The following is a 55690-nucleotide window of genomic DNA, read 5'->3' as shown; positions in this document are numbered from 1 at the left end:
CTGACGGCATTGCGCGCGGCATTGCGGAACCGCATGCAAGCGACCATCAACATTGCCATGGGCGCCTCGCTTTCGACGGTCATTCTGACGGTGCCGGTCATGGAGGCGATCGCGCTCTATACGGGCCAGCCCTTCGTCATGGCCATGTCGCCGGTCCAGACCGTGATGATCATGATCACCCTCATCGTCGCCGCCATCAATCTCAACGACGGCGAGACCAATGCCATCGAAGGCATGACGCACTTCATTCTCTTCGCCACCTTCATCATGCTGACGGGATTGGGGCTTTGAGAATAATTTCAGAAGGTTATGATTGATTACGGAATCAAAGCAACAGAGAACTGAATCTCTTGTTGAAGATGCAAACCATCAAAATTTAAGAGCTAAAGGATGGTCCGCCAGCATCCGATCGACCGTTGCAAACTGCATATCGTCGGCTTGGCATTGAGCAAGCAGAAGACGGTCGAAGGGATCTCGGGTTTCCGGTTCGGGATCAACGGCGAATACCGCGTGACGAGCATCGATCGGCAGAACCGAGATACGCAGCGCCGCCAGGGCGCCAGCAATATCCGCAAGTGGCATGCCGGGATCCAATTTACCCAGTCTGGTCTTAATCGCAATCTCCCAAAGGCTGGCTACACTGACAAAGCCGATGGTTACTTGCTCGTCGAGCAACTTTGCAATCGCCGGATAGCGCCTGATGACATCATCCCGGAGGACTGCCAATACAATATGGGTATCGAGCAAGAGCCTCATTTCTCAGGCAGAGGCTTCAGCAGAAAATCCTCTGGTAGAGGATCGTCAAAATCGTCAGCAATGAACGGGACCGGGTTGGTGATCCCCCTTGCACGAAGATAAGCCCGACCGGCTTCCCAATCTATGCCGCCACGCGGCCGGTGTGGAACCAGATCGAAAACGGGCTTGCCATTCCGAGTAACGACAACAACCTCCCCTTCCTCGACCTCGCGGCCGAGTTCGGTCAGGCGATTTTTTGCATCACGGATCGAAACGGTTTTCATAACACGAATGTAGCTACATGCAGCTACATGGTCAACGACAGGCAAAGAAAAAGCCCGTCGCTGCAGACGGGCCTCTCATTCGTCGTAGCCGCGCTTACTTGCAAGCTGCGCAGAAGCGCTGGATGCGGCGGCAAGCTTCTTCGAGAAGCTCTTCCGAGGTCGCGTAGGAAATGCGGAAGTTGGGGCCAAGGCCGAAAGCCGAACCGTGCACGACGGCGACGCCTTCCGATTCCAAGAGTTCCGACACGAAGTCTTCGTCCGTCTCCATGACTTTGCCGGTCGGGGCGGTCTTGCCGATCAGGCCGGCGCAGGAGGGGTAAACGTAGAAAGCGCCTTCCGGAACCGGGCAGGAAATGCCCTTTGCCTGGTTCAGCATCGACACGACGAGATCGCGGCGGCCTTCGAAGATCTTCTTGTTGCGCGGAATGAAATCCTGCGGTCCGTTCAGCGCTTCGACGGCAGCCCACTGGGCGATCGAGGTCGCACCCGAGGTCTGCTGGCCCTGGATCATGTCCATGGCCTTGATGAGCTGCAGCGGGCCAGCGGCGTAACCGATGCGCCAGCCGGTCATCGCATAGGCCTTCGAGACGCCGTTCATCGTCAGCGTGCGGTCATAGAGGCTGGGCTCGACTTCGACCGGGGTGGCGAATTTGAACTCGCCATAGGTCAGGTGCTCGTACATGTCGTCGGTCAGAACCCAGACATGCGGATGCTTGACCAGCACGTCCGTCAGTGCCTTCAGCTCGGCATGCGTATATGCAGCGCCCGACGGATTGGACGGCGAGTTGAACATGAACCATTTGGTCTTCGGCGTGATCGCCTTCTCAAGATCGGCAGGCTGCAGCTTGAAGCTATTTGCCTGTGTCGTCGCGACGAAAACCGGGGTGCCGCCGCACAGCGCCACCATTTCCGGGTAGGAAACCCAGTAAGGCGTCGGGATGATGACTTCATCGCCGGCATTCAGCGTCGCCATGAAGGCGTTGAACAGGATCTGCTTGCCCCCGGTGCCGACGATCGTCTGCTCCCAGGTATAGTCGAGATTGTTCTCGCGCTTGAACTTGGCGGCGATCGCCTTGCGCAGTTCCGGAATGCCGGAAACCGGCGTGTACTTCGTCTCGCCGCGGTTGATCGCGTCGATAGCGGCTTTCTTGATGTTGTCAGGCGTATCGAAATCCGGCTCGCCTGCGCCGAGGCCGATCACGTCACGGCCTTTTGCTTTCAGCTCGCGCGCTTTCTGGGAAACGGCGATGGTGGCAGAAGGCTTTACACGGGAAAGAGCGTCGGCAAGAAAGGCCATGATGATCGGTCCTAATCGGTTGGAAGTGGGCAGAAAGCCTGTGGACCAGATTTCTGCGCTAAGCTCTATGTCGAATGTAGACCGCCGTTTCAAGCACAAAGGCGTCACAGTGACGTTATTTCGGAAGCCGCAGACCGCGAGCCACACGCCATCGTTGGGCTGCCACACGTCAGCCATTTTCCGCAACGAAGCTCAGCTACACGCTCCGGCTGAACAGAGCGATGGAAAAGCGGTCAGATGCGAACGCTCTGTCCGGCGGCTGAATCATTTTGTGAAGCGGCTGATTCAAACTCTCAAGTCGACGGAATTTCTTCACGAAAATCATACAGATCGTTATACATCTTGATTGCCACAAATTAGCCTTAACAAATGCTTTACGGCGCCGCAATTCGGTCCTGAAGCAGCCCGCTTCCCACACTCTTATCGTGTAATCGCAGCCAGTCACGCAGGGGGGTAACCATGTTTCTGGATGACGAATGCACAACCGAGCGCCTGCGGGCGCGCAATCTTCTTTCTTCTTTCTCAATCGCGATGACCGTCTTGGCCGCACTGGCGGCGATGATGCTCAGTCTCGTCACCGCCGCACACGCTGAAATCGCGGATCAGCAGGGCCAATCCGGCCAGCAGCTTGCCGGCCTTATTCGCCCGAACGACGTCAACAGCGGCTCGCTGCTCTTCCCGTCCAAAGAACCCGGCTATTATGTCGAGGCGCCGCGCCTGAAGACGGATGTCGAGGTCGACGTCACCGGCCCCGTTTCCCGCGTGAAGGTCACGCAGCGGTTCCAGAACCCGAGCAAGGGCTGGGTCGAAGGCACCTACGTCTTCCCGCTTCCGGACAATGCAGCCGTCGACACGCTACGTATGCAGATCGGCGACCGCTTCATCGAAGGTCAGATCAAGCCGCGCGAAGAAGCCCGGCAGATCTATGAGGATGCCAAGGCGCAGGGCAAGAAGACGGCGCTGCTCGAACAGCAACGGCCGAACATCTTCACCAACCAGGTTGCCAATATCGGCCCCGGCGAAACCATTGTCGTGCAGATCGAATACCAGCAGACAGTCCACCAGTCGGCCGGCCAATTTTCGCTGCGCTTCCCGATGGTCGTTGCTCCCCGCTATAACCCGCAGCCGATCGTCCAAAGCGTCGAGTTCCACAACGGCACTGGTTTTGCCGTGCAGGACCCGGTGCCGAACCGGGAAAAGATCGAAGCCCCAGTTCTCGATCCGCGCGAAAATGCCAAGATCAATCCGGTATCGTTGACGGTCAATCTGAAGGCCGGCTTCTCTCTCGGCGAGGTAAAATCCGCCTCTCACGAGATCAATGTGATCGAGAATGGCGAACAGAGCCGCACCATTTCGCTGAAAGGCGACTCCGTGCCCGCCGATCGCGATTTCGAGCTGACCTGGAAGGCGGCTCCCGGCAAGGTGCCGAGCGCCGGCCTCTTCCGAGAGGTGAAGGACGGTAAAACCTATCTGCTGGCCTTTGTCACGCCGCCTTCGGCGCCGGATGCAACGACCGAGCAGCCGAAACGCGAGGTGGTTTTCGTCATCGATAATTCCGGCTCCATGTCCGGCCAATCGATCGAACAGGCCCGTGCCAGCCTGGCGCTTGCGATCTCCAAGCTGCAGCCGGACGACCGCTTCAACATCATCCGCTTCGACGACACGATGACTGACTATTTCCACGGGCTCGTCGCCGCCACGCCCGATAACCGGGAAAAGGCGATCGCCTATGTCAACGGCCTGAATGCTGCCGGCGGCACGGAAATGTTGCCAGCACTATCGGATGCGCTCCGCAATCAGGGACCGATCGCCAATGGCGCGCTCCGCCAGGTCGTCTTCCTGACCGACGGCGCAATCGGCAACGAGCAGCAACTCTTCCAGGAGATCAGCCAGAACCGCGCCGATGCCCGCGTCTTCACCGTCGGCATCGGCTCCGCTCCGAACACCTACTTCATGACCAAGGCCGCCGAAGTTGGCCGTGGCACTTACACCGCCATCGGTTCGCAGGATCAGGTGGCCGAGCGCATGGGCGAGTTGTTCGCCAAGCTCGAAAATCCCGCCATGACCGACATTGCGGCTAGCTTCGACAATGCCAAGGCCGGCGATATCACACCCAATCCGATGCCCGACCTCTACACCGGCGAACCCGTCGTCCTGACAGCCGAGCTTTCCGACGCGCAGCCGAATGGCAAGCTGCAGATATCGGGCAAGACCGGCGCCCAGCCCTGGCGTGTCGATATGGACATTGCCGGCGCTGCCGAAGGCAAAGGCATTTCGCAGCTTTGGGCGCGCCGCAAGATCGATGATATCGAGGCCCGCGCCTACGAGATCCAGGATCAGGGTGCGCTGGACAAGCAGGTCGAAGCGGTGGCGCTCGCCCATCATCTCGTCTCGCGCGTCACCAGCCTCGTTGCCGTCGATGTGACGCCTTCACGCCCCGTCGACCAGCCACTTGGTTCCGCCAAGCTGCCGCTGAATTTGCCGGCCGGGTGGGATTTCGGCAAGGTCTTCGGCGAAGGCGAAGCGCCCATCACGGCGCCTGGCGGCGAACACAAGGCCTCGGTTGAACCTATGGGCCCGGCAAATGAACAGGCCGAAGCGGATCAGGCTGACATGAACAGCGCCACGCTCCCTAAAAGCGGATTAGCAAAGCGACAGGCAGCGCTGGCAAGCCAGATTGCCGCCGCGCCGACACCCGCGACCGCCGGCATGATCGCCCGCCAGGCCACCGCGAGCGTCAACCTGCCGCAAACGGCAACACAGGCCGAGCGCAACATCATGATCGGCCTGGCCCTGCTCCTTGCCGCGACGATCATGACAGCACTCATGATGCTACGCCGCCGCATGTTTGCACGGTGACTGCGATGAGGGACGACGGCCATTTCCGCGTGTCCAAAGCCCCTCACTTCCGCCTTCTCTCCATACTCGGGGAGAAGGTGGCGGACCGGCCGGATAAGGCGGCTCTCCGCGTCACGCGCCTCGAAAAACTCGCCCTCGCCTGCATCACCGTTCTTACGACGGCTGGCCTGACCTTCCTCGGCAATGGCCTCTACATGAAAGCCAAGGCCGAGCTCGCGCAGATCTTGCTGAAACGGGCCTTCGCCGCCGAACTCCGCGGCGAGGATGCAAAGCCCTGGCCCTGGGCGGATTTCACCACTGAAGCCGAGGTCCGGGCACCGCGGATCGGTGCGGAAGCGATCGTACTTGCCGGCGCCAGCGGTCAGGCGCTGGCTTTCGGGCCAGGCTGGCTGACGGGTACGCCGCAGCCGGGCGAGGAAGGCACCGCCGTCATCGCCGCCCATCGCGACACGCATTTCCGCTGGCTGAAAGACGTCAAACCGGGCGATCTGATCGAAGTCACGCGCCGTGACGGTAAGCTACTTACCTTCCGGGCCGGTCAGGGCCGTGTTGCACCGTGGGACCGGAACGGCATCGATTCCGCAGCGCCCGGTCGTCACCTGGCGCTCGCCACTTGCTGGCCGTTCGATGCCGTCACGCGCGGGCCGCTGCGCTATATCTTGGACGCCGAGTTGGTCGAGACCGCCGAACAGACAGCTTCGTTGGACACAAAGACGTTACCCTCGCCGTAGCGTGTCTTGACCGGCAATCCGCTCATCCCACGTTGCACAAGAGTTCAGGAATAGGAGGAGACGGATTGAAGCGCTTCCAAAAAACGGGATATTGCGCCGTCTTGGCAGCCTCCGCGCTGCTGACGGCAAATGCTGTCCTTGCCGATCCGGTCAAAACAATCGAAACGCAGAAGGTCAAGGTTAAGATCGAGACGATCGCAAGCGGGCTTGACCATCCGTGGGCCGTCGAAGTGCTGCCGGACGGCGCCTATCTCGTAACGGAGCGGCCGGGCCGGATGCGCGTCATCCGCGACGGCAAAGCATCCGCTTCGATTGCCGGCGTGCCCGACGTCTATGCTCGTGGCCAAGGCGGCCTGCTCGATGTGGCGCTCGATCCGAAATTCGCCGGCAATCGTACCATCTATTTCACCGCGTCCGTTGCTGCGGCAGGCGGCAGCGGCACGGCAGTCTTCCGCGCGGTCCTGTCGCCGGACGAACGGCGGCTGACCGAGGTGAAGCGCATTTTTTTGATGAACAAGATGTCGCGCGGCAGCATTCAATATGGCTCGCGTATTGCGATCGCCAAGGACGGCAGCCTGTTCGTCAGCCTCGGCGATCGCGGTGACCAGGACCGCGCTCAGGATTTCCAAGACGATGCCGGTTCGATCATTCACATAAGGGCCGACGGCAGCATTCCCGCCGACAATCCCTTCAAGGACGGCGCAAAAGCCTTACCGGAAATCTGGTCGAAGGGACACCGCAATCCCCAAGGCATTACCTTCGATACTGCCGATGGTAAGCTTTATACGGCCGAACACGGCGCTAGAGGCGGCGATGAGATCAACACACCGGAGGCGGGCAAGAATTACGGCTGGCCGGTCATCTCCTACGGACGCAACTATTCCGGCACCAAGATCGGCGTCGGCACAGCGAAAGAAGGCATGAAGCAACCGCTCTTTTATTGGGACCCGTCGATTGCGCCCGGCGCCATCGCCGTCTACCGCGGCAAAATGTTCCCGGAATGGAAGGGAGATTTCCTGGTCGCCGCCCTGAAGTTCAAGCTGCTGTCGCGTCTCGATCGTAACAGCAGCGGCAAGATCACCGAACGCGAACGCATGTTCGACGGCGATTTCGGCCGCCTGCGCGATGTCGTGGTGGCGCCGGATGGAGCCTTGTTGCTGACAACGGACGAGGATGACGGCGCATTACTGCGTGTTTCAAGGGCAGCGGAATAGGCTCACACCCTTAGGCCTTTTCGCCTTGCCCCAAGGTAAAGCAACTGCTAACGGTCGCGCTTCCCCACTTCCTCCCCCACCCGTAGGATTCAGATGACTCGCATACAGGCGAATTTGGTATTGTTGCTGGCTGCGGCCATCTGGGGCGGAGGCTTCGTCGCACAATCCACCGCGATGAAGGCGATCGGACCGTTCTGGTTCATCGGCCTGCGGTTCGCCGTCGCCACCATCGTCGTCCTGCCCTTCGTCTGGATGGAAAACCGCAAGGCCGAGAAGCCCTTGACGCGCCGGAATTGGCTATCCTTTTTCCTCATCGGCGTCGCACTCTTCGGCGGAGCCGCAACGCAGCAGATCGGGCTTTTGACAACGACGGTCACCAATTCCAGCTTCATCACTGGCCTTTACGTCGTCTTCGTGCCGCTGATCGCCGTCGTCTTCCTGCGCCGGCCGCCGCATTGGATCGTCTGGCCCGCCGCGCTGATAGCGCTCGGCGGGATCTATCTGTTGTCCGGCGGCTCCTTTTCGCGGCTGACGGTTGGCGATTTCCTGACCGTCGTTTGCGCCCTCTTCTGGGCAGCGCAGATCACCCTCGCCGGCTCTTCGGTCAGCGAGACCCGCCGGCCGCTCGGAATCTCCGCCGTGCAGTTTGCCGTTACCGCCGTGGCTGCTCTTGCCGTCGCAGTGATTGCCGAGCCGATCAGCATCGCCGACATCCAGGGCGCGCTCGGCGAAATCCTCTATGTCGGCATTTTTTCGTCCGGCCTAGCATTCGTGCTGCAGGTCATCGGCCAGCGCTACACGACCGCGCCCCAGGCTGCGATCTTCCTGTCTTCAGAGGCTCTGTTCGGTGCCTCGCTCGGCAGCTTGCTGCTCGGGGAAACCATGGGGCCGTTCGGCTATGCCGGTTGCGGTTTGATGTTTACCGCCATGCTTGCCGTGGAATTGGTGCCGGAACTCGTCCGGCGGCGCAGCGTAGAAGCGTAAAAATTATTGAAAATTCGCGTGATGGCTGTTGTGCGGCGTCGTTAATGAATTTTTTTCGAATGATCCGAAAGATGGATTTTGGCTATATCCTTTGGGAAAATTTCGCCAAAAATATATCGCAAACGATACAAAACCCTTAGAAACTTATTCTCGGTGAGGGAAAATTTGCGATTCGCGCTAACACACTTGCATTACGGCAGTGTGCTCATCAGAACACGTTAAAAAACTTTTGCTTGCCAATTCCCGATAAACACAGCACTCTCAGCGCTGTTCGGGCATTTTTAGAGCATGGGAAGTCCTTAATAGAGTTGCGCGCCGGAAACGCTAAATTATTCCGGTCAGCTTGGTTGAGAAACGATGCGCGAATTCGCTTCGAAGCCACGCCGAGGTATAGGGGACCTTTTCCTTCAAATTGCGAGAACTGCCTGCAAGCGCCCGCAAGGGCAATACAGCAATGCTGCCCGTGTGGATGGTGGGCAGAGAGAAAAGGACCTGAGGCATGGCCGAGACTGGCACTGTAAAGTTTTTCAATACCGATAAGGGCTTCGGTTTCATCAAACCGGACAAGGGTGGCGCGGACATCTTTGTGCACATTTCCGCAGTACAGGCTTCTGGTCTGGCAGGGTTGTCAGAAAACCAGAAGGTAAGCTTCGACACGGAACCGGATCGCCGCGGCAAGGGACCGAAGGCTGTCAATCTTCAGATTGCCGGCTGAGAGCGCCTTACGGCTGTCATTCGAGTTGAAGCCCGGCAGTGATGCCGGGTTTTATCATTCAGTCTGTATTCAGCTTGCCGTGTCTAGTGTGTCTTCTATGCAAGATTGGGAATTACGGTTTTCCCGGTTCCCCTCAGAGGACAGACTCATGAACATGCTCGGCAAATCGCTCGTTATGTCCGCCATGGCTGCAGCCCTGACGCTGACATCCATTTCCACCGCTTCTGCCGATGATCACTGGCATCATCACAACGGCTGGGCGATTGGTGCCGCAGGCCTCGCCACCGGCCTGATCGTCGGCTCGGCAATTGCCAGCCAGCCGCGTTATGTCGAACCGGATCCGGTCTATGTCGACCCCGACTATGCCCCGCCGCCTGCCTACTACTATCGCGCTCCGCCGCGCCGCGTCTATGTCGAGCGTGATGTCGGCTATTACGCACCGCAGCCCGTTGGCTTGCGCCCCTGGTCATCCCAATGGATGCGCTATTGCTACGATCGCTACAGCAGCTTCGACGGCCGCAGCGGCACCTATCTCGGCTATGATGGCATGCGCCACTTCTGCACGGCCGACTGATACCTTTTGCAAGCTGATGTCTCGAAAGGAAGCGCCGCCATTGAGCGGCGCTTTTGTTTTGGCTTCAGCGGGGTTCAGGGCTTCAAGGAATCGCTGAGCCGCTCTACCCTATTGTTTTTACCCAATTCCGGGCGGATCTAAAGTCCGCGCAGGAATGGATTGGTGCGGCGCTCTTCGCCGATCTGGCCGCCTGGACCATGGCCGCAGATGAAGCCGACGTCATCGCCGAGCGGAAACACCTTGTCGCGGATCGACTCCAAAAGCTGCTGGTGATTGCCGCCCGGCAGATCGGTGCGGCCGATCGAACCGTGAAACAGCACGTCGCCGACATGGGCGAATTTCTGCGTTCTGTTAAAATAAATAACATGGCCCGGTGCATGGCCGGGACAATGGAAGACTTCAAACTCATGCTCGCCGAAGGACACTTTGTCGCCGTCCTTCAGAAAGCGATCCGGCACGACGTTGCGAACGCCTTCGATGTTGAACATCTTGCTCTTCGCCTCGATATCCTGCAGCAGCGGGCGGTCGTCTTCATGCGGGCCGATGACCTCCAAACCCAGGGTTTCCCGAAGCTCATCGGCGCCGCCCGCATGGTCAATATGACCGTGCGTCAGCCAGATCGCCTTCAACACGATGCCATTTTCGCGCACCGTCTGCAGGATGACGTCGACGTCGCCGCCGGGATCCACCACGACCCCTTCCTTCGTTTCCGGATCGAACAAGATGGTGCAATTCTGTTCGAAAGGTGTCACCGGAATGATGCCGGCCTGGAGCATGCCCATGAGAAGCGCCTCGTCTGTTGAATGCATATCCGCCGATATAATCCCAAACACCCGGCAAAACAGCCCCTCTCCCCTGGAAAACGTCGAGACTGCCTGGCCGCGCGGCGGAACACTCCGCTCTTGCGGACGTTTGCAAAGGTGGACTGCCTAAGCAAAGGAGAAAGCCAATGTTCGCAAAGAGAAACTTGCTGCTGACGGGCCTTGTGCTCCTGGGCAGCGCAGGGTTCGCCCAAGCGCAGATGTCCGCAACAACAGCGACCGACCTCAACGTCCGCACCGGCCCTGGTCCGCAATATCCAAGTCTCGGCCTGGCAACCCGCGGCTCTGAAGCGACCCTCGACGGCTGCATCCAAGGCAGTAGCTGGTGCCGCATCGATGTCAACGGCATGCGCGGCTGGGTAGACGCCGAGGCCCTGAGCGTCGAGCAGAACGGCAATCCAATCGTCGTCGAGGAGCACTATAGCCAGCTCGGCGTACCGGTCATCACCTATAGCGAAACCGATCAGACAGCGACGGGCAGCGTCTCGCCCTCACCGGACGACGAATTGATTGGTCCTGTCAGTGAGGTCGATGCCGTCGCCCCGCCGGCCGAAGTCCGCACTTACATCACTCAGAACCGGGTCAAAGCCGTGCGGCTGCGCGGCAACGTCGTTGTCGGCGCCACTCTGCCGCAAAGCGTCGTCATCCACCGTATCCCCGATTATCAATACAGCTACGTGGAAGTGAACCGCCAGCCGGTACTGGTCGATCCGACGACACGCCGCATCGTCTACGTTTACCAATGATCCGCAGCGGCTGAACCGCAACTCGTCAACACACGGCGGCCGAAAGGCCGCCGCTCTCTTTGCGCGGATTTTCCGACAGATTGTTGCGGAAACCTCTTCCGTGAGTTGCCTCCCTGTTTCCGCCGAAAATGTCGGCAGCAATAAAGCCGGGCAGACTTAGACACCCGGCTTTAGGAAGCTGTTTCAAGCCTTATGCGGCCGCTGCTGCCGTAGGATAGACTTCCTTCATATAGTCGTTCATCAGCGTTTCGCTGATCGATGCCGGCGTGAAACGATAAGGTCCGATTTCCGAGACTGGCGTCACTTCCGCCGCCGATCCCGTCAGGAAGCACTCGCTGAAATCGGACAATTCCTCCGGCATGATCGCCCGCTCGACGACCTGCAATCCCCGCCGCTTGGCAAGTTCAATCACCGTCTGCCGGGTGATGCCGTTCAGGAAGCAATCCGGCGTCGGCGTATGAATGACGCCGTCCTTGACGAAGAAGATATTGGCGCCCGTCGCTTCCGCCACCTGGCCACGGTAATCGAGCATCATCGCGTCGGCATAGCCTTTGGCCTCGGCGGCGTGTTTGGAAATGGTACAGATCATGTAAAGGCCGGCAGCCTTGGAGGCGCAAGGCGCAGTCTTCGGATCGGGGCGGCGATATTCGGCAATGTCGAGGCGGATGCCCTTCAGCTTTTCGGCCGGATTGAAATAACTGCCCCACTGCCAGATCGCGATCGCCACATTAATGCGGTTGTTCTGGGCGGACACGCCCATCATCTCACTGCCGCGCCAGGCGATCGGGCGCACATAAGCCTCGGAAAAACCCTGACGCTTCAACAGTTCGATTGTTGCCGCGTCCAGCTCGGCAACGCTGTAGGGAATTTTGAAGCCAAGAATGTCGGCAGACTTGTGAAGGCGCTGGTTGTGCTCGGTCAGCTTGAAGACCCGGCCGCCATAGGCCCGCTCGCCCTCGAAGACTGCGCTCGCATAATGCAGACCATGGGTCAGCACATGAATCTTAGCGTCCTTCCAGGGCACGAACGCGCCGTTGAACCAGATCTCCCCATCCAGTTGATCAAAAGGAACCGATGCCATCTTACTTCTCCTCCGGCGCCCGGACGCCATGACTGTTGATTGTTGTGCCCATTCCGCATTATCCACGATGCAAGTGGGGAAAATATGAGACGTGTTGGAGTTTTGCGCAGCCGGGCTTAGTTTCCAAATATGGCCATATCCGTCCGGGCGGCGCAAGATCGGCGAAAACCTAGCAGCGGCGTAAAAATACGTCAATAAAGCTGACATATTTTTGCGTAAGTTTCCCGATTGCCCCAAAATAGGAAAGGAAATGCCAAGGTGCCACGACAGACGAGCCAAAAAGCAGCAAAACCGGAGCTGCTGGCGACGCCGATGGAGAATGCGGGGATCATCGATTTCGAGATCATCGAGCTGCTTTTCTTTGCCTATCGAGACTTCGTGTCCGATCCCGACCAGATTCTGGACAAGAGCGGATTCGGCCGCGCCCATCACCGTGTCGTTCATTTCGTTAACCGCGAACCTGGCATGACGGTTGCGGACCTGTTGGAAACATTGAAGATCACCAAACAGAGTTTGGCGCGGGTTCTCAAACAATTGATCGATTCAGGGTATATTCACCAGGTGGCCGGGCCTGAGGATCGTCGGCAGCGCAAGCTGTACCCCACACAAGCCGGCCGCGATTTGGCATTGGCACTGGCCGAGCCGCAATCGCGCCGTATTGAGCGGGCATTCGAAGGTGCGTCCGATGCGACGCGCGAAAGCGTCAAAAGGTTCCTGAGGGGAATGCAGGACTGAGCCATGGTCTCGAACCGAAGGGCCGCGAAGCGGGTTTGGATAGACCATCTCAATCAACGGATAGAACAAGATCGAGACGGATTGAATGACGACAAAGACAGCAATTTCGGACGATGCAGCACACCTCCTGGTCGTGGATGACGACACCCGTATCCGTGCCCTTCTCAACCGTTATCTGATGGAAAAGGGATTTCGGGTAACAGCCGCCGCCGATGGCGCCGAGGCTCGCCGCAAGCTCGAAGGGCTCGATTTCGACCTCATCATCATGGACGTGATGATGCCTGGCGAATCTGGAATCACGCTGACGGCAAGTCTCCGCGCCATCAAGAACATTCCGATCATCATGCTGACCGCCCTTGCCGAGTCGGAAGCCCGTATCGCCGGATTGGAAGCCGGCGCCGACGACTATCTGCCGAAGCCTTTCGATCCGCGCGAACTCGTGCTACGCATCAACAATATCCTGCGTCGCAACGCACCGGCCGACGCACCGAAGATCGAACAGGTGATGTTCGGCCCCTATACCTTCTCGCTGACCCGCAAGGAGCTGAAGAAGGCCTCCGAGCTTATCCGCCTGACCGACCGCGAGCAGGAAATCATGCTGCTCTTTGCCAAGCGCGCCGGCGATACGATTCCCCGCCACGAGCTGATCGGCAGCGACGCCGAAGTCGGCGAGCGCACCATCGATGTGCAGATCAATCGCTTGCGCCGCAAGATCGAGGACGATCCGGCCAACCCCATCTGGCTGCAGACGGTGCGCGGCATCGGCTACCGGCTGAGCATAGATTAATGTCAATTCCCTGGGATCAGCGGCGATGGTGACATTCGACTCGATCAGGCGCGATCAGGAGCACACGCCCTCCAATGGCATGCGCTGGTTTTCGCGCTGGTGGCGGAGACGGCTGCCGACCGGCCTCTATGCGCGCACGCTGCTGATCTTCATCCTGCCTATGATCATCCTGCAGGCGGTCGTCACCATCGTCTTCATGGAGCGCCACTGGCAGATGGTGACCCAACGCCTGTCGATGGCCACCACCCGCGACATCGCCGCCATCATCGACATCATTCAAACCTATCCGCAGGATGCCGACTATTCCGCGGTCGCACAGATGGCCCGGCAAAAGCTCGACCTTGCCATTTCGATCGAGCCGGGTGGCGAGCTGCCGCCGCCGCGCGAAAAGCCGTTCTTCTCGATTCTCGATGGCATCTTGAGCGACGAAATCCGCGATCAGATCAATCTCCCCTTCTGGATCGATACGGTCGGCAATTCGAGCCTGGTCGAAATCCGCATCAAGCTGCCGGACAAAGTGCTGCGCGTCTTTGCCAAGCGCAGTCAGACCTACGCCTCGAATACGCATATCTTCATTCTTTGGATGGTCGGCACATCGCTGGTGCTGATCGGCATTGCCGTGCTGTTCCTGCGTGGCCAGATCCGGCCGATCCTCGCACTGACACAGGCAGCGGAAAGTTTCGGCAAGGGGCAGCGGCTGGAGAATTATTCGCCGCGGGGCGCCGACGAGGTGCGCCGCGCCGGCCTCGCTTTCATCTTGATGCGCGAGCGCATCGAACGGCAGATCGAGCAGCGCACGGCAATGCTCTCCGGCGTCAGCCATGACCTGCGCACCGTGCTTACACGCTTCAAACTGCAGCTCGCCCTTGTCGGCGACAATCCCGATCTCGTCGGCCTCAATGAGGATGTCGAGGACATGCAGAGCATGCTGGAGGGCTATATGGCCTTCGCCCGCGGTGAGGCGGAAGAGGATGTCGGCAAGCTTCGGCTCAGCGATATCCTCGACAAGGTCGAGCAGGACTTCTCGCTGCACGGTAAATCCATGACCTTTTCCATCGACGGCGACAATGAAATCTCCGTCCGTCCGAATGCCTTTACACGGCTGGTGACGAACCTTGCTTCCAATGCGCGCCGCTATGCCAATACGCTGCGCATCGAAGCCAAGCACAGCACCAAGTGGCTGACGATCAATTTCGATGACGACGGTCCCGGCATTCCCGCCAATTCGCGCGAGGATGTGTTTAAGCCGTTCTTCCGGCTGGACGAGGCGCGCAATCTCGACAATTCCGGCACAGGCCTCGGCCTTGCCATTGCCCGCGATATCGCTCGCAGCCACGGCGGCAACGTCACGCTTGGCGACAGCCCGCTCGGCGGCCTGCGCGCAACCATCCGCATTCCGGCTTAGAGCGGTTTAGCGTTTCACGGAACCGCTTTCCCGCTCTATCCTTGGTGTTTACGCATTCCAGACGGAAAACCGCTTCGCACTTTTCCTGGAATTGTTTTGAGAGAGGACATTGCATGCCGATCGACATCAACGACATGCATTGGCTCAATCTGCCGCCGGCCTGGGAAATGAACAATGGTCGGCTGCTCGTCCGCTCCGGTGACAGGACCGATTTTTGGCAGGGAACCTATTACGGCTTCTACCGCGACGACGGCCATTTCCTCGGTCGGCATTGGCATGGCGACTTCACCGCCGAGATCACCTTCATCGGTCACTATAGCGAACTCTACGATCAGGCCGGCCTAATGGTCCGTCATGATGCCGAGCATTGGATGAAATGCGGGATCGAATATACGGACGGCGCCAAACATTTCAGCGTCGTGGTCACCAACGACAATTCCGATTGGTCCGCCTTCCGGCTCGACCATGAGTTCGAGGCATTGTCGGCGCGGGTGACTCGCAACGGCGACGCGCTTTTCATCCAGTACCGCACTGACCAGATGAATGAGTGGCGCATGGCCCGCCTCGCCTGGTTCGACCCGGCCCTCGAAGAAGTCTCCATCGGCCCCGCCTTCTGCTCACCGCAGCGCGACGGTTTCGAAGCGGAATTTCTGGATTTCAGTGTGACAGATCCCGTATCGCGGGAGATTCACTAACGGCGATATGCCGTTGAACTACATCATTTTCCTGCCGTTCGGCACCGGCTGCGTCACTGCCGCAAGCACGATCGCGCCCGCTTCGTCCTCGAAGCCGAGGGTCAGCACTTCGGAGCGGACGGGGCCGATCTGGCGCGGCGGAAAGTTGACGACGCCGAGAACCTGGCGGCCGATGAGGGATTCCGATGTGTAGTGCACGGTGATCTGCGCCGAGGAGCGCTTGATGCCGATCTCCGGTCCGAAATCGATCTTCAATTTGAAGGCAGGCTTGCGCGCTTCCGGAAAAGGCTCCGCCTCGATGATCGTCCCGACGCGGATGTCCACCCGCTCGAAATCGCCGTAGGTGATCTCTTCCGCCATACGCAAACCCTCTTGATGCTGGGAATTAGAGCGGTTCAGCTTTTCACGGAATCTTAGAACCGCTCTATCTCTTTGTTTTTTCGCAATTCCAGACGGAAACCGCGGCGCACCTTTCCTGGAATTGCTCTAGCCGGCCAGTTCCTGCGCGCGCTTGCGTGCTGCCTCCAGCGCCTCGTCGAACAGGGGCTGCATGCCATCTTCGGCCATCAGAACGGCAAGGGCTGCCGCAGTGGTTCCGCCGGGAGACGTCACATTCTGACGCAGACGCGAAGCGTCATCGGGGGACTGGTGCAACAATTCACCAGCCCCCGCGACAGTTTCCCGTGCGAGGCGCATGGCGAGGTCCGCCTGCAGGCCGAGCTTCCGGCCCGCCTCCGCCATGCACTCGACGAGATAAAAGACATAGGCCGGCCCGCTGCCGGAAACGGCCGTTACAGCATCGATATCGGCCTCCGCTGGCACCCATTCGACCGGACCGGATACCTTCAGAAGATTTTGCACCAACTGCCGCTGGCGCTCGCCGACTTTAGCATTGGCAAAAGCACCGGTGACGCCGCGGCCGACCATGGCCGGCGTATTCGGCATGGCGCGTACCATCGCCGCTTCACCCAGGCTTTGTTCAAGGAAAGCAAGCGTCTTGCCGGCAGCAATCGACACCACCACCGTATTCGGCCCAATCGACGTTTTGAACGGCGGCAATACGGCTTCCATCACCTGCGGCTTGACGGCGATGAAGAGAACGCCGGCGACCACCCCTGCGGGAACGCCGGTGACGTGCTTCGCGCCGGCATCGGCGATCAACTTCAGCATCGCATCCGACGGCTTGGGATCGACGACGGTCACCGAGGAGCCCGGCACGCCGCTTTTCAGCCAACCCGTCAACAGAGCGCCGCCCATATTGCCGGCCCCGACCAGAATGATGGGATCGGAAGATGCAAAAGCGCTCGAGGATGCCTCAGTTGCCATATCAGGCTTCGCCCACGGTTTCGAAAAGCACGGCTTCCATGGCGCGATTGGCGTCAAGGCCGGACCATACTACAAATTGGAAAGCCTGATAGTAAGCCTCGCAGGTGTCAAGAGCGTTGGACAGCAGCACTTCCACCTGCCGGTTGGTGGGCTCGGCGCCGCCGGAAAGCAGCAGCGACTGCCGGAAGATCACGATATCTTCCTGCCGCCACAGATCGAAATGTCCCATCAGCACCTGACCATTGATGCAGGACAGCAGCTTGATGACCTCGTTGACACGCGGGTCGGGAACTTTGATGTCGAAGGCGCAGGCAATGTGCAGCGCCTCGAACTCCTCCATCCATGAGAAGGAGACATGATAATCGGTCCATCGACCTTCGACGGTCATGGCGATTTCATCCTCGCCCGACCGCTCGAACGACCAGTCATTATTGGCGGCCACGAATTCGATCATATCGACCGGATTCGACTGTCGTTCGACTTCCATTTCCATAAGGCTCATGCAGCACCTTCTTGACCGGAACGAATGCAGCTTCCCCGTGCTCGAACACTGAAAAAACGCAAACAGTTTTACTCCGGAAACATCCTCGGGATGATGTTGAACGGCTGCCAGACTAACGCATCCACCCTGCCCGGAGCTTACCAAGTCCGTTTCGAATCATCATTTAAAATCAGTGTATAACGGCCTGCCCGGCATGCCAGCCCCTCATCGGAGATTTTGGCGAAGGGTGCTGTGGACAGCTCTTCCGATGTCTATTCAGAAGGGAGTCATAACTGACTCTGACGATTGGCTTTTTTGCCTGTGTCCACAGGTGGAAAAACTGCCGAAAATTTTAGAGGAAAAATGCGCGGCAGACGCGTGCCGCGCCGATTTTACGCAAAATGAATCGCGACTACTTGCCTTCGGCGGAAAGACGCGCTTCCAACGCTTCGATTCTGGCAAGCAGCGTTTCGTTTTCGTCGCGTGCCTTGATGGCCATTTCGCGAACGGCTTCGAACTCCTCGCGCTTGACGATATCCAGACTGTTCAGCCAACGCTCGGCCTGGGCGTTGAACGCCGTTTCGATCTCGCGGCGCACGCCCTGGGCAGCACCGGCGGCATCGGTCATCAGCTTGGCGAATTCATCCAAGATACGGTTCGGTCCAGTGCTCATAATGATCTCCTTGCGGCCGTCGGCCCCTAAAATGGACGGCATCATATGAAGGGCCAGATAGATCTGAGGTAAGATTTCCGAAGGTCCGATGCAAGCAAATTGAGATAGAGCGGGACAAACCTGCCTGCTGCGAAAGACACACGAATAATCGACTTGACCGTTTCAATAGCGAACGCCATGTTCCGCGCACATTGGATTTAGCATGCTCTTATCCAAGGTTTTGGGAATCATGCTGTAACGGACGCGAAAATCTTGCTGACATCAGCCAATCTTGCCGCCATCCTGCCATTTCCGGATATCGATCCGATCGCCTTTTCGCTCGGCCCGCTGTCGATCCACTGGTACGGTCTAGCCTATGTCGCGGGTATCCTGCTCGGCTGGTTCTATGCGAGGCGGCTCGTCGATAACGGCAAGCTCTGGCTGAACGACACGGCGCCGGTAACGCGGGCGCATCTGGACGACTTCATCCTGTGGGTCGCCTTCGGCATCGTGCTTGGCGGGCGCATCGGCTATATCCTGTTCTACGATCTCGATCCCGTGCTCGCCAATCCGATTCGCGCCATCGAGGTCTGGAATGGCGGCATGTCTTTCCACGGTGGATTGATTGGCACGACCATCGCCATGATTTTGTTTGCCAATCGCAACAGGATTCCAGTCTGGAGCCTGTTCGATATCGTCGCGGCCGTTGCCCCTATCGGCCTTTTCTTCGGCCGTATCGCCAATTTCATCAATGGCGAACTCTGGGGCCGGACCACCGACGTGCCCTGGGCGATGGTTTTCTGCAGCCCGCATGTCCTGGCCGCCCACCAGGGCGTCTGCCCGGCCGGCCTTGATCCACGTCATCCCAGCCAGCTTTACGAGGCCGGCATCGAGGGCATTGTGCTCTTCACCGTCCTCTTCATCCTCACGCGCTGGGCGTTGGCGCTGAAGAAGCCGGGCACCGTCAGCGGCGTCTTTGTCATCGGTTACGCCTTCTCGCGCATTTTTGTCGAATTCTTCCGCCAGCCTGATGAGCAGCTCGGCTATCTGCTAGGCACGAACTGGCTGACTATGGGCATGGTGCTCTCCCTGCCCATGGTTGCGGTCGGCCTGTGGGCGGTGATCCGCGCCCGCCACGTTGCAGCCAGACAGACGGCTTGAACTCTGGGTTTAATGTCGCATGATCCGCCCGAAAGCCGCTTCTTGTTTTTCGGAACCATGCTTTAGCGAGACCAAACGATGACGACCGCGCTCGGGGAAAAAATCAAAACCATCATCCGCGCCAACGGACCGGTCAGCATCACCGACTATTTCTCGCTCTGCCTCGCCGACCCGCAGCACGGTTATTACAAGACGCGCGAGCCCTTCGGCCGCATGGGCGATTTCGTCACGGCGCCCGAGGTCAGCCAGCTTTTCGGCGAAATGATCGGCGTCTTCGTGGTGCATGCCTGGCAACGCCACGGCACACCGGGCAATGTTCGCCTCGTCGAAATCGGCCCCGGACGCGGCACGATGATGGCGGATATGCTGCGCGTCATCGCCAAGCTCGCGCCGCCGCTCTATGAAGCAATGAGCGTGCATCTGGTCGAAACCAGCGAGCGGCTGCAGGGTTTTCAGCGCCAGACGCTTGAGGCGCATGGTGACAAGGTTTGCTGGCATTCCGACTTCGATGATGTGCCGGCAGGTTTCACTCTTCTCGCCGCCAACGAGCTCTTCGACGCCATTCCCATTCGCCAGTTCGTCCGCACCGCCAATGGTTTTCGTGAGCGTACGGTCGGCCTCGACGTCCATGACGAGCTGAGTTTCACGGCCGGCGTCGCCAGCCTCGACCCCGCGCTTCTTCCCGCCGGGCCGCTTCCGCCGATCGGCACCATCTTCGAGATCGCCCCCGCCCGCCAGGCGGTAATGACGACGATCTGCGACCGGATCGCCGCCCACGGCGGCACCGCGCTCGTCATCGATTACGGCCATATGGCGACGAGCTTTGGCGATACGCTGCAGGCCGTGCGCATGCATGAATACGATCCGCCGCTCGATCATCCCGGCGAAGCGGACCTTACCAGCCACGTCGATTTCCAGCATCTGGCCGAAACGGCTGTCGCATCCGGCCTGCATATCAACGGATGCTGCCATCAAGGCGATTTCCTCATCGGCCTCGGCCTGCTGGAGCGAGCTGCGGCGCTTGGCCGCGACCAGGACGCCGCAACACAGGAGAACATCCGCACCGCCGCCGAACGGCTCGCCGGCGCCGGCGAAGGCAAGATGGGCGAGCTTTTCAAGGTGCTGGCCGTCTCCAGTCCAGCGATCGATCTTTTGCCCTTTCGTCCAGTCCGCTGATCAACACTAGTGACTTCCGCGGATTGACAGAACGCGCATCGCTGGGCCAACATCCCGCTCAAACCGAACCGCTTCGCCATGGAAGCGTTATTTCCAGCACGAAAGAACATATCAAGGGACGCAGGATTGCCGACTCCGATCGAAAGCACGCTGCTGAGCGCCGCCAAGAGCGCCGGCATCCGTCACGGCTATTTCACCCGTAACGGCGGCGTTTCAGAAGGCCTTTATCGCGGATTGAATGTTGGCCTCGGCTCCAACGACAATCGCGAGCACGTCCAGGAAAATCGCCGCCGCGTCGCCGCCTGGTTCGGACTGCCGCTGGAGCGGCTCGCAACCGTGCATCAGATCCATTCGCCCGACGTGATAGCCGTCGACGCGGCCTATGATGGCGCTCGCCCACAAGCCGACGCGATGGTAACGGCGACACCGGGGATAGTGCTCGGCGTGCTCGCCGCCGATTGTGGGCCAATCCTCTTCGCCGATCCCGAAAACCGGGTGATTGGCGCTGCCCATGCCGGCTGGAAAGGCGCGCTGACCGGCGTTTTGGAAAATACCATCGAAGCCATGGTCGCGCTCGGCGCCAAGCGGGAGGCGATTGCCGCCTGCCTCGGCCCCTCGATCAGCCAGGCGAGCTACGAAGTCGGCCCGGAATTCGTCGATCGCTTCGTCAGCTATGACCCGAGCTATGCCAAGTACTTCATTGCGTCCGAGCGGACCGGTCATGCGATGTTCGACCTGCCGGGCCTGACGATCGATCGGCTGCGCAAGGCCGGCGTGACCGCCGAGAACCTCAATCTCTGCACCTATCCCGATCCCGACCGCTTCTTCTCCTATCGCCGCACCACGCATGCGAAGGAGCCGGATTACGGCCGACAGATTTCCGCCATTGCCATCGAGGAGACGTTCTAAAATGGCCCTGCATTTCGAGCGCAGCGAATTCGACGCCCGCCTAGCCCGCCTCCTTGCGAAAATGCAGGAGGAAAAACTCGACGCCATGCTGCTGTTTGCGCAGGAGAGCATGTTCTGGCTGACCGGTTACGATACCTTCGGCTACTGTTTCTTCCAGACTCTGGTGGTCAAGGCCGACGGTACGATGGTGCTGCTCACCCGCTCGGCCGATCTTCGCCAGGCGCAGCTCACATCGATTATTTCCGACATCCGCATCTGGGTCGACCGAGTGAACGCCGATCCGACGCTCGATCTCAAGGAATTGCTGGTGGAGCTCGACCTCCTCGGCCGCCGCATCGGCGTCGAATACGATACCCATGGCATGACTGGCCGCGTGGCGCGCTTGCTAGACAACCAGATAGCCACCTTCGGCCAGATCGTCGACGCCTCCTATCTGGTCAGCCGTCTGCGCCTCGTCAAAAGCCCGGCGGAAATCGCCTATGTCGAGCGCGCCGCGGCGCTCGCCGACGATGCACTGGACGCAGCACTTGCTTTGATCAAGCCGGGCGCGGACGAGGCCGACATTCTTGGCGCCATGCAGGGCGCTATCTTTTCGGGTGGCGGCGATTATCCTGCCAACGAATTCATCATCGGCTCCGGCGCCGAGGCCCTGCTCTGCCGCTACAAGGCAGGCCGCCGCAAGCTGGATGCCAACGACCAGTTGACCCTCGAATGGGCCGGCGCCTATGCCCATTATCACGCCGCCATGATGCGCACGGTCGTCATCGGCGATCCCACGCACCGCCACCGCGAACTGTATAACGCTTGCCTCGAGACCATCCAGGCAATCGAAACCGTGCTGAAGCCCGGTCACACCTTCGGCGATGTCTTCGATATGCATGCCAAGATCATGGACGAGCGCGGCCTAGCGCGCCATAGGCTGAACGCCTGCGGCTATTCGCTCGGCGCCCGCTTCTCGCCCTCCTGGATGGAGCACCAGATGTTCCACATCGGCAATCCGCAGGAGATCGAAGAGGGCATGTCGCTCTTCGTGCATATGATCATCATGGACTCCGACACCGGCACCGCGATGACGCTTGGCCAGACCTATCTGACGACCTCACAGGCTCCGAAATCTTTGTCGCGGCATCAGCTCGAATTTCTTAACCGTTAGCCGCGTAAAATAGCGATCCTGAACGGGGAGACCGTCTAAGGAAGGGATCGCGCAAAATGGGACTGGTCAGAACAACGTTTGTTTCCGTTGGCTTCTGCTTCGCGCTCGCCGCCTGCAACACGACGGATGCCCTGACCCCGCCCGAGACCATCGGCGATGCCGGCTCCAGCCCCGTCACTCAACGCGACGTCGAGCGCATGGCCGCCGCGCCGCAACGCCAGCAGAGTTACGAAGCTGCCCAGAATAGCTATGGCTACCAGCGTCAAGCCTATCAGCAACAGGGATATCAGCCGCAAAGCTATGGCGGCGGTGGCTCGCTCGACGATCAGGCGGCCGCGCTGAGAAGCAGCGGCCGCAATCCTTATGCCTCCCGCCCGCTCGACGGCTCCCAGACGGCCTCCATCCAGTCACAGGATCCGCAAGCTTCGGACGCCGACGAGCAGCGCGAGGCCGACCGGCGCCTCTCCGACGATCCGCAGCCCCAGCCGCAGCAACAACAAGCGGCCGAAGACCAGCAGGACGACCAACAGCAGGCCTCCCTTCCTCCTACCGCCGCAACGGATAGAAACAGCGTCCGCTTCCTGCCGATCATCGGCGCGCCGGTTCAGGCCGTTACACCGCTGTCGCGCCAGCTCGGAGCAGAGGCTCGCGCGCTCGGCCTGACGATTAAAAGTTCCAGCGATTCCAGCGCCAGCTATATTCTGAAGGGTTATCTCTCCGCCTTCGAGGACGGGCCGCAGATTTCCGTCACCTATGTCTGGGATGTTCTCGACAATAGCGGTGCCCGCCTGCACCGAATCCAGGGATCGGAAAGCGCGCCGCTGAAGCGGGGCGATCCCTGGGCCGCCATCCCGCCCTCCGTCATGCAGAAAATCGCCACTGAAACCATGTCGGAATTCAATTCCTGGCGCGACTCTCGCCGTGGATAGCCACAAGCTTTTCAGAAATATGAAAGCTATCGCACTCTAGCCCCTTGCATTCGAGAGCAAGGCGGTTAAAAGCGCGGCTATCAGGTTGGTAACAGGCGGGCCACAATGAAGGTTTTCGCAGGGAATTCGAACCGGCATCTCGCCGAAGCGATCTGCAATTATCTCAACGTTCCCTTGGGCAAGGCCAGTGTCCGGCGTTTTGCGGACCAGGAAATCTTCGTTGAAATTCAGGAAAACGTCCGTGGCGAGGATGTATTCGTCGTCCAGCCGACGTCGTTTCCGACCAACGACCATCTTATGGAATTGCTGATCATGATCGATGCGATGCGCCGCTCGTCGGCGCGGCGCATTACGGCGGTTCTTCCCTATTTCGGCTATGCCCGCCAGGATCGCCGCGCCTCCGGGCGCACGCCGATCTCAGCCAAGCTGGTGGCCAATCTGATCACCGAGGCTGGTGCCGACCGTGTTCTCACGCTCGACCTGCATGCAGGTCAGATCCAGGGCTTCTTCGATATCCCGACCGACAATCTCTATGCATTGCCGATCCTGACGCGCGATATCAAGGCGAACTACGATATCGGCAACGTCATGGTCGTCTCGCCGGACGTCGGCGGTGTCGTGCGCGCCCGTGCACTCGCCAAACGCCTCGACTGTCTGCTGGCGATCGTGGACAAGCGCCGTGATCGCCCGGGTGAATCCGAAGTGATGAACATCATCGGTGAAGTGGCCGGCAAGGATTGCCTCCTGATCGACGATATCGTCGATTCCGGCGGCACACTCTGCAATGCGGCCGACGCGCTGCTCGCGCGAGGCGCGGCAAGCGTCACCGCCTATATTACCCATGGCGTGCTCTCGGGCGGCGCCGTCACGCGCGTCGCCAACTCCCAGCTAAAGGAACTGGTGATCACCGATTCCATTCAGCCAACGACGGCAGTGCAATCGGCACACAACATCCGCGTCATCAGCACCGCCAGTCTCATCGGCGAAGCCATCAACCGCACCAGCCAAGAAGAATCGGTTTCGAGCCTCTTCGACTGAAGTCCTAATCGACTCCTCTCATGCGGGTTTCGCATCGACCGGATGGCTTTGCCTCCAGGCAAGCAGCCCTATGCCATTAAGTCCGGCGACGAAGACCGCCGCACCCGCGCCGATGATCGATGGGCCGATGCCGAACCAGGCAAATAGGCTGGGCGACATGAGATAAGCCAGGAAAAGGCCGAGGAAGATCGCACACATCAGCAAACGGTACATCTGCGCCAGCCGATGGGGTTCGCTGCGCGTCTGCATCAGGTGCAGCATGGCAAGGTTCTCGAACGGGCCGTTGATGGCGGCGAGAGATGCGACGAGCATCAGCCATATCCGGTCATGCATCAGCGGCAGCAGAAACACGCCGGCGCCGAAAATCAGCTTCGCCGCGATGATCCAGAGGACCGGCCGGCGCGGCTTTATGTTGCTGAGGATGAGGTTGGTCGTCACGTTGCCGACGCCATAGGCCATCATCATCAGGCTATAATCCGTCAAGGGATCGGCGCTGGTCTCGCGCAGGTGCAGGATCATTCCGAGCAGAATGCCCATCGCCCAGGCGATATTTCCCATCAGGTTCGTAAACAGACCGTAGAGTATGGCGGCATGGCCGCGCGCCATCCGCCAGCCGCCCAGCACGCCGTCGATGACAGCCGCCGTTCCCGAGAATTCGCGGCGCCGCGGCGCGGACGGCAATTTGGCGACGGCCATCCACACGGCAAGAGCAGAGAGCAGGAAAGTCGCCGCCGTGACCGTGAAGAACTGCGATTTCGGCAGAAAGCCGTTAACCAGCGCAATCATGCTCGGCCCCAGGATACGGGCCATGCGCCTCGTCGCATCGAACAATCCATTGGTCGCGTGACGAATATCGGGATCGATCGCGATGGTGGGTAGCGTTGCCTGCAACGACGGATCAAAGGCGGCTGTCAGCAAGGCGATGCATCCGGCGAGCACCATCAACAACGGCAGGCTCATGAAATGCATGAGACCGGCGACGGACAGCACCAGCAGGAGAAGCGCGCGCAGCACGTCGGCCGAAATCATCGTGGTGCTGTGCCGCCAGCGATCCGTCAGAATGCCGCCGAACAGGCTGCCGAAAAGAAGCGCGCCCGACTGGAGGGCGGAAACGTAACCCGCGTCACGGCCAATGAAATCCGCCGCAATCCAAACGACGGCGACCATGTAGAATTCGGATCCGGTCGCCGCCAAAACCTGACCGGCCCACAAAAGCGAAATCGAGCGTTGGGCCAGCGGCTTTAAGACAAACATGTTGGCATTCTGACTTTTGGGCGGCTTATTTGATGGCTTGTCCGTTGATCGTCACGGAATTGTCCTCGGCAATACTGACGTCCCAACGCGAGCGTCCGTCGGTATCGGTCTTTGCAAATCCCTTGGCCATCATCAGCCCGAAGGATAGTTGGTTGAGATCCGGCTCCGTCTTCGCCGCGCCCTGAACGGCAGTGATGGTCTTGTCGAGATCGCGCGCAAACACCGTCATCGTCATGGAGACACGATCCTTCTCGTTCAACCACCCACGCATGCTGCCGGAAGCCTCGATGTCGTAAAGGCCAGAGACGGCACTGATTTTTGGAAAATTGATCGTCATCGTTCCGTCGGGGAACATGGCCTGCTGCAACTTGTCATCCATGGATGCCGTTCCCGCGGGATTATTGAAATCCGACTGCTGCAGAACATCCAACAGAGCGGAAAAGTTCAGGTTTGGCAATTGCATCTGCAGTTCGGCGGCGTCGGGAATGAAGGCGACATAATCCTGAGGCACCAGGCCGGAAGCCAAAGTCAGCTTTTCAGCGCGCATGCCAAAATCGGCATTCATAGCATTGGCCGGCCCGGCAATCTTGAACGAGTAGCCCATCTGCTGCAGCCCGCCGTTGCCGAGCGGAGTCGTCACGGCAATATCCTTGGCGGAAACCGACTCTTCGAGCGAACCGAGGAGCGGCATCGCATTTCGTAGCAATGCCTTCAGCGCCGCGCTTTCGCTATCGGACAGGGTTTTCGTTTCCTTATGGTCTGAGATGAAGCGCAAAATCTCATTCAGCGCCTTCAGCGGCAGCTTGGTCGCATTGGCCCTGAAATCGATCGCCCCGATTTTGAGTTCGCCAAGCGTTTCGGAATCGGAAGAAATCTTATCGTTGAAGGATTGCAGCCCTCCGATCATCTGGAGGTCGAGCTTATCCGGCTCGCCGCTGCTGGATGAGGAGAGCGCGTAGTTGATACCATCGATTGTGATATCGTTTTTCTGCACCCCATTGTCGGTGGTCCTGGTGGCGAGCGTGATGCCGCTGCCCTTCACATCCATTGAGCGAACATAGTGGATAGCAGGATCGAAGACGCCCGTGAAACTGGATGACGCCACCGCATAACGGAACTCGGCATCCGGGCTGCTGCCAGGCTTCGAACGCGCCGTCACGTCGACCGCATTGTTCCCCTCGATGTTCCAAAGGCCGCTGTCCTGCGGCGTGGCGAGCGCCATCAGCGGCTTGAGCCCGGTAACGTCGAAACCGCTGACATTCAATTTGTCGAAGAGCTTCTGCAGGTCATAGGTGATTTCATAGTGACCGCTCGCCGGCTTCACAGCAACAAAGCCGCTTTTGACGAGATCATCGGGCAGGAAATGCGTCAGGTTGCTGAGCAGGTCCTTGGCCCCCTGCTCATTGACGTCTGCCGCCTGCGAGGCGCCGGCCAGGCCGGCGGCAAGAGCCGCGGCAACGGCAACTGTTTTAACGCGCATAAATCACCCCCGTGATGCTAGGAAAAACAATTTGAAAGCGGGAGAACCCTAAACGTGATTCTCAATTGAATGATGACGATGCATGCCCGCCGGCCTGCGCGCTGGGCGCGACTCAAAGCCCCTTCATCACCTGCCCGTTCACTGTGACGGTCCGGTTTTCATCCATCGTGACATCCCAGCGCAGGCGGCCATCCGGATCGGTCTTGGCAAAGCCCTTGGCGGCCATCAGACTGAAGGAGACGCTGTTCAGTCGCTGGTCGGTCTTCGCAGCATCCTGAACGGCGGCAACCGTCCTGTCGAAATTGCGGGCAAGGATCGTCGCCTGCAGCGAATAGCTCGGATGGTGCTTCGTGGAGCCCTTCAAAGCACCGGAGACCTCGACGTCATAGACACCGGAAGCTGCGCTGATCCTTGGGAACTCGAGGGTTCCGTAGCCACTCGGGAACATGGTGCGCTTCAATGCTTCGCCGGAGACCGGCGTTGCGCGCGTCGACACCGCTTCCAGAACCGTGTCGATGATGCCTTCGAAGTTCACGTCGGGAATTCCGAGCTGCACATCGACCGTCTCCGGCAGGAAAGCGGCATAGGCTGGCGGAATAAGGCCGGCGTCCGGCGTGAAATGCTCCGCCCGCAGGCCGAAATTGATGTTGGACGCCTTCGTAAGACCATCCATCTTGAAATTGTAGTCCAAGGTCTTGAGGCCGACCTTCCCTTTATCGGTCGATACCAGCGCGTTGTTCAGCGTCACCGACTCGTTCAGCGAACCGAAGCCCGGCAAGGCGCGGCGCACCAGCTCCTCGAACTTTTCGCTGCCGCTCTCCGACAACTGTTTCGCCTTCACGTGCTGAACGAAGAAGCGGATAAGTTCACGCAATTCCTTCGCCGGTAAGCTCGTCGCGGTCACACTGACATCGATGCTGTCAGCGCTGAGATTGACGGATGGAGCTGCGGGTGTCGTAATTTGTTCGCTGAGATGCTGCAGCGTGCCCTGCGATTGCAGGTCCACTTTGCCGGCTTCGCTGCTGTCGGTCACCGTATGGGTCAAGGATGCGCTGTCGATGGTGGCATCCACCTTGCGTCCGGTATTTCTGCCGTTGCCGATACTGGAGAACTTGGCGCCGCTGCTCTTCACCTCCATCGAGCGCATCATCTCGATCGTCGGATCGAAAATGCCTTCAAGGGAGCTGGACGCGACCGAATAGGTGATGTCGGACGCGGGCGAGTGAACCGAAGCATTCAGGCTATTGTCGCCCTTCAGATGCCACCTGCCCTGATCAAGCGGCTGCGCGAACAGCAACAACGGCTTCAAGCCGGTAACCGAAAAAGCGCTCGAGTTGATCTTGTCGAAGAATTTCGCCAGATCATAAGTAATCTCATACTGATCGCCGGCCGGTTTGACGGCGACAAAACCGCTGCGGGCGAGATCGCGCGAGAGCGAATGCGTCAGGATACCGCGCAGCTCCCTCGCGCCCTGTTCATTGACGTCGGCCGCCTGCGAAACGCCAACTAGACCGATGGAAAAAATGGCGGCGGCGGCGATAGTCTTGGGGCGCATACCCGACCTCTCCCTTTGACGCTGATGGATTGGAATCGACTGTTGAAGAGGCCGAGCGTATATGTCAAGCCATTGATAGAAATAGCATCGTCGGCTCTTTATCATGAGTTGCAATGTCATCACAGATGCGCTTTCTCCGGAGATGCTTGCACCATCGGCCTCTTTGTATTATACGCCACGCGTCCGCGTAGACACCCTTGGAGGCAACGCGGATGAGGCAGGGCTCGCCCTCCTCCAGTTCAACCGGTTCCGATGAACGGCTGAACTCTCCAAATAACCTCGAAAGGAATAGCCATGAGCCACGAAAGCTACGAGCTCAAGGCCGAGGCGCGCGAACGGGTTGGTAAGGGGTCCGCCCGTGAACTTCGCCGCAACGGTTTCATTCCCGCTGTCATCTATGGTGACAAGCAGGCCCCCATTTCGATCGCTCTCAACACCAATGAGGTGACGAAACGCATCCACGCCGGTGGTTTCCTCACCACGATCGCGACGATCGACGTCGACGGCAAGAAGATCAAGGTTCTGCCGAAGGACTATCAGCTCGATCCGGTCCGCGACTTCACGGTCCACGTCGATTTCCTGCGCGTCTCCGGCAATACCCAGGTGACCGTTGAAATCCCGGTTCACTTCGTCAACCACGAAAAGTCCCCGGGTCTCAAGGCTGGCGGCGTGCTGAACATCGTTCGCCACGAAGTCGAAGTCCACTGCCCGGCCGATGCGATCCCGGAATTCTTCACTGTCGATCTGTCCGGCCACAAGGGCGGCGCCAGCATCCACATCTCGGATATCACGCTGCCGAAGAATGTCGCCCCGGTGATCACCGATCGCGACTTCACGATCGCAACGATCGTGGCTCCGGCTGCCGGTCTTGCAGAAGAAGAGGAAGGCGGCGAAGAAGAAGCCAGCGCTTAATCGGCATCTTCATCGCGACGCATTCAGACCCGCCTCCCCTCTGGGGACGGCGGGTTTTTCATGTATAGTTGCTAATAAAAGCAACAAAAAATCGAATTCTTTTTGAAATTAATACTCGATTTAAATCCATTAACTCCTCTGTTTTCAGCAACATTTAACAAATTCGTGAAAGTTTACGCGAAAGAGTTGTAGAGAACGGCCCAACCCGAAAATCAGCCGGTCTACGACTGGGGAGCAAGCGGAACTATGAGCCATTCCGTCGAAAACAGGTTTTTCGCGATCGTCTGCGGCGCGCTGCTGGTTTTCGTTGCGCCGCTCTTCGTGTTGTTCCTTTTCCTTTCGTCCGAACGCGCCGAAAAAGAAATCAAAGACCATATCTCCGTCCTGCTCGTCGCCAACGCCCAGGCACTCGCCAAACCCTTATGGGACCTCGACGAAGACAGCGTCACCCAGATTAGCGCGACCACGGTCGCCGAGGGCGCGATCGTCAAGGTCAACGTCCGCGACGTCTCAGGCCAGCTCGATGTCACGCAATCGACCATCCCAAGATCCTATAAGGGTCTTTTGGAGTCCATTGCCCGTCCGATCATCTATAACGGCGTGGACGGCGCGAAAAATCTCGGCACCATCACTGTCTACTATCCGGCGCTCGGCCTCTTCGCCGGGTTGAAGAATGAGGAGATCGTCTTCATCTCGATCTTCATCTTCGCCGTGCTGACCGTCTTCGGCGCCGCCCTCATCGGCAACCGCATCTTCATCATCCAGCCGCTGATGCGGCTGACCCACGCCGTCGAAGCAACCCGGCGGCTCGGCTCGCGCCATCATGTGGACTGGCAGTCGAACGATGAGATGGGACGCCTCGCCCGCAGCTTCAACGACATGCAGAGCAAGCTGGAGCGCGAGGAAACCGAACTGAAGCTTGCCCACCGCCGCGCCACCGACACCTACAATTTGACGCCGGCCATGCTTTTTTCGCTCGACAAGGACGATTGCATCGCCGCCGTCAGCGATTATTGGCTGGCCGCCACCGGCTATGCCCGCTCCGAGGTGCTGGGACGTAAATTCGCAAGCCTGGTCCTGCCGGAATCGCGCGAGAAATACACCGAACGCAAGCGCAGCCGCCCGGACAGCGCCGCCCGTCTCGATGTCACGGTCAAATTCCTGTGCCGGGATGACCGGATCATGGACGTGCTGATCCTCGAAACGACGGCAATCCAGGACGGCCTTTCGCTCTCGGTCATGACCGACGTCACCGACCTGAAGCAGTCCGAGGATCGCAACCTCCGCCAGGCGATCACCGACCACCTGACCGGTCTTTTGAACCGCCAGGGTTTCGAAACGGCGCTCGACGCAAAGATCAACGAGGCGGATCTGCGCAAGCGCGAGCTCGCCTGCCTTTTCGTCGATCTCGACCGCTTCAAATGGATCAACGACAATATGGGCCATGCTGCCGGCGACGCGGCGCTGCGCGAACTGGTTTCGCGCATGCAGGCACGATTGGTGCCGGGCGACATCGCCGCTCGCCTCGGCGGCGACGAATTCGCCATCCTGCTGCTTGCCGAAGATGCCGAGAAAAGGGCATTCGACATGGCGGCCCGCATCGCCGAAGTCTTCGAGATGCCTTTTGGCGGCGATGCCCGCCTTAGCGCCAGCATCGGCATCGCCATCTATCCGCGCCATGCCGCCAACGCCGCCGAACTGCTGCTGAAATCCGACATAGCGATGTATGCGAAAAAGCGCGATGGCAAGAACGGCGCGCAAATGTTCGACAACAGCATGCTGGACGATTCCCGACGCCGCGCCGAGCTGGAAAACCATATCGAAAGCGGCCTGGCTGATGACTGGTTCGAGGCCTATTTGCAGCCGATCGTCAATATCGATGATCGCTCCATCGCTGGCTTTGAGGCACTGATGCGTCTGCATCACCCGCAGAAGGGCATCCTGCCGCCGGCACGGATCATCGACGTTGCCGAGGAGACCGGCTCGATCGTGCGTATCGGCAATCGCATCATGGAAAAGGCGATCTCCCATTTCGCCCGTCTCTCACGCCTTGAGGGCATGGAGAACACCTACCTCGCCATCAATTTCTCGCCGCTGCAATTCGAGTCCGGGCTGCCGATGCGCATCGCGGCCCTGCTCTCCCGTTACGATATCCGCCCGGAACGCGTCGTCGTCGAAATTACCGAAGCTGTGCTGATGGACGACAATCCGGAGACGCGCACGGTGATTAACGAGATCTGCCGCTTTGGCTGCCGTATCGCGCTCGACGACTTCGGCACCGGCTACTCGTCTCTGAGCTATATCAACCGCTTCCCGGTCGACATCATCAAGATCGACCAATCCTTCGTCCGCGCCATCAACGACATTGCCTCCGATGTCAGCGCCAAGAGCCGCATGCTGGTCGAAAGCATCACGACGTTGTCGCACAAGATGAACTGCACCGTTATTGCGGAAGGCATCGAGACCGAGGAAGAGTGCGCAACACTACGGGCCATGGGGCTCGACTACGGCCAGGGCTATCTTTTCCACCGGCCGCAGCATCCGAACGATCTCATGCAGGCGCTTGCGGGACCGCGCGCTGATTACCTCACCCCTGTGGCGCAAGCATCATAGCGAGACGAGGAACGACATGCGAAAACTGCTGCTCCTGGTATTTTTCAGCCTCTCCTCTCTCAGCAGCCTTCACGCGGCCGAAGCCGAAACTGTCAATTTTACCACGGAAGAATATCCGCCTTTCAACTATCGCGACGGCAAGACTCCCGTCGGGGCGACCGTCGAGCAGGTGGAAAAGATAATGACGGATATCGGCGTCGACTATTCGATCGAGGTGCTGCCCTGGGCGCGAGCCTACAATGAGGCATTGACGGCACCGATGACCTGCGTCTTTGTCGCCGCTCACAACAATGAGCGCGACAAGCTGTTCAAATGGGTCGAGCCGCTGCTGGTCGACCGCAACGTCCTGATCAAGCATTCCGGATCCAGCGTCACCGCCACGACGCTTGACGAAGCCCGGAAGTATCTCGTCGGCACATGGCGGGGCGATTATACCGAGACGACGCTACGGCAAGCCAATTTTGCACGGATCGATATCGGCGCCGACTTCAAGGCGACACTCAAAAAGCTGATGAGCGATCGTATCGACCTGATGCCGATATCCGAATTCTATTTTGACAAGCTGAAACAGGACGGAGACGCCGTTGAAAAGGTCACCGTTCTCTCCGAACAGCCGATGAGCGTCGCCTGCCACAAGGATTTCCCGGACGATCTTCTGAAGAAGATGCAGGCTGCGCTCGACAAACTGATCGCCGACGGCACGCAGAAGCAGATATTCCTGAAGTACGGCCTGCACCTCGGCAACTGACGCGGTTGCTGCCTTGACTTTGCCGCCAATTCGCTGTCGTGAAGGGCATCGGCATTTTCCAAGGGGTGAAGCGCAATGCTTCTTATCGCGGGTCTCGGCAATCCCGGCGCCAAATATCAGGGCAATCGTCACAATATCGGTTTCATGGCCGTGGACGCGATCCACCGCCGCCACAGCTTTTCGCCCTGGTCGAAAAAATTCAGGGCGGAGATTGCCGAAGGCGAACTTGGCGGCCAGAAAGTTCTGCTGATCAAGCCGCAGACCTTCATGAACCTTTCCGGCGAATCCGTCGGCGAAGCCATGCGTTTCTACAAGCTGGAGCCTTCCGACCTCGTGGTGATCTACGACGAGCTCGATCTGCCGGCCGGCAAGGCACGGCTGAAGACCGGCGGCGGCCATGGCGGCCATAATGGCATCAAATCGATCGACGCCCATTGCGGGCGCGAATACCGGCGGCTGCGTCTCGGCATCGGTCATCCCGGCGTCAAGGAGCTGGTGCACAATCATGTCCTCGGCGATTTCGCCAAGGCGGACCGAAGCTGGCTGGAGCCGCTGATCGATGCGCTCGCCGACAATGCCGACATGCTGGTCCGCGGCGAGGATTCGCAGCTCATGAACAAGATCGCCCTTGCCCTCGGCGGCAAGGCGGAAGAAGAGACGCCAAAGCCGGAAAAGAGGGCCGTGGCCAAATCGCACATCCATCAGGCCCGCAGCCACAACCAGCCGCGGATGCCTGAGAGCGGCCCGATGGCCGAGATGCTGAAGAGAATGTTCGGCAAGAAGGACGATTGAAATGGCGGAAGCAGCCGGAGACAGGGCTACGGAGATTGTGATCCGCCCAGCCGCCGCCGGCGACCTGCCGACGCTGCTCGCTCTCTACCGCCATCTCAATCACGGCGATCCCGACATGGAACCGCAGCTTGCGGAAGACCGCTTCGCAGCGATCTCAGCCCATCCGGGCATGACGATCTTCATCGCCTTCCAAGACGACCTCGCTGTTTCGTCGGTCACACTGGTCATCATCCCCAACCTGACGCGTTGCGGCGCCTCCTATGCGCTGATCGAAAACGTCGTCACGCACACCGATTACCGCGAGCGCGGCCTTGCACGAGCGCTGATCGCAACGGCCGTCGCGACTGCCTGGGAGAAGAATTGCTATAAGGTGATGCTGCAGACCGGCTCCAAGAATCCGGCGACGCTGCGCTTCTACGCCAAATGCGGCTTTTCACAGGACAAGACTGGCTTTCAGATCCGCCGTTCTACCGGCGGCTGATAATCCCTATTCTTCCGGTTCCGTGGTGAACATCAGCGGAAAACCAGCGCTTTTCGCCAGATCGATCGCTTCCTGTGCCTTGGTTTCGGCAATATCCCTGGCGCAGACCATGACGACGCAGGTGCCGAGCTTGTGCGCAGTCATCATGACGCGATAGCCCGTCTCCTCGCTCATCCGGAAGACGGCCTTCAGCACCATGATGACGAATTCCCGCGGTGTGTAATCGTCATTGACGAGAATGATCTTGTAAAGCTTCGGCCGATCGAGCTTCGGCTTCACCTTGGTCTTCGGTTTTAGGACGACATCATTGTCACTCATCGGGCTCACCGTTGATGACAGGGGAAAAGGATTTGTGGCTGATAGCAAATTTATACTGCACCGCAACCAGTCATTCAAGGAAAACAACGTTTTCGGTAGGACCGGCAGATCAATCGATCGTGAGGAACAGCTCCTATCGCTGGTCGTCCAACTTCCCTTCTCTACAGAAAAACGGCGCATCCGCTGTGCAAGGCTTGACCCGCAACGGCCCTTCGCCCATACGCACAGCAAAGTTTTTCAAGATATGGACAAGGTGCCATGGGTTTCAAATGCGGTATCGTCGGATTGCCGAATGTCGGCAAGTCCACTCTGTTCAATGCGCTGACCAAGACGGCGGCGGCGCAGGCGGCGAATTATCCCTTCTGCACGATCGAGCCGAACACGGGTGAAGTCGCGGTTCCCGATCCGCGCATGCGCAAGCTTGCCGACATTGCCAAATCGAAGGAGTTGATCCCGACGCGCATCTCCTTCGTCGACATCGCCGGTCTCGTACGCGGCGCGTCGAAGGGCGAAGGCTTGGGCAACCAGTTCCTCGCCAATATCCGCGAAGTCGACGCCATCGTTCATGTGCTGCGCTGCTTCGAAGATAGCGACATCACCCATGTCGAAGGCCGCATCAATCCGGTCGCCGATGCCGAGACGATCGAGACCGAGCTGATGCTTGCAGACCTCGAGAGCCTGGAGCGCCGCACCGAACAAACGCGCAAGCGCGCCACCGGCAAGGACAAGGAATCCATGGCGATGCTGCCGATCATGGAAGCCTCGCTCCAACTGCTGAACGAAGGCAAGCCGGTCCGCACCCTCCTGTCGAAGCTCGACGCCGAAGAAACCCGCATCCTCAAGGGTCTGAATCTTCTGACCTCGCATCCCGTCCTCTATGTCTGCAATGTCGCAGAGACCGATGCCGCGACCGGCAACGAGCACACGGCTGCCGTCGCCGCCATGGCCAAGGAGCAGAATTCAGAAGTGGTGATCATTTCCGCTGCGATCGAAGCGGAAGTGGCGCAATTGCCGGAAGACGAATCCACGGAGTTCCTCTCCGCTCTCGGCCTCGATGAAGCCGGTCTCGACCGGCTGATCCGCGCCGGCTACAAGCTGCTGCACCTCATCACCTACTTCACTGTAGGTCCGAAGGAAACGCGCGCCTGGACGATCGAAACGGGCACCAAGGCTCCGCAGGCCGCCGGCGTCATCCATTCGGATTTCGAACGCGGCTTCATCCGCGCCAATACCATCGCCTATGACGACTACATCGCCTACAACGGCGAAACAGGCGCCAAGGAAGCCGGCAAGGCACGCGATGAAGGTAAGGAATATGTCGTCCAAGATGGCGACGTGATCCATTTCCGCTTCAATACGTAAAGCAATTCCAGGAAAAGTGCGAAGCGGTTTTGCGTCCGGAATGCGTAAAAACAATGGAATAGAGCGGGGAGCGATTCCGTGAAACGCTGAACCGCTCTAAGACATGATTGCCGGCCTCACCGGAGCGCCGGCAGCCTTCCCTGGACGAATGTCGGCAATAGCCGGACGACGGCGCGGCGCAGATACGGCCAGCCGACGCCGATCACCAGGACGATCAGGCCGACGATCATCAGCACGATGAAGCTGACCTTGTCGAGCCCGGCATTGTTCTGCCGCAGAATAACACCGATCGCGACACCGAGTGACATCAACCCTGCCGTCACGAAAGCACGTCGGTCGATGATCAGGCCGACTAGCATCATGATCACCACAATGGCGACGATCGTCAGCGCCTGCGCATAGCCGCCATGCTCGATGCCGGTCAAGAAAAAGGCATCGCTATTGCGAGCCTCAAGCTGAAACACCAGCAGGATTGCCGTGTAAAGCAGCGCCGGCGCCGTCACCAGATGCAGCCAGAAAGCCACATCCGAACGACGTGTGCTGCGATTGCGATCGCTGAGATCAAACCGCATCGCCACAGCAAACGCCCCGAGCGCCGCAGCAAACATGATGCCGAGCGACGGCAGCGGATAATTCAGCACGACATTCGATGCGCCAGTAGCAACGCCGATCAGGTAGAAAACGGCGGCGAGCGATAACGTGAACAGCGAGAAGAGCAGCATCGCCAGCGACAGCGGCACGCGATAGCGCCAATAATACAGCGCAAGCAGGGGCGGGAACGGCAAGGCGATCGTGATCCAGGAGGTCATGAGGCCCGAACCGCCGGCATTTTGCGTGCCGAAAGACATGACGGCGACCCAGAAGGTCCAATGGACCAACGCGATCGTCAGCACGACGGCAGGAAGTGCCAGACGTTGGCGACGGACCAGGATTTCCGCGAGGATGATGATGGCCGGCAGTGGTCCGTAATAGCCGGTGAGCCCCCATAAGCCGACCAGCAGGACGATGATGCCGATGGTGATCAGCACGTCATGAAAGCCGCGGATGAAACGCGGCGCTTCGCTATCCTCCAGCGGATTCGTCTCGTCATCTTCGCGAGGCTGCGAAAGATCGTTCCTGGGGGCGGCCGCGTTGACACCGATATTTCGCTCGGCCAGATAAGGCAAAAGCCGGATCGCCTGATCCGAGGAGATGATGCCCTCGCCGGCCGCACCTTCGAGCGCAGTTTTAAGATCGCTCATGTCTATCCCTGCATGGTGATGATGGTGCCAAGCCTCATCACATCGCCGGCGCACAATCAAGGGCTGCGACGCGCCAGCACCATCAGCCGCGCCTGTTTTCCGATCGCAGCCATGAAAATGCTTGCGCCATTGCTGCCTGACATGCGATTGCGCACGGGAATGAAGAAGTCGGTGACGGATATGGCTAAACTGACATATGAGGATTTTCAGGCCGGACAAGTGTTTCCGCTCGGCCCGAGACATGTGACGGCGGAAGAGATCGTCGAATTTGCGCGCGAGTTCGATCCGCAACCGATGCACCTCGACGAAGCTGCCGGCCGCGCCAGCATTCTGGGCGGGCTCGCCGCCTCTGGTTGGCACACCTCGGCGATGTTCATGCGCATGATGACCGACAGCTATCTGCTCAACACTGAGGCCGAGGGCGCGCCGGGCATCGATTTCATGGACTGGAAAAAGCCGGTACTGGCGGGAGATACGCTTTCAGGCCGGTCGATCGTGCTCGAATCCCGGGCCATGCGTTCCCGCCCTGGCATCGGCATCGTCAGATTCCGCCACGAAGTGGAAAACCAGCGCGGCGAACTGGTCTGCCTTGGCGAAAACGCGACGATGATCCGCATGCGCCTGCCTGTGGAGGCTTCCGCATGAAGATGACGGAGCTCTATCCGATCGGTGCGCGGGCCGAGATCGGCAGCCATACCTTCACGGCCGAAAATATCGTCCGCTTCGCCTCGCGCTTCGATCCGCAGATTTTCCATATGGATGCGGAAGCGGCCAAACACACATTGTTCGGCGGGCTCTGCGCATCCGGTTGGCACACCTGCGCGGTCTGGATGCGCACCTTCGTCGACTATTGGAAGAACGAAACCGCCCGCCTTCACGCCGAAGGCAGAAAACCGCCAAATCTCGGCCCTTCCCCCGGGTTCCAGAAGCTGCAATGGCTTCGCCCGGTCTTTGCCGGCGACACCGTCAGCTACGGAGTGACCCTGCTTGCCAGCCGCCCGCTGGCATCACGCCCAGGCTGGACGCTCAACACCATCCTCTGCGACGGAAATAACCAGCACGGCACGGCAGTGTTGCGGTTTGAAAGCACCGTGCTGGAGTTTGAGTAAAGCCCTCGCCCCCGTTTGGAGGCGAAGGTATGTTCTTCAGTGCCCAGCGAATTCCACCAGGGTGTGAACCGGCACATCAAGCGCTTCCAGCTTCTTGCGGCCACCGAGATCCGGCAGGTCGATGACGAAGCAGGCGGCGACAACCTGCGCACCGATCTGGCGCAGCAATTGAGTGGCACCCACGGCGGTGCCGCCGGTGGCGATGAGGTCGTCGACCAGGATCACCTTCTCGCCGGGGTTCACCGCATCGCGATGCATCTCCATCTCATCGACACCATATTCGAGACTGTAGGCGATACGCACGATGTCGTGCGGCAACTTGCCCTTCTTGCGGATCGGCACGAAGCCCGCCGACAACTGATGCGCCACAGCGCCGCCCAGAATGAAACCGCGCGCCTCCATGCCGGCGACCTTGTCGATCTTGGTGCCGGCATAGGGCTGCACAAGCGCGTCGACGGCGCGGCGGAATGCCTTGGCATTGCCGAGCATCGTGGTGATGTCGCGGAAGATAATGCCCGGTTTTGGATAATCCGGAATGGAGCGGATGCTGGCGGCAAGCTCCGAAGCGATAGGGTCCATGAAATATATACTCTCAGGCTATGATTGGGCGCGGCGCACCCTATCAAGACGCCGTGCCCGACACCAACAAAAAAGGCGGCCTGTGATGACCGCCTTTCTTTAGTTACATGTCAGAGCCGCCGCTCAGTGGGCGCCGGCGCCGGCCTTGGCGTAGACAGACCGCTTGGTGAGATAGATCAGCAGCGAGAAGATCAGCAGGAATACGATGACCATGAAGCCGAGTTGCTTGCGGTCTTCGAGATGCGGCTCCGAGGCCCACATCAGGAAGGAAGCAACGTCGCGCGCGTATTGATCGACCGTCTGCGGCGAGCCGTCGTCATAGGTGACCTGGCCGTCGGAGAGCGGCTTCGGCATGGCGAAAGTCGCAGCCGCATCGAAATACGGATTGTAGTGCGAATTCTGCGGAACCTGGAAGCCAGCCGGAGGCTCTTCATAGCCAGTCAGCAGCGAGTAGATGTAATCCGGCCCGCCTTCCTGATATTGCGTGAAGATGTCGAAGATGAACTGCGGGAAACCGCGTTCGACCTCGCGTGCCTTGGCGAGCAGCGACATGTCCGGAGGCACCGCGCCATTGTTCGATGCAGCCGCCGCTTCGTCGTTCGGGAACGGCGGCGGGAAGTGGTCGGACGGAAGCGCCTTGCGCGTAAACATCTCGCCCTGGGCGTTCGGACCGTCCTGCACTTCATAATTCGCTGCGAAGGTTTTGACCTGTGCTTCCGAATAGCCGAGTTCTTCCAGCGTGCGGAAAGGAACCAGCTTCATCGAATGACAGGCGGAGCAGACTTCCGTATAGACCTTCAGGCCGCGCTGAAGCTGCGCCTTGTCGTAGTAGCCGAAGGGGCCGGAGAAGGTCCAGTGCTGCTCCCTCGGCTCCTTGAGCGGATAATGCGGCGTCGCCGCTTCAGCGGCAGGTTTGGTCTCCGCGGCAACGGCGGCAACCGGGGCGACGCCACCGATGAGGGCGATCGACAGAAGGCCGGCAACAAGCTTTTTCATTGTTCTCTTCCTCTATCGTCGCCGGTTATGCTTCAACCGGAGCGGCTGTCTTGCCGTTCTGCTTTTCAAGAACCGCTTCCGTGATCGAATTCGGAATGCGTCTTGGTGTTTCCACCAGGCCGAGAACCGGCATGGCGACGAGGAAAAACAGGAAGTAGAACAGCGTCGCAAACTGCGAGACCACGACGAAGTTGCCTTCCGCCGGCTGTGAGCCGAGCCAGCCGAGCAGGATGGCATCGGCGATGAACAGCCAGAAGAACAGCTTGTACCACGGACGATAAACCGCCGAACGGATCTTGGAGGTATCGAGCCAGGGCAGGAAGAACAGCACGATGATCGCGCCGAACATCGTCAGGACGCCGCCGAGCTTGGAGTCGATCGGGCCGATGTTGAAGGTGATCGAGCGCAGCATCGCGTAGAAAGGCAGGAAGTACCATTCCGGAACGATGTGAGCCGGCGTCTTCAGCGGATTGGCCGGAATGTAGTTGTCGGCATGGCCGAGGAAATTCGGCAGATAGAAGACGAAATAGGCGAACACCAGCAGGAAGACCGAAACGCCGAGGGCATCCTTCAGCGTCGCATAGGGCGTGAAGGCCACAGTGTCGGTCTTCGACTTGACTTCGACGCCGGTCGGGTTCGTCTGGCCGGTCACATGCAGCGCCCAGATATGCAGGACAACGACGCCCGCGATCATAAAGGGCAGCAGGTAGTGCAGCGAGAAGAAGCGGTTGAGCGTCGGATCGTCGACGGCAAAGCCGCCGAGCAGGAAGGTTTGAATCCAATCGCCGACCCAGGGGAAGGCCGAGAAGAAGCCGGTGATGACGGTCGCGCCCCAGAAGGACATCTGACCCCAGGGCAGAACGTAACCCATGAAAGCCGTCGCCATCATCAGGAGATAGATGATCACGCCGAGAATCCAGAGGATTTCGCGCGGCGCCTTGTAGGAGCCATAATAAAGACCGCGGGCAATGTGGAGATAGACCGCCACGAAGAAGAAGGACGCGCCGTTGGCGTGCATGTAGCGCAGCAGCCAGCCGTGGTTGACGTCGCGGACGATCTTTTCGACCGAGTTGAAGGCGATCGTCGTGTCGGCTGCATAGTGCATGGCGAGAACGACGCCCGTCAGGATCTGCAGAACGAGCATGACGGTCAGCATAGCGCCGAACGTATAGGCATAGTTCAGATTGCGCGGGACCGGATAGACGACGAAACTGTCATAGACCATACGCGGCAGCGGCAGCCGCGCGTCGACCCATTTTTCGAGCCCCGTGGATGGCTCGTAAGACGAATGACCACTCATGATTCAGTTCCCCCTCAACCGACCTTGATCTTTTTTTCTGCGGTGAACGCATATTCCGGAATGGCGAGGTTCTGCGGTGCCGGCCCATGGCGGATGCGACCGGCGGTATCATAAACCGAACCGTGGCAGGGACAGAACCAACCGCCATATTCCCCCGCCTGACCGAGCGGTATGCAGCCGAGATGCGTGCAGACGCCGATCATGACAAGCCAGTTTTCCTTCCCATCGCCGGCCGAACGCGCCACATCGGTGGCTTGCGCATCTGCCGGGAGATTGGCATTGCGGGCGACCGGGTCCTTCAGATCGGAGATCTGCGCACCCTTGGCATCGTCGATTTCCTTCTGCGTCCGATTGCGGATGAAAACCGGTTTGCCACGCCATTTCACCGTCATCGACATGCCGGGTTCCAGGCTCGATACATCGACTTCGATGGAAGCAAGAGCGAGTGCCGAGGCATCCGGCCGCATCTGGTCGATAAACGGCCAGGCGACCGCGACGGCGCCTACTGCGCCAGCCATGCCCGTCGTCAGATAAAGGAAATCTCGGCGAGTTGGCTCGCCCGTGGTTTCACCTGTCGTAGTATGCTCGCTCAAAGCCGGACCATCCTCTTCCGCAAAACCCGCAGCTAGGCGCTGCGGTACCCCCTCACTAACGGCGAATCAACGCGATCATAATTCCGCCATAGATTCCTCCGTAACCCGCCGCGTTCTAAGCTTGATCGCAAATTATGTCCAGCCTTGGCAAGAGGTGGGGGCACAATGTCGCGGGAAAACTGCACTATTTGGCCGCAAGCGCCGGGCTCACAATCGACGCCGCCAGTCAAGCAGACGTAAGCACATGAAATATCGCGGGATTCGCGTGATCGATTTTTGCATTGCAAAGCAAAATAGACAGTGATTTCAATGCGGCATCGCAGCATTATCGACTGTATGCCGAACCCGCTGATTGATACTAAGCGTGCCTTCCTACTCCTTAAATCCGAGTAGATTTCAGGAGCGACTTATGCGCCTTTATGGCGCCGCCGCTCTCAGAGCCATGGAAATATGGCTGAGGACACGATTATGAGACACACGACCTACTGCGTTCTATGCGTCCTTGCCACCTTGGCGCTGGCCATCCTTGCGGCCCGTTATGTCACCGATCTCTGGCTGCTCGCCTTCTTCGAAAGCTTGCAGACCCACATCAGCCTTTTCGGGGTCGCGCTTGCCCTGCTCGCCCTCCTCTTCCAGCGGCATTGGTATGCGGTTTTCCTGCTCGCGGTCGGTGTCGGGCTTGCCGTGCATTCGGTGGTGATGCTGCGCGAATATGCCGCCTCCCCGCCGCTGAACCCGCCGGCAGTCGCCAATGCGAGCAAGAGCTTCACCCTGCTCTCCTTCAACATCGAAGACAGTAATTTCGAAAACGGCGCACGGATCGCTGATCTCATCGTCAACTCCAAGGCCGATGTCGTGGAGATTTTCGAGGCAGGCCCGATCCAATCGGAGCTACAGCGAATAAGCGCGGTCTACCCCAACCGCATCGGCTGTGGGATCATGACCACAGATTGCGATTCCCTTCTGCTGTCGAAGCGGCCGTTTCAGACGCAAGTCATGCGCAGCCTCGGCAGCCTCTGGGACAATCGTTTCATTCTCGCGACCATAGACATGGACGGTCAGCCGGTTAACTTTGCCTCGGCTCACCTCAGCAAACCCTATTTCGACGAATTTCATACGATAGAGTTGGACATACTCGGCCCGATCCTGAAGGATGTTCAGGGACCGCTGATCCTTGCCGGCGATTTCAATGCCTCGGTCATTGCGCCCGATATGCGGGACTTCCTCGGCGACACCGGTCTGCACCATGCCTTTCCGGAGCCCGCCACCTGGCCGATCATGGCCGGTGCCTATGGCATTGCCATCGACCATGTCTTCGCGCGCGCCCCGCTGCGGCTGAAATCGGTCCGGCAGATACCTGAGGCCATGGGATCGAACCATTTCGGCTTGATGACGGAATTCTGCGTTTCGAAATAACTGTTTGATTTTTTGCTAAGTTTCGGCACTTTTTCTGCCGGAGCTATTCGGTTTCGGCCGCTATGAAACCGCCGGACTGGCGTGCCCAGAGCTCGGAATAGAGGCCGCCAAGGGCAATCAGCTCGTTATGGGTGCCCTCCTCGATTATCCTGCCCTTGTCGACGACGATCAGCCGGTCGAGCTTGGCGATGGTGGACAGGCGATGGGCGATCGCGAGTACCGTTTTGCCTTCCATCAAGGTTTCCAGATTGGACTGCAGCGCCGCTTCGACTTCGGAATCCAGCGCCGAGGTCGCCTCGTCCAGCACAAGGATCGGCGCGTCCTTCAGCATCACGCGGGCAATCGCGATACGCTGGCGCTGGCCGCCTGATAATTTGACGCCGCGCTCGCCGACATGGGCGTCATAGCCCTTGCGCCCCTTCTGGTCCTCCAGCGTTGCGATGAACTTTTCCGCCTCCGCGCGCCGCGTCGCCTGCACCATCTGCTCTTCGCTCGCCTCCGGACGGCCAAAGAGGATATTGTCGCGGATGGAACGATTGAGCAGCGCGGTGTCCTGCGTCACCATGCCAATCTCGCCGCGCAGCGATTCCTGCCGGACCGCGGCAATATCCTGTCCGTCGATCAAAATTCGTCCGCCTTCGAGATCGTAGAAGCGCAGCAGCAGATTGACGAGCGTCGTCTTGCCGGCACCGGAACGACCGACGATGCCGACCTTTTCGCCGGCGCGGATCGTCAATGAAAAATCGTCTATGACGCCGCTGCCGCGACCATAATGGAAGGTCACGTGCTCGAAGCGGATTTCCGGACGGACGATCTGCAGCTCTCTGGCGCCGGGATGATCGACCAGGCCGATCGGCTCGGAGATCATCTCAGCGGAATTCTGGATCGTGCCGAGATTGCGCATGATCGCATTGAACTGCGCCATCATCCGCCCGAAGAGCATGTTGAGCCGCAGCACCATGCTGAGCGTAAAGGCGACGCCGCCGGTGGAAATCTCGCCGGAGAGCCAAAGATGAAGGGCAAGCGCCGCAATCGTGGCAATCATCACGCCGGACAGGAGCGCCAGCGATGAGCGCACGCCGGTCAGAAGCCGCGTGAACGGCATGACGGCCGCCTGGAAGCGATCGAAACCATTGCGGATATAATCATCATTCTGCTCTTCGCGGCCGAAGAGCTTCAGCGTCTGAATATTGGCATAGGCGTCGACCATGCGGCCATTCAGCATCGACGACGCCTCGGCGGCATTGCGCGCATTGCGCCGTATGCGCGGCACGAAATAGCGGGCGAGCAGCGAAAAAATACCGATCCAGACCGCGATCACCAGCGCAAGGCGCCAATCGAGCCCTCCGACCAGCGCTATGGTCGAGGCGGCATAGATGATGATGAACCAGACCACCTGCAGCAGCGACACGACGAGATCGCCCGTCGACTGACCCGCCGACCAGACCTTGGTGACAATGCGGCCGGAAAAATCATTCTGGAAGAAGCTCACCGACTGGCGCGCCACATGCATATAGGCCTGCCAGCGAACGAGGTTGAGAAAGCCAGGGACAACCACCTGCTCCTCGACCAGCGCGCCAAGGCTGACCACGATGAAGCGCACGACCAGCACGACGAAAACCATGCCAAGCAGCGCGCCGCCATGGCCGGAAAGCAACCCTGCCCAGCCCGCCCCCGGCTGCACCTTGTCCAGGATGTCGACGAGATGCCCGACAAACCAAAATAGCGCCGCCTCCAGCACCGCCACCGCGCCGCCGAGCGCCGCCATCGCCAGAAATGGCCCCTTCGCCTGGCCGACGTAATACCAGATGAAAGCCCAAAGCGACCGCGGCGGACGCAGATCGCCAGTGCGGTAATAAGGATCAATCCAGGTTTCGAACAGGCGATAGATGGAGCGGATCAGCATCCCAGCGATATAGGAGGTTTCGCCAGAGGTGCAAAGGAAAGCGAGAGGTTGTGGAGTCTTATATTTTTGTCATGTTTGACGTTGAAGAAGGCGCTCTGCACCTCACATTGCCCCATCATCCGAATCCAGAAGAGTGTGCAAGTCACGCCGCCCATGCAAGACGCGTATGACAACGACAGTTTTCATCTCGAAGAAGATAGTAAACGCGTATCGTATCGAAGCCTGATACTGTGCGTGATCTCAGACCATCGAGAGCTGGGTTGTCGAAATGGCGTGGCGATCCGGTGAACGGCGATTGTGCGATAGCTGACAGGGATTGACGGACCGCTATCAAAAAGCGATCTCCGACATCATCGTCACTGGCATCAGCATAATATCGTACTTGCTCAAGAATATCGGAGCGGGCCGCCTGCTTGACGGTCAATTTCACTGAGATTTTTTCCCAGCCTTCGCTTTGGCAAGAAGCTCAACAGCTTCAGCCTTGAGTTCATTCCAGAACTCCTCGGTTACTTCGTGACCTTCACCGGAGGCCAATCCTTCAAGCAGCAGCGACTGCAGGCGCGCTTCATTTTCCTTGGCTTGCGCCTCGCGAAGCAGGCTGCGAACATACTCGCTGACATTTCCAAAACCTTTGTTGGCAATTTGACCTTCCATGAAGGCCTTGAGGTTTTCCGGCAAAGATATCGTTACGGTGGCCATCAGATGGGCGATCCTATCTTCATTCGAAATGAGATTAGCACAACCTCTTAATTGTTCTCAATAGATAAGAAGATAGCGCTCACGGCGAGGTAGGTTGTTCGAAACAAAAAGGGCGAGCCCGAAGCCCGCCCCTCTCCTCATTCCGCCGCCGCCTCGGCCTCTTCGTGATCGGCCAGGAACCCGCCGGACTGACGGTTCCAGAGATCGGCGTAGATGCCGCCGTTGTGGACCAGATCGAGATGGGCGCCTGTCTCGATGATCCGGCCCTTGTCGAGGACGATGAGACGGTCCATCTCGGTCAAAGTCGACAGCCGGTGGGCGATGGCGATCACCGTCTTGCCCTGCATCAGCGCGAAGAGGTTTTCCTGGATCGCCGCTTCCACTTCGGAATCGAGTGCCGAGGTCGCCTCGTCCAGCACAAGGATCGGCGCGTCCTTCAGGAAGACGCGGGCAATCGCGATGCGCTGCCGCTGGCCGCCAGAGAGCTTGACGCCCCGCTCACCGACCTGAGCATCCAGCCCTTTGCGGCCTTGCATGTCGGAGAGCCCTTCGATGAACTCCCAGGCATTGGCGCGCTTGGCCGCCTGAATCACCTCCGCATCCGTCGCCTCCGGACGTCCATAGGCGATGTTGTCGCGGATCGAGCGGTGCAGCAGCGACGTATCCTGCGTCACCACACCGATCAGCGAACGCAGGCTGTCCTGCGTCACCTTGGCGACATCCTGGCCATCGATGGTAATGCGCCCGTTTTCGAGATCGTAGAACCGAAGCAGCAAGTTCATCAGCGTCGTCTTACCGGCGCCCGAGCGGCCGACAAGACCAACCTTCTCGCCGGCATGGATGTCGAAGGTCAGGTTGTCGATCACACCCTTGTCCTTGCCGTAATGGAAACGGACCTGATCGAAGTGGATCGCCCCCTGCTTGGCTTTGATCGCGGGCGCTGCCGGCATGTCGACGATGTCATGCGGCTTCGTCAGCATCTCGATGCCGTCATAGATCGTGCCGATGTTCTCGAACAGCGCCGAGACTTCCCACATGATCCATTGCGACATGCCGTTGACGCGCATGGCAAGCCCGATGGCAATGGCAATGGCGCCGATCGAAATCGAGCCGCTCAGCCAGAACCAGATCGACAACGCCGAGATGACGAACAGCGCCACGCAGTTATTGACGTAAACGGCGATGTAGAACAGCGTCACCTTGCGCATCTGCCCGTAGACGGTCTGCAGGAAGTCGCTCATGCTGGCCTTGGCGTAGCCCTCTTCGCGGCCTGCATGCGAAAACAGCTTCACCGTCGCGATGTTCGTATAGCTGTCGACCACCCGCCCCGTCATCGTCGAGCGTGCGTCGGCCTGAGCGGCGGCGATCTTTCGCAGTCGCGGCACGAAATAGCTGACGATGCCGATATAGATCACGAGCCACGCCAGGATCGGCAGCATCAGCCGCCAGTCTGCAGCAGCGATGACAAGGATCATCGACAGGAAATAGGTGACGACATAGACGAAGACGTCGAGGATCTTCATCACCGCTTCGCGCACGGCAAGCGAGGTCTGCATCACCTTGGTTGCGACGCGGCCGGCGAACTCGTTGGCAAAGAAGGTCATGCTGTGGCGCAGCAGGAAACGATGCATCTGCCAGCGGGCAATCATCGGATAGTTGCCAAGCAGCACCTGGTGCATGATGATGGAATCGAGCACGGCCGCGAGCGGCAAGCCGACCAGCACCATGGCACCCATCCAGAAGAGCTTCTTCCACTCCGTTTGCAGGAATGTCGCCTTGTCGGCATGCGACAGCCAATCGACGATATCGCCCAGGAACTGGAACAAAGCCACTTCGCCGACGGCGATCAGCATGGTGAGGACCGCCATGGCGATCAGCCAGGGCGCAGCCGGCTTGGTATAGTGCCAGCAGAAGGCAAAGAGGCCCTTCGGCGGAACGTCCGGCACCTCGCTCGGAAAAGGGTTTAGTCGCTGTTCGAACCAGCCAAACATGAAATGCTCCAAAGACTCGACCCTTCGGCCACTATTTCCGCGTCTAAAGGTGACCGCGGACTGATATGGTGGCCGGGTGATGAAAGAACGAGGCCCAATCGGCCGCGCAATGAATCAAAAGGGGGAAACTTGCAAAACGCGCTTTAAAGCGCCTGGATCACAGCCATCGGATCACGGCCGGGAGGCGCATCATCACAAACGAATTAGTCATCTGAGCCTCCTCTGTCGCAAGTTGTAGAGCGGTTGTGTTGTACCGTGCATTGGTCGCGTTGAAAAGCAAAATGTGCCTAAAAACGCGTCGAAATCGTCAATTCTGCTGATGAAGCATCACAGAAACAAAGGCATTCGACAAAAAGCGAAGACAAGCCCGGCCAATTTCGCTAGTTGCAGATTATGACTTCGCTGCGCATCGCCCTCTATCAGCCTGACATTCCCGGCAACACCGGCACGATCCTCCGTCTCGCCGCGTGCCTCGGGCTTGGCGTCGATATCATTGAACCCGCGGGTTTCGACATATCGGATCGCAACCTCAAGCGCGCCGGCATGGATTACCTCGCTGCCGTCACTCTGACGCGACATGTCAATTGGGAGCAATTCGAAATCTCGCGAGCGGAAAGCGGGCGGCGGCTGGTGCTTGCCTCCACCAAGGCGGCTCAGCGCTACACGGATTTCACCTTTCGGAAGGATGACATCCTGCTCTTTGGCCGCGAGAGCGCTGGGGTGCCCGATCATGTGCATGAAAAGGCCGATGGCCGCATTCTGATCCCGATGGTTGGCGGACAACGCTCCATCAATGTCGCCATGTCCGTGGCGATGATTTCGGGCGAAGCGCTGCGGCAAACGAACTGGTCGTAAATGTCGCGGCAAATCTGAACGCCTCCGGAGCCAATTGCCGTTGGCACGTCGGATAAAGTGTGAGAAGCTTGCCCCTGGAATGCTTTACCTAACGGCAGCCCTGGCGAGGTGACTCATGTTCCAGACGGCATTCACCCTCACCCTCACTCAATTCGCGCGCACCCTCAGCCTACCCGAGCGGCTGCAGCGCTCACCTTTACGCAACCTCACTCTGGAGGCACTTCGTCAGCGCAACACTGCGCTCGATGCCCTGTTTTACGACATCAAGGTCATCACGCCGGAAGAGGCTTTCTACCTCAGCGGCTCGCTTGCGGCCGAAGGCTCGATCATGATCGTGCCGCCGAGCGGTGGTGGCGCGATCATTCTCTGTGAAACACTGGAGGAGTGCGCGCTTCGCGGCGGGGGCGATGCCCGGGCATTGGCCGTCGCAGGCATCGGCGGCTCGGCTCTTGGTGCGGCCGCCTTCGCCCGCAATGTTGCCGATGCGATCGACACGCCGGTCGCGGTCGTCGTCTCCGGATATGGTCTGGCTGACATCGTCACGGAAGCCGTTGGCGGTCATTTCTTCTTTGGCCATTTGAGGGGTTTGCGGCCCGTCTTCCAAATGCTGGACGATTTAGCCGGGCGGCCGAAGTTCGGAGCCGCCGACAAGAGCGACAGCGAGACGGCGTCGCGAACCAGCCTCGATACGAGGACTGTGCGCGCCCTTCTTGCCGAACCTCGCTTCTCCTTCCGCCTGCTGGCCGGGCACTCGAAAGGCAATTTGGTCATTTCGGCCGCCCTTCACGAGCTCTGCAAGCAGGATCAGGTCGGGGCCGAGACATTGGCGAAGAGATTGAAGATCGTCACCATCGGCGCCCGCATCGCCATGCCGCCTGTCTTTTCCGATATCGTCGATGTCATCGGCGAATGGGACTGGTTCGGCGAGATGAACTCCAGGCCGTTCATTTCAGCCGATCAGCGCATTCCGCATGCTTGGCACCACACCAACACGGATTTGGCCGGCCATCTGCCTGTCACGGCCGTGCTCAAAGAGATTTTAGCCAAGGCCACGATTTCGGAGGAGACTGAAGCGGCGCCGGCCTTGCATGTCGTGGCCGAGCCGCAGGCATCGAATGCGCAGACAAATGCCGCCGCCTTGCCGTCTTCGAAGCGCCCGACGCGACGGCCCGCAACGGTCGATAAGGTGAAAGAGGCCTTCTCCGAAAAGACGTTGCGCGACCTCCCGCCGGTGCAGACCGACCGGTCTAGTGAAATGCAGCCGCCGAAGCCGCATTAAAATCAGCGGCTCCGTAATTATTGTCCAGATATGTCGCTCCTGGTGTTGAAGCCCGGGCGAAGAGAGACATATAATCTTTAGCCGGCAAGCAAATTGCTGCTCACTTACCGGACAGGTAAAAGCGCTGAAATCCATGCCTTTTCAGTGGCTTACATTCGATTCCGATAATCGCTGAAAATATGACGGCATGAGAAAGACATAAAAAGACGAAATGGAATCCACCATCGTGATGATCAATTTGTTCGGGGCCGTTGCTTTGCTGCTGTTCGGCCTCGCACAGGTGAAGGATGGTGTGTCGCGCGCCTTCGGCGCCAAACTCAGAACGGGCCTTGCCAGCGGCACGCGTGGCGGGCTGCGTTCCTTCACCTCGGGTTTCGTGGCAACGGTCGCACTGCAGAGTTCGACCGCAACGGCGCTGATGATCGCTTCTTTCGTGGAGCGCGATCTCGTCTTGCCGAGCATGGCGCAAATCGTGCTGCTCGGCGCCAATGTCGGAACGGCGGTGACGGCCTGGATCGTCGCGACCGGCATTGAATGGCTGTCGCCGTTGATCATTCTCATCGGCATAATCCTCTATCGCCGCTCGTCCACCACCAAGCAGGGCGCGGGTGCAGCGCTGATCGGCATCGGCCTGATGCTGCTGTCACTGCAATTGCTGAGCCTTGCCACCGCGCCGATGCGGCAGTCGCCGGCGCTTGCCGCCTTCATCGGCCTGCTTGACGGCGCTCTGCCAGTGGCTTTGATCTTTTCGGCTGTACTCGCCTTCGTCTCGTCGTCCAGTCTTGCCATGGTCGTGCTGATCCTGTCGCTCGCTTCCACCGGCATTCTCTCCCCGGCCCTGACGGTCGCGCTCGTTCTCGGCGCCAATCTCGGCGGCGCGATCCCGCCGGTCATGGCAACCCTCTCCGGCCCCGCCTCTGCGCGGCGGGTGACACTTGGCAATCTGATCGTGCGCACGATCGGCTGTCTCGTCGTCCTACCCTTTGCAGCCTATATCGGCGCCTGGATGCAATCCCTGCATTTTTCACCGGCCAAGCTGCCGGTCGACATCCACCTGCTCTTCAATGTTATCCTCGCCATCTGCGCCTGGCCCTTCTCGTCCCTTTTGTCGAAAACGATGCAGCGGATCGTGGCCGACGATCCGCAGACCGACGACGGGCCGAAATATCTCGATCACAACGCCCTCAACACGCCGGTCGTCGCACTTGCCAGCGCAACGCGCGAGGTTCTGGGCGTCGGTGATCTCATAGAGCGCATGCTGATCCGCACCGAAAACGCGTTCAACAACAATGATCTGGCGCCGCTCGAAGAAATCGCCGTTCTGGAAAAGCGCGTCGATCGGATCCAGCAAGAGGTAAAAATATATCTCTCCAAGCTCGGGCGCGAAGGCTTGGACGTCGAAAACGGCCGCCGTTCGATCGTCATCATCGACTATGCCATCAATCTCGAGCATATCGGCGACATCATCGAAAAAGGCCTGGCCGAACAGGTGGCAAAGAAGATCGGCAAAGGTCTGGCTTTCTCGGACGATGGCTATCAGGAGCTGGAGAGCCTGTTCAAGCTGACGATCGACAATCTGCGCATCGCCCAGACCATCTTCGTCACCCGCGATTTCAACCTCGCCCGCCAGCTCATGGAGGTGAAAGTCAACGTTCGCCGCCTGGAAAAACAATCCTCGGAGCGCCACCTCGAACGCCTGCGCGACGGCCGCGTCGACAGCCTGCAGACCAGCTCGCTCCACCTCGACATGTTGCGCGACCTGAAGCGCATCAACGCTCACATCGTCTCAGTGGCGCATCCGATCCTGGATGAGAGCGGGCTGCTGATCGAGAGCCGGCTGCGAAACACGCAATAGCCGGCTTAATCCCCCTCGTCTCTTATGCTTTGATTTTATTTAGCAATATGGGGATTTGCTCGCCATAACATTATCGCCACTTTAGAAGCCTATGTTGTGGGGCATTCTTAGATGACAGATGGAGGAAACGTCATGCGTCTGGACGCCTATCTGATCTTCGACGGCGATTGCAGGCAGGCCCTTGAATTCTACCAGCAATGCCTCGGCGGTGAACTCACTATCATGGACTACAGCCACCCGAATGTGGCGAGCCAAACGCCGGAGCACTGGCGCGAGAAAGTCATGCATGCGCGGCTGACGATCGGTGACGCTGTCTTGATGGCGTCCGACGGAAGGCCAGGTGAAACGGCAAGAAATACGGTTTCTCTATCTCCGTTCAAATCGACAAAGCGGAAGAAGCGGAAAAACTGTTTGCGGCCTTGCAGGAGGGCGGCGCGGTTACCATGCCGATCGATGAAACCTTCTGGGCGGAGCGTTTCGGCATGCTGGTCGACAAGTTCGGTGTGCCGTGGATGATCAATTGCCAGCGATCAACCGCCTGAAGACATCTAGCCACTTCAATCGGCGGATGGCAGGCGTCGCATGGTGAATTCGATGCGGTCGCCTTCCACCTGCCGCCAGCTTTCGACTTCCGTCCAATAGGCAGCTTTCGGAAATTCATCGAACCATTCGCGCGCCTTGGCGCGCGCTTCGGGGCGACTGAGACAAAACGTCTCGCGGACAAAATCACCTTTTCCGCCGGCAGGCTTTTCTTGCCGGTAACGTGATATCCTGCGTCTCAACCCGTCAAGGGGCGGCGGTCCGGGTATTTTCATCATGAAACCTCGCCTTTGAGAGCGAAGATAATACCGCATTTGCCATTTTGCGAGTCGATTCTCCGGCAGGCCCAGCGCGCTGGTGACGATGCGATGATGCTGATATTCAAACCGGGAATCGTCATTACGCGAATCGCGGGCCTCTGGCGGTCCGCACCGCCGGAGAGCATGCATGGAACGACCGGAACTTCCCAAAGGACTACCCGAGGACATCGAAGACAAGAAAGAAGCGGCAAGGGGCTGGTTCGAAAGCTTGCGGGACGCGATCTGCGCCCAGTTCGAACAGTTGGAGAACGAGCTTGCCGGCCCCCTCTCCGACCAGGAGCCGGGACGTTTCGTCGCCAAGGATTGGCTGAGGGAGAACGGTGAAGGCGGCGGCGGGCGCATGTCGATCATGGAAGGCCGCGTCTTTGAAAAGGTCGGCGTTCATACGTCCACCGTTCATGGCGAATTTTCGCCGGATTTCCGCAGCCAGATCCCGGGCGCCGAGGAAGATCCGCGTTTCTGGGCTTCCGGCCTGTCGCTGATCGCTCACCCCGTTAATCCGAATGTACCGACAGTGCATATGAATACGCGCATGGTGGTGACGACCAGCCATTGGTTCGGCGGCGGCGCCGACCTGACGCCGGTGCTCAACCGCCGGCGCACGCAGGAAGATCCAGACAGCGTCCTCTTCCACCGCGCCATGCAGATCGTTTGCGACCGTCATGCGGTTGCTGACTATCAGCGCTATAAAACATGGTGCGACGATTACTTTTATTTAAATCATCGCAACGAACCGCGCGGCATCGGCGGCATTTTCTTCGACTGGCTTCATTCTGGGGAGGAGGCAGGCGGTTGGGACGCCGATTTCGCGTTTACGCGCGATGTCGGACGTGCATTTTCCATGGTCTACCCGCGGATCGTGCGCTCGAACTTCAACGAAGTATGGTCCGAGGAGGATCGTGACGAACAATTAATTCGTCGCGGGCGCTATGTGGAGTTCAATTTGCTTTACGATAGGGGTACAATATTTGGGTTGAAGACAGGCGGCAACGTAGAGTCGATATTATCGTCCTTGCCACCCGTCGTGCGTTGGCCATAGAATGCCAATTGCTAATAAACAGAAACCCTAAAATAAGTTCGGAGGAGTACCGAGGTTACGTAATGCTCGTTTCAATCGGAGGAGGTTGTAATGGCAGTACAGAATCAAGTGGCAGAAGCTGCGAATGAACGAAAACTTTCGCGCACAGTCGATACGCCGGAATTCGTAGTCCGGCTGGCTGAAGACATGAGGATTAGAAGCGGGTCGGATCTGCCACTCTCCTGCTTCATCGAGCAGGTCAGAATGCAATTGGCCGGCAAGTCGCCAAGCGACGTTGCCCGCTTCGTATCCGACCGCCCGGCAAAACAAGCGCCCGTTCCGAAGTATCAGTCTTCGGATTGCTTCAAATCCTGGGCCATGCCGGATTGATATCCGGAAAGCATCGTCCGGCAGGGTGGGAGCCTTGCCGGACGTCCGAAACCTTTCCCCACCTTTTGCGTTTTGACCTTCAGGCCGTCCGGCGTGAAGTCTTTCATGGCGTCAAAATATCAGGAGGCAGATATGCGACTATTCGAATGTGGTACGCTGGTGCCGGGCTGCGATTGGCACACCCGGGCCAATGACGATGCCGAAGTGGTTCGCCGCGCTGTCGAGCACATGCGCAACACCCATGGCGAGACGATCATCCGCGAAAATATGGTCGACAATATCAAGGCCCGCATTCGCGACGAGGCAAGCGTCGTCTGATCACCCGATCATAGCCATCAGGACTCGATCAATTCCTTGAGCCGGGCGAGAAGCGCCGCCCGGTCCATGGCGAAGTTGCCGTCGAGCCATTGTTGCTCGAGTTTACCCAGGATATTACCAACCTGAGGCCCCGCGCTGAGCCCCGCCGCAAGCGCATCCGCACCATTGACCGGAAAGACCGGCTTCTTCCAGCGTCCCGTCCGCTCCAGTAACTTGCCGAGCCGTGCAGCGCGCGCCATTTCCTTGAAATCGCCTTCTGCCTTGCCCCGCGCAACGGCAAGCGCCAGCTTCAGCCGGGTGGCAAGGCCCGATGCATCATGCCGGTAAAGCAAGCGATCGAAGGCCGCTTCGGACACATCGTCCTTGACGCCCGGCGCATTCGCCCAGTCCTGCAAACAGGCGGCTTCGGCCTTCGAGAGCCTGAGCCTTTCGCCAAGCTTTGCCAATCTGGCGGCATCCGGCGGTACGATCGCTGCCAATCGCAGCAGCGGATCGGGCGCCCAGCCGAGGGCCTGTTCCGTCGCCACAAGCGCGGGAATGGCATCGATGCCCCATTTCTCCGTCTCCGGCAGGACCTCGGTCAAAATACCGACCTGCCGCATCCAGAGCAGAGCCCGGCCCGGATCTTTAGCGGCAAGCAGCTTTTTCATTTCCGACCAGACACGCTCTGCCGAAAGCGTCGCGATCTTCGACCGGGCGGCCGCGCAGGCGCGCAATCCGTCGGCATCCGGCCTTCCGCTGCCGTAATAGGCGAAAAAGCGGAAGAAGCGCAGGATCCGCAGATAATCCTCGGCAATCCGCGTCGCCGCATTGCCGATGAAGCGGATATTGCGGCGCTCCAGATCCGCGAGCCCGCCGACCATATCGAGGACCGTGCCATCGGCAGAGGCATAGAGCGCGTTGATCGTAAGATCCCGCCGCTCGGCATCCGCCTGCCAATCATCGCTGAAAGCCACCCGGGCGCGCCGGCCGTCTGTTTCAACATCGCGCCGCAAGGTCGTGATTTCGAAAGGCTTTCCATCAACCACCAGCGTCACCGTCCCGTGGGCGATGCCCGTCGGCACTGCCTTGATGCCGGCGACACCAGCCCTCTCGACGACGGCCTCGGGCAGCAACGTGGTGGCGATATCGACATCGGCGACCGGCAGCCCGAGCAGACTGTTGCGCACAGCTCCGCCGACAATCCGTCCCTCGCCGCCATCGGCGTTGAGCAACGCCAGCACCCGCTGCAGCGCTGCGTCCTGGAACCAGGCCTCACCGGCAATGGAGGTCATGAATAGAG

Annotated in this window: 59 protein-coding genes and 1 pseudogene (2 of these 60 running past the window's edge); 35 read left to right on the top strand and 25 right to left on the bottom strand. The window is 59.2% G+C overall.

The genetic code is table 11. The features are described 5' to 3' along the window. Positions 1-291 carry the final stretch of a calcium:proton antiporter gene (locus tag QDY28_RS00845; protein WP_331379817.1) on the top strand. 807 nt of this gene lie to the left of the window's left edge, so only the last 291 of its 1098 coding nucleotides appear in the window; its start codon lies beyond the left edge, outside the window; its stop codon occupies positions 289-291. 78 nt (positions 292-369) lie between these two features. Here the strand turns inward: QDY28_RS00845 and QDY28_RS00840 are convergent, their stop codons facing one another. The 3 genes from QDY28_RS00840 to QDY28_RS00830 all read right to left on the bottom strand — a co-directional run bounded on the left by QDY28_RS00840 (position 370) and on the right by QDY28_RS00830 (position 2316). Then, positions 370-756, bottom strand: a complete 387-nt coding sequence (locus QDY28_RS00840; RefSeq protein ID WP_331379815.1) for a type II toxin-antitoxin system VapC family toxin — start codon at positions 754-756, stop codon at positions 370-372. Next, the gene (locus QDY28_RS00835) at positions 753-1019 is read right to left on the bottom strand and encodes a type II toxin-antitoxin system Phd/YefM family antitoxin (protein WP_331379813.1); all 267 of its coding nucleotides are present in this window, start codon (positions 1017-1019) and stop codon (positions 753-755) included. The genes QDY28_RS00840 and QDY28_RS00835 overlap by 4 nt, the downstream gene beginning before the upstream one ends. Before the next feature lie 94 nt (positions 1020-1113). Next, positions 1114-2316, bottom strand: a complete 1203-nt coding sequence (locus QDY28_RS00830) for a pyridoxal phosphate-dependent aminotransferase (protein ID WP_331379811.1) — start codon at positions 2314-2316, stop codon at positions 1114-1116. A gap of 459 nt (positions 2317-2775) precedes the next feature. On the opposite strand from QDY28_RS00830, the gene QDY28_RS00825 reads away from it, so the two are divergent. From QDY28_RS00825 to QDY28_RS00800, 6 genes are all read left to right on the top strand, one after another. Continuing rightward, positions 2776-5175, top strand: coding sequence for a marine proteobacterial sortase target protein (locus tag QDY28_RS00825; protein WP_331379809.1), 2400 nt, complete (start codon positions 2776-2778; stop codon positions 5173-5175). Between the two features lie 5 nt (positions 5176-5180). Further along, positions 5181-5906 carry a class GN sortase gene (locus tag QDY28_RS00820; RefSeq protein WP_331379807.1) on the top strand — a complete coding sequence of 242 codons (726 nt, stop codon included), beginning with the start codon at positions 5181-5183 and terminating at the stop codon, positions 5904-5906. Between the two features lie 65 nt (positions 5907-5971). Continuing rightward, the gene (locus tag QDY28_RS00815) at positions 5972-7120 is read left to right on the top strand and encodes a PQQ-dependent sugar dehydrogenase (RefSeq protein ID WP_331379805.1); all 1149 of its coding nucleotides are present in this window, start codon (positions 5972-5974) and stop codon (positions 7118-7120) included. Between the two features lie 93 nt (positions 7121-7213). Beyond that, positions 7214-8104, top strand: a complete 891-nt coding sequence (locus QDY28_RS00810) for a DMT family transporter (RefSeq protein ID WP_331379804.1) — start codon at positions 7214-7216, stop codon at positions 8102-8104. A 499-nt stretch (positions 8105-8603) separates the two neighbouring features. Beyond that, positions 8604-8819 carry a cold-shock protein gene (locus QDY28_RS00805; protein WP_004116423.1) on the top strand — a complete coding sequence of 72 codons (216 nt, stop codon included), beginning with the start codon at positions 8604-8606 and terminating at the stop codon, positions 8817-8819. A gap of 148 nt (positions 8820-8967) precedes the next feature. Beyond that, positions 8968-9393: a BA14K family protein gene (locus QDY28_RS00800; protein ID WP_331379802.1), complete on the top strand. Its 426-nt coding sequence runs from the start codon at positions 8968-8970 to the stop codon at positions 9391-9393. A gap of 137 nt (positions 9394-9530) precedes the next feature. Here the strand turns inward: QDY28_RS00800 and QDY28_RS00795 are convergent, their stop codons facing one another. Beyond that, on the bottom strand, positions 9531-10169 hold the full coding sequence (locus tag QDY28_RS00795; RefSeq protein ID WP_331380058.1) for an MBL fold metallo-hydrolase: 639 nt from the start codon (positions 10167-10169) through the stop codon (positions 9531-9533). A 173-nt stretch (positions 10170-10342) separates the two neighbouring features. On the opposite strand from QDY28_RS00795, the gene QDY28_RS00790 reads away from it, so the two are divergent. Next, positions 10343-10960, top strand: coding sequence for a DUF1236 domain-containing protein (locus tag QDY28_RS00790; RefSeq protein ID WP_331379801.1), 618 nt, complete (start codon positions 10343-10345; stop codon positions 10958-10960). A 190-nt stretch (positions 10961-11150) separates the two neighbouring features. Here the strand turns inward: QDY28_RS00790 and QDY28_RS00785 are convergent, their stop codons facing one another. Continuing rightward, positions 11151-12041, bottom strand: a complete 891-nt coding sequence (locus tag QDY28_RS00785; RefSeq protein WP_331379799.1) for a branched-chain amino acid aminotransferase — start codon at positions 12039-12041, stop codon at positions 11151-11153. 258 nt (positions 12042-12299) lie between these two features. Between QDY28_RS00785 and QDY28_RS00780 the strand changes: the two genes are divergently transcribed. The 4 genes from QDY28_RS00780 to QDY28_RS00765 all read left to right on the top strand — a co-directional run bounded on the left by QDY28_RS00780 (position 12300) and on the right by QDY28_RS00765 (position 15663). Next, positions 12300-12776, top strand: coding sequence for a MarR family winged helix-turn-helix transcriptional regulator (locus QDY28_RS00780; RefSeq protein ID WP_331379797.1), 477 nt, complete (start codon positions 12300-12302; stop codon positions 12774-12776). Positions 12777-12861: 85 nt separating this feature from the next. Next, the gene (locus QDY28_RS00775) at positions 12862-13563 is read left to right on the top strand and encodes a response regulator (RefSeq protein WP_331379796.1); all 702 of its coding nucleotides are present in this window, start codon (positions 12862-12864) and stop codon (positions 13561-13563) included. Positions 13564-13588: 25 nt separating this feature from the next. Beyond that, complete coding sequence (locus QDY28_RS00770; RefSeq protein ID WP_331379795.1) at positions 13589-14968, top strand: ATP-binding protein; 1380 nt, start codon at positions 13589-13591, stop codon at positions 14966-14968. 113 nt (positions 14969-15081) lie between these two features. Further along, positions 15082-15663, top strand: coding sequence for a DUF1349 domain-containing protein (locus QDY28_RS00765; protein WP_331379793.1), 582 nt, complete (start codon positions 15082-15084; stop codon positions 15661-15663). 18 nt (positions 15664-15681) lie between these two features. Here the strand turns inward: QDY28_RS00765 and QDY28_RS00760 are convergent, their stop codons facing one another. From QDY28_RS00760 to QDY28_RS00745, 4 genes are all read right to left on the bottom strand, one after another. Beyond that, a complete protein-coding gene (locus QDY28_RS00760) occupies positions 15682-16023 on the bottom strand; it encodes a tRNA-binding protein (protein WP_331379792.1) in 342 nt (113 codons plus the stop codon). Between the two features lie 126 nt (positions 16024-16149). Beyond that, a complete protein-coding gene (proC, locus tag QDY28_RS00755; RefSeq protein WP_331379791.1) occupies positions 16150-16989 on the bottom strand; it encodes a pyrroline-5-carboxylate reductase in 840 nt (279 codons plus the stop codon). Between the two features lies 1 nt (position 16990). Then, positions 16991-17491, bottom strand: coding sequence for a YbjN domain-containing protein (locus QDY28_RS00750; RefSeq protein ID WP_104823731.1), 501 nt, complete (start codon positions 17489-17491; stop codon positions 16991-16993). A gap of 391 nt (positions 17492-17882) precedes the next feature. Further along, complete coding sequence (locus QDY28_RS00745) at positions 17883-18143, bottom strand: accessory factor UbiK family protein (RefSeq protein WP_331379789.1); 261 nt, start codon at positions 18141-18143, stop codon at positions 17883-17885. 252 nt (positions 18144-18395) lie between these two features. Between QDY28_RS00745 and lgt the strand changes: the two genes are divergently transcribed. The 6 genes from lgt (at position 18396) to QDY28_RS00715 (ending at position 24488) form a co-directional block, all read left to right on the top strand. Beyond that, positions 18396-19283 carry a prolipoprotein diacylglyceryl transferase gene (lgt, locus tag QDY28_RS00740; protein WP_331379787.1) on the top strand — a complete coding sequence of 296 codons (888 nt, stop codon included), beginning with the start codon at positions 18396-18398 and terminating at the stop codon, positions 19281-19283. Positions 19284-19361: 78 nt separating this feature from the next. Then, on the top strand, positions 19362-20459 hold the full coding sequence (locus tag QDY28_RS00735) for a class I SAM-dependent methyltransferase (protein WP_331379786.1): 1098 nt from the start codon (positions 19362-19364) through the stop codon (positions 20457-20459). 78 nt (positions 20460-20537) lie between these two features. Further along, positions 20538-21368 (top strand): peptidoglycan editing factor PgeF, encoded by an 831-nt coding sequence (pgeF, locus tag QDY28_RS00730; RefSeq protein WP_442967460.1) that lies wholly within the window; start codon positions 20538-20540, stop codon positions 21366-21368. A gap of 1 nt (position 21369) precedes the next feature. Beyond that, the gene (locus tag QDY28_RS00725; RefSeq protein WP_331379784.1) at positions 21370-22521 is read left to right on the top strand and encodes a M24 family metallopeptidase; all 1152 of its coding nucleotides are present in this window, start codon (positions 21370-21372) and stop codon (positions 22519-22521) included. A gap of 56 nt (positions 22522-22577) precedes the next feature. Continuing rightward, complete coding sequence (locus QDY28_RS00720; RefSeq protein WP_331379783.1) at positions 22578-23450, top strand: hypothetical protein; 873 nt, start codon at positions 22578-22580, stop codon at positions 23448-23450. 105 nt (positions 23451-23555) lie between these two features. Continuing rightward, positions 23556-24488 carry a ribose-phosphate pyrophosphokinase gene (locus QDY28_RS00715; protein ID WP_331379781.1) on the top strand — a complete coding sequence of 311 codons (933 nt, stop codon included), beginning with the start codon at positions 23556-23558 and terminating at the stop codon, positions 24486-24488. Positions 24489-24506: 18 nt separating this feature from the next. On the opposite strand, the gene QDY28_RS00710 is transcribed toward QDY28_RS00715, so the two are convergent. The 3 genes from QDY28_RS00710 to QDY28_RS00700 form a co-directional block, all read right to left on the bottom strand. After that, positions 24507-25742, bottom strand: a complete 1236-nt coding sequence (locus QDY28_RS00710; protein ID WP_331379780.1) for an MFS transporter — start codon at positions 25740-25742, stop codon at positions 24507-24509. 25 nt (positions 25743-25767) lie between these two features. Further along, a complete protein-coding gene (locus QDY28_RS00705; RefSeq protein WP_331379779.1) occupies positions 25768-27222 on the bottom strand; it encodes a hypothetical protein in 1455 nt (484 codons plus the stop codon). 112 nt (positions 27223-27334) lie between these two features. Continuing rightward, positions 27335-28777: a hypothetical protein gene (locus QDY28_RS00700; protein ID WP_331379778.1), complete on the bottom strand. Its 1443-nt coding sequence runs from the start codon at positions 28775-28777 to the stop codon at positions 27335-27337. Between the two features lie 294 nt (positions 28778-29071). Here QDY28_RS00700 and QDY28_RS00695 point away from each other — a divergent pair, with 294 nt between their 5' ends. The 5 genes from QDY28_RS00695 to QDY28_RS00675 all read left to right on the top strand — a co-directional run bounded on the left by QDY28_RS00695 (position 29072) and on the right by QDY28_RS00675 (position 34323). Next, on the top strand, positions 29072-29689 hold the full coding sequence (locus QDY28_RS00695) for a 50S ribosomal protein L25/general stress protein Ctc (protein ID WP_331379777.1): 618 nt from the start codon (positions 29072-29074) through the stop codon (positions 29687-29689). A gap of 246 nt (positions 29690-29935) precedes the next feature. Continuing rightward, a complete protein-coding gene (locus QDY28_RS00690; RefSeq protein ID WP_331379775.1) occupies positions 29936-32302 on the top strand; it encodes an EAL domain-containing protein in 2367 nt (788 codons plus the stop codon). Between the two features lie 16 nt (positions 32303-32318). After that, complete coding sequence (locus tag QDY28_RS00685; RefSeq protein ID WP_331379774.1) at positions 32319-33050, top strand: substrate-binding periplasmic protein; 732 nt, start codon at positions 32319-32321, stop codon at positions 33048-33050. A gap of 75 nt (positions 33051-33125) precedes the next feature. After that, positions 33126-33842 carry an aminoacyl-tRNA hydrolase gene (gene pth / locus QDY28_RS00680; RefSeq protein ID WP_331379773.1) on the top strand — a complete coding sequence of 239 codons (717 nt, stop codon included), beginning with the start codon at positions 33126-33128 and terminating at the stop codon, positions 33840-33842. Between the two features lies 1 nt (position 33843). Beyond that, complete coding sequence (locus QDY28_RS00675) at positions 33844-34323, top strand: GNAT family N-acetyltransferase (RefSeq protein ID WP_331379772.1); 480 nt, start codon at positions 33844-33846, stop codon at positions 34321-34323. A gap of 6 nt (positions 34324-34329) precedes the next feature. On the opposite strand, the gene clpS is transcribed toward QDY28_RS00675, so the two are convergent. Continuing rightward, positions 34330-34641, bottom strand: a complete 312-nt coding sequence (gene clpS, locus QDY28_RS00670) for an ATP-dependent Clp protease adapter ClpS (protein WP_331379771.1) — start codon at positions 34639-34641, stop codon at positions 34330-34332. Between the two features lie 258 nt (positions 34642-34899). On the opposite strand from clpS, the gene ychF reads away from it, so the two are divergent. Further along, the gene (gene ychF / locus QDY28_RS00665) at positions 34900-36003 is read left to right on the top strand and encodes a redox-regulated ATPase YchF (RefSeq protein WP_331379770.1); all 1104 of its coding nucleotides are present in this window, start codon (positions 34900-34902) and stop codon (positions 36001-36003) included. Between the two features lie 116 nt (positions 36004-36119). On the opposite strand, the gene QDY28_RS00660 is transcribed toward ychF, so the two are convergent. Beyond that, complete coding sequence (locus tag QDY28_RS00660) at positions 36120-37244, bottom strand: hypothetical protein (protein ID WP_331379769.1); 1125 nt, start codon at positions 37242-37244, stop codon at positions 36120-36122. Between the two features lie 180 nt (positions 37245-37424). Here QDY28_RS00660 and QDY28_RS00655 point away from each other — a divergent pair, with 180 nt between their 5' ends. Then, positions 37425-37889: a MaoC family dehydratase gene (locus QDY28_RS00655; protein WP_331379767.1), complete on the top strand. Its 465-nt coding sequence runs from the start codon at positions 37425-37427 to the stop codon at positions 37887-37889. After that, positions 37886-38353, top strand: coding sequence for a MaoC family dehydratase (locus QDY28_RS00650; protein WP_331379766.1), 468 nt, complete (start codon positions 37886-37888; stop codon positions 38351-38353). Before QDY28_RS00655 ends, QDY28_RS00650 begins: the two co-directional genes overlap by 4 nt. Positions 38354-38389: 36 nt before the next feature. Here QDY28_RS00650 and QDY28_RS00645 read toward each other — a convergent pair whose 3' ends face one another. The 4 genes from QDY28_RS00645 to petA all read right to left on the bottom strand — a co-directional run bounded on the left by QDY28_RS00645 (position 38390) and on the right by petA (position 41821). Continuing rightward, entirely contained in the window at positions 38390-38932 is a 543-nt protein-coding gene (locus QDY28_RS00645; RefSeq protein WP_028751672.1) for an adenine phosphoribosyltransferase, read from the bottom strand. Between the two features lie 123 nt (positions 38933-39055). Next, positions 39056-39928 carry a cytochrome c1 gene (locus tag QDY28_RS00640; protein WP_331379763.1) on the bottom strand — a complete coding sequence of 291 codons (873 nt, stop codon included), beginning with the start codon at positions 39926-39928 and terminating at the stop codon, positions 39056-39058. A gap of 25 nt (positions 39929-39953) precedes the next feature. Beyond that, positions 39954-41228, bottom strand: coding sequence for a cytochrome b (locus QDY28_RS00635; protein ID WP_331379762.1), 1275 nt, complete (start codon positions 41226-41228; stop codon positions 39954-39956). 14 nt (positions 41229-41242) lie between these two features. Next, positions 41243-41821, bottom strand: a complete 579-nt coding sequence (gene petA, locus QDY28_RS00630; RefSeq protein ID WP_331379760.1) for a ubiquinol-cytochrome c reductase iron-sulfur subunit — start codon at positions 41819-41821, stop codon at positions 41243-41245. Between the two features lie 468 nt (positions 41822-42289). Between petA and QDY28_RS00625 the strand changes: the two genes are divergently transcribed. Beyond that, positions 42290-43237, top strand: a complete 948-nt coding sequence (locus QDY28_RS00625; protein WP_331379758.1) for an endonuclease/exonuclease/phosphatase family protein — start codon at positions 42290-42292, stop codon at positions 43235-43237. Between the two features lie 43 nt (positions 43238-43280). On the opposite strand, the gene QDY28_RS00620 is transcribed toward QDY28_RS00625, so the two are convergent. The 4 genes from QDY28_RS00620 to QDY28_RS00605 form a co-directional block, all read right to left on the bottom strand. After that, on the bottom strand, positions 43281-45143 hold the full coding sequence (locus QDY28_RS00620; protein WP_331379757.1) for an ABC transporter ATP-binding protein: 1863 nt from the start codon (positions 45141-45143) through the stop codon (positions 43281-43283). A 142-nt stretch (positions 45144-45285) separates the two neighbouring features. After that, on the bottom strand, positions 45286-45573 hold the full coding sequence (locus QDY28_RS00615; RefSeq protein ID WP_331379755.1) for a type II toxin-antitoxin system RelE/ParE family toxin: 288 nt from the start codon (positions 45571-45573) through the stop codon (positions 45286-45288). Further along, the gene (locus tag QDY28_RS00610; protein ID WP_028751678.1) at positions 45570-45842 is read right to left on the bottom strand and encodes a type II toxin-antitoxin system ParD family antitoxin; all 273 of its coding nucleotides are present in this window, start codon (positions 45840-45842) and stop codon (positions 45570-45572) included. The genes QDY28_RS00615 and QDY28_RS00610 overlap by 4 nt, the downstream gene beginning before the upstream one ends. A gap of 137 nt (positions 45843-45979) precedes the next feature. Continuing rightward, a complete protein-coding gene (locus tag QDY28_RS00605; protein WP_331379753.1) occupies positions 45980-47833 on the bottom strand; it encodes an ABC transporter ATP-binding protein in 1854 nt (617 codons plus the stop codon). Positions 47834-48226: 393 nt separating this feature from the next. Here QDY28_RS00605 and QDY28_RS00600 point away from each other — a divergent pair, with 393 nt between their 5' ends. From QDY28_RS00600 to QDY28_RS00580, 5 genes and pseudogenes are all read left to right on the top strand, one after another. Beyond that, positions 48227-48688 (top strand): tRNA (cytidine(34)-2'-O)-methyltransferase, encoded by a 462-nt coding sequence (locus QDY28_RS00600; protein ID WP_331379752.1) that lies wholly within the window; start codon positions 48227-48229, stop codon positions 48686-48688. A gap of 115 nt (positions 48689-48803) precedes the next feature. Beyond that, complete coding sequence (locus tag QDY28_RS00595) at positions 48804-49967, top strand: hypothetical protein (protein WP_331379751.1); 1164 nt, start codon at positions 48804-48806, stop codon at positions 49965-49967. A 211-nt stretch (positions 49968-50178) separates the two neighbouring features. Beyond that, entirely contained in the window at positions 50179-51822 is a 1644-nt protein-coding gene (locus QDY28_RS00590) for a Na/Pi cotransporter family protein (protein ID WP_331379750.1), read from the top strand. Between the two features lie 111 nt (positions 51823-51933). Then, a pseudogene (locus tag QDY28_RS00585) lies at positions 51934-52116 on the top strand (VOC family protein); the annotation flags it as partial. 125 nt (positions 52117-52241) lie between these two features. Beyond that, positions 52242-52364, top strand: coding sequence for a hypothetical protein (locus QDY28_RS00580; RefSeq protein WP_331379749.1), 123 nt, complete (start codon positions 52242-52244; stop codon positions 52362-52364). Positions 52365-52379: 15 nt separating this feature from the next. Here QDY28_RS00580 and QDY28_RS00575 read toward each other — a convergent pair whose 3' ends face one another. Then, positions 52380-52640, bottom strand: a complete 261-nt coding sequence (locus QDY28_RS00575) for a hypothetical protein (protein WP_331379748.1) — start codon at positions 52638-52640, stop codon at positions 52380-52382. Positions 52641-52809: 169 nt separating this feature from the next. Here QDY28_RS00575 and hemF point away from each other — a divergent pair, with 169 nt between their 5' ends. The 3 genes from hemF (at position 52810) to QDY28_RS00560 (ending at position 54408) form a co-directional block, all read left to right on the top strand. After that, a complete protein-coding gene (gene hemF / locus QDY28_RS00570; RefSeq protein WP_331379747.1) occupies positions 52810-53721 on the top strand; it encodes an oxygen-dependent coproporphyrinogen oxidase in 912 nt (303 codons plus the stop codon). 90 nt (positions 53722-53811) lie between these two features. Beyond that, positions 53812-54090 carry a hypothetical protein gene (locus tag QDY28_RS00565; protein WP_028751686.1) on the top strand — a complete coding sequence of 93 codons (279 nt, stop codon included), beginning with the start codon at positions 53812-53814 and terminating at the stop codon, positions 54088-54090. Positions 54091-54222: 132 nt separating this feature from the next. Continuing rightward, entirely contained in the window at positions 54223-54408 is a 186-nt protein-coding gene (locus tag QDY28_RS00560; protein ID WP_331379745.1) for a DUF1059 domain-containing protein, read from the top strand. A gap of 17 nt (positions 54409-54425) precedes the next feature. On the opposite strand, the gene QDY28_RS00555 is transcribed toward QDY28_RS00560, so the two are convergent. Both QDY28_RS00555 and QDY28_RS00550 read right to left on the bottom strand, forming a co-directional pair. Next, positions 54426-55682, bottom strand: a complete 1257-nt coding sequence (locus QDY28_RS00555) for a CCA tRNA nucleotidyltransferase (RefSeq protein ID WP_331379743.1) — start codon at positions 55680-55682, stop codon at positions 54426-54428. Further along, positions 55679-55690: the 3' portion of an NUDIX hydrolase gene (locus QDY28_RS00550; protein WP_331379742.1), read on the bottom strand. 624 nt of this gene lie beyond the right edge of the window; 12 of the gene's 636 nt are visible here — the last part of the coding sequence; the start codon falls outside the window, past its right edge — the gene reads right to left on this strand; the stop codon is at positions 55679-55681. Before QDY28_RS00550 ends, QDY28_RS00555 begins: the two co-directional genes overlap by 4 nt.

It is taken from the genome of Rhizobium sp. BR 362 (assembly GCF_036528765.1).
In the GTDB taxonomy this organism is placed as follows: domain Bacteria; phylum Pseudomonadota; class Alphaproteobacteria; order Rhizobiales; family Rhizobiaceae; genus Rhizobium.
This window is presented reverse-complemented; position numbering and strand designations above follow the sequence as displayed.

Excerpts from the sequence above, each read along its gene's own strand:
- QDY28_RS00830 (WP_331379811.1), bottom strand. The coding sequence starts at position 2,316 with ATGGCCTTTCTTGCCGACGCTCTTTCCCGTGTAAAGCCTTCTGCCACC.
- QDY28_RS00735 (WP_331379786.1), top strand. The coding sequence starts at position 19,362 with ATGACGACCGCGCTCGGGGAAAAAATCAAAACCATCATCCGCGCCAAC.
- QDY28_RS00620 (WP_331379757.1), bottom strand. The coding sequence starts at position 45,143 with ATGCTGATCCGCTCCATCTATCGCCTGTTCGAAACCTGGATTGATCCT.
- QDY28_RS00765 (WP_331379793.1), top strand. The coding sequence starts at position 15,082 with ATGCCGATCGACATCAACGACATGCATTGGCTCAATCTGCCGCCGGCC.
- QDY28_RS00795 (WP_331380058.1), bottom strand. The coding sequence starts at position 10,169 with ATGCTCCAGGCCGGCATCATTCCGGTGACACCTTTCGAACAGAATTGC.
- QDY28_RS00685 (WP_331379774.1), top strand. The coding sequence starts at position 32,319 with ATGCGAAAACTGCTGCTCCTGGTATTTTTCAGCCTCTCCTCTCTCAGC.
- QDY28_RS00595 (WP_331379751.1), top strand. The coding sequence starts at position 48,804 with ATGTTCCAGACGGCATTCACCCTCACCCTCACTCAATTCGCGCGCACC.
- QDY28_RS00645 (WP_028751672.1), bottom strand. The coding sequence starts at position 38,932 with ATGGACCCTATCGCTTCGGAGCTTGCCGCCAGCATCCGCTCCATTCCG.
- QDY28_RS00720 (WP_331379783.1), top strand. The coding sequence starts at position 22,578 with ATGGGACTGGTCAGAACAACGTTTGTTTCCGTTGGCTTCTGCTTCGCG.
- QDY28_RS00565 (WP_028751686.1), top strand. The coding sequence starts at position 53,812 with ATGGCAGTACAGAATCAAGTGGCAGAAGCTGCGAATGAACGAAAACTT.
- QDY28_RS00695 (WP_331379777.1), top strand. The coding sequence starts at position 29,072 with ATGAGCCACGAAAGCTACGAGCTCAAGGCCGAGGCGCGCGAACGGGTT.
- QDY28_RS00590 (WP_331379750.1), top strand. The coding sequence starts at position 50,179 with ATGGAATCCACCATCGTGATGATCAATTTGTTCGGGGCCGTTGCTTTG.
- QDY28_RS00710 (WP_331379780.1), bottom strand. The coding sequence starts at position 25,742 with ATGTTTGTCTTAAAGCCGCTGGCCCAACGCTCGATTTCGCTTTTGTGG.
- QDY28_RS00760 (WP_331379792.1), bottom strand. The coding sequence starts at position 16,023 with ATGGCGGAAGAGATCACCTACGGCGATTTCGAGCGGGTGGACATCCGC.
- QDY28_RS00650 (WP_331379766.1), top strand. The coding sequence starts at position 37,886 with ATGAAGATGACGGAGCTCTATCCGATCGGTGCGCGGGCCGAGATCGGC.
- clpS (WP_331379771.1), bottom strand. The coding sequence starts at position 34,641 with ATGAGTGACAATGATGTCGTCCTAAAACCGAAGACCAAGGTGAAGCCG.
- QDY28_RS00705 (WP_331379779.1), bottom strand. The coding sequence starts at position 27,222 with ATGCGCGTTAAAACAGTTGCCGTTGCCGCGGCTCTTGCCGCCGGCCTG.
- QDY28_RS00725 (WP_331379784.1), top strand. The coding sequence starts at position 21,370 with ATGGCCCTGCATTTCGAGCGCAGCGAATTCGACGCCCGCCTAGCCCGC.
- QDY28_RS00790 (WP_331379801.1), top strand. The coding sequence starts at position 10,343 with ATGTTCGCAAAGAGAAACTTGCTGCTGACGGGCCTTGTGCTCCTGGGC.
- QDY28_RS00605 (WP_331379753.1), bottom strand. The coding sequence starts at position 47,833 with ATGTTTGGCTGGTTCGAACAGCGACTAAACCCTTTTCCGAGCGAGGTG.
- QDY28_RS00785 (WP_331379799.1), bottom strand. The coding sequence starts at position 12,041 with ATGGCATCGGTTCCTTTTGATCAACTGGATGGGGAGATCTGGTTCAAC.
- pgeF (WP_442967460.1), top strand. The coding sequence starts at position 20,538 with ATGGAAGCGTTATTTCCAGCACGAAAGAACATATCAAGGGACGCAGGA.
- QDY28_RS00600 (WP_331379752.1), top strand. The coding sequence starts at position 48,227 with ATGACTTCGCTGCGCATCGCCCTCTATCAGCCTGACATTCCCGGCAAC.
- QDY28_RS00835 (WP_331379813.1), bottom strand. The coding sequence starts at position 1,019 with ATGAAAACCGTTTCGATCCGTGATGCAAAAAATCGCCTGACCGAACTC.
- QDY28_RS00675 (WP_331379772.1), top strand. The coding sequence starts at position 33,844 with ATGGCGGAAGCAGCCGGAGACAGGGCTACGGAGATTGTGATCCGCCCA.
- QDY28_RS00750 (WP_104823731.1), bottom strand. The coding sequence starts at position 17,491 with ATGAGCCTTATGGAAATGGAAGTCGAACGACAGTCGAATCCGGTCGAT.
- QDY28_RS00800 (WP_331379802.1), top strand. The coding sequence starts at position 8,968 with ATGAACATGCTCGGCAAATCGCTCGTTATGTCCGCCATGGCTGCAGCC.
- QDY28_RS00770 (WP_331379795.1), top strand. The coding sequence starts at position 13,589 with ATGGTGACATTCGACTCGATCAGGCGCGATCAGGAGCACACGCCCTCC.
- QDY28_RS00640 (WP_331379763.1), bottom strand. The coding sequence starts at position 39,928 with ATGAAAAAGCTTGTTGCCGGCCTTCTGTCGATCGCCCTCATCGGTGGC.
- QDY28_RS00560 (WP_331379745.1), top strand. The coding sequence starts at position 54,223 with ATGCGACTATTCGAATGTGGTACGCTGGTGCCGGGCTGCGATTGGCAC.
- QDY28_RS00610 (WP_028751678.1), bottom strand. The coding sequence starts at position 45,842 with ATGGCCACCGTAACGATATCTTTGCCGGAAAACCTCAAGGCCTTCATG.
- QDY28_RS00660 (WP_331379769.1), bottom strand. The coding sequence starts at position 37,244 with ATGAGCGATCTTAAAACTGCGCTCGAAGGTGCGGCCGGCGAGGGCATC.
- QDY28_RS00555 (WP_331379743.1), bottom strand. The coding sequence starts at position 55,682 with ATGACCTCCATTGCCGGTGAGGCCTGGTTCCAGGACGCAGCGCTGCAG.
- QDY28_RS00810 (WP_331379804.1), top strand. The coding sequence starts at position 7,214 with ATGACTCGCATACAGGCGAATTTGGTATTGTTGCTGGCTGCGGCCATC.
- QDY28_RS00690 (WP_331379775.1), top strand. The coding sequence starts at position 29,936 with ATGAGCCATTCCGTCGAAAACAGGTTTTTCGCGATCGTCTGCGGCGCG.
- ychF (WP_331379770.1), top strand. The coding sequence starts at position 34,900 with ATGGGTTTCAAATGCGGTATCGTCGGATTGCCGAATGTCGGCAAGTCC.
- pth (WP_331379773.1), top strand. The coding sequence starts at position 33,126 with ATGCTTCTTATCGCGGGTCTCGGCAATCCCGGCGCCAAATATCAGGGC.
- QDY28_RS00840 (WP_331379815.1), bottom strand. The coding sequence starts at position 756 with ATGAGGCTCTTGCTCGATACCCATATTGTATTGGCAGTCCTCCGGGAT.
- QDY28_RS00635 (WP_331379762.1), bottom strand. The coding sequence starts at position 41,228 with ATGAGTGGTCATTCGTCTTACGAGCCATCCACGGGGCTCGAAAAATGG.
- QDY28_RS00805 (WP_004116423.1), top strand. The coding sequence starts at position 8,604 with ATGGCCGAGACTGGCACTGTAAAGTTTTTCAATACCGATAAGGGCTTC.
- QDY28_RS00745 (WP_331379789.1), bottom strand. The coding sequence starts at position 18,143 with ATGAGCACTGGACCGAACCGTATCTTGGATGAATTCGCCAAGCTGATG.
- QDY28_RS00575 (WP_331379748.1), bottom strand. The coding sequence starts at position 52,640 with ATGATGAAAATACCCGGACCGCCGCCCCTTGACGGGTTGAGACGCAGG.
- QDY28_RS00715 (WP_331379781.1), top strand. The coding sequence starts at position 23,556 with ATGAAGGTTTTCGCAGGGAATTCGAACCGGCATCTCGCCGAAGCGATC.
- proC (WP_331379791.1), bottom strand. The coding sequence starts at position 16,989 with ATGGCAACTGAGGCATCCTCGAGCGCTTTTGCATCTTCCGATCCCATC.
- QDY28_RS00820 (WP_331379807.1), top strand. The coding sequence starts at position 5,181 with ATGAGGGACGACGGCCATTTCCGCGTGTCCAAAGCCCCTCACTTCCGC.
- QDY28_RS00775 (WP_331379796.1), top strand. The coding sequence starts at position 12,862 with ATGACGACAAAGACAGCAATTTCGGACGATGCAGCACACCTCCTGGTC.
- QDY28_RS00700 (WP_331379778.1), bottom strand. The coding sequence starts at position 28,777 with ATGCGCCCCAAGACTATCGCCGCCGCCGCCATTTTTTCCATCGGTCTA.
- QDY28_RS00625 (WP_331379758.1), top strand. The coding sequence starts at position 42,290 with ATGAGACACACGACCTACTGCGTTCTATGCGTCCTTGCCACCTTGGCG.
- QDY28_RS00655 (WP_331379767.1), top strand. The coding sequence starts at position 37,425 with ATGGCTAAACTGACATATGAGGATTTTCAGGCCGGACAAGTGTTTCCG.
- hemF (WP_331379747.1), top strand. The coding sequence starts at position 52,810 with ATGGAACGACCGGAACTTCCCAAAGGACTACCCGAGGACATCGAAGAC.
- QDY28_RS00825 (WP_331379809.1), top strand. The coding sequence starts at position 2,776 with ATGTTTCTGGATGACGAATGCACAACCGAGCGCCTGCGGGCGCGCAAT.